The organism is Providencia stuartii (assembly GCF_029277985.1).
In the GTDB taxonomy this organism is placed as follows: domain Bacteria; phylum Pseudomonadota; class Gammaproteobacteria; order Enterobacterales; family Enterobacteriaceae; genus Providencia; species Providencia zhejiangensis.
Genome location: NZ_CP119546.1, coordinates 57,672 through 115,342 on the forward strand (window position 1 = coordinate 57,672; position 57,671 = coordinate 115,342).

Sequence of the window (57,671 nt, forward strand, 5' to 3'; positions counted from 1 at the left end):
GCGGGGCGTGATGATGTGTTGGTTGTTGGCTTTGATGGTACTAATGATGGTATTAAAGCCGTTGAAGGTGGAAAATTAGGCGCAACAATCGCACAGCGTCCAGATCAAATTGGGATCGTTGGTGTACAAATCGCCGATAAAGTATTAAAAGGTGAAAAAGTTGAACCAACCGTACCTGTAGAGTTAGAACTGGTTGTTAAAAAATAATCGAAACTAAACCGCCGTTAATCATAACGGCGGTTTACTTTATTTGCGAATATAAAGAAAAAAATGCAAAAGGAAATACATGTTATGGGCACAGCTAAACTGGTCGTTTTAGGTAGCATCAATGCTGATCATATTTTAAATATTGAGCAATTTCCGCAGCCTGGAGAAACAGTGAGAGGGAATCACTATCAAGTTGCATTTGGTGGAAAAGGTGCAAACCAAGCGGTTGCTGCCGGACGAAGTGGTGCTGATATAACATTTATTGCTTGTGTAGGTAACGATAGCATTGGGCAAAACATTAAGACACAACTAAAAAATGATAATATTAATGTTGAATGCATTGATGCGATTGATAACGAAACAACGGGTGTTGCGTTGATTTTTGTTAATCAACAAGGTGAAAATGTGATTGGCATCCATGCTGGAGCAAACGCACATTTAACAGAAGAAAGAGTTACACATTACCAACAAAAAATCATCGATGCTGACGCAGTATTGATGCAATTAGAATCCCCAATCGAAGCAGTCCAACTCGCGGCTGAAATTGCGCAAAAAAATAATACCAAAGTGATTTTAAACCCAGCCCCTGCTCAAGCACTTCCTGATTCATTACTTGCTTTGATTGATGTGATTACGCCAAATGAAACTGAGGCAGAACATTTAACTGGCATTGCAGTGAAAGATGAGCAAGGTGCTCAAGCGGCAGCTCAAATTTTACATGATAAAGGTATCAGTAAAGTGATGATTACCTTAGGTGCTAGAGGTGTCTGGTATAGTGAAAAAGGTTCAACAGGGACAATTATTGCTGGATTTAAAGTTAAAGCCGTCGATACAATTGCTGCCGGAGATACTTTTAATGGTGCCTATGTTACGGCTTTGCTCGAAGGTAAAAGTGATGCAGAAGCGATCATTTTTGCGCATGCCGCAGCAGCGATTGCTGTGACTAGACCGGGTGCTCAGCCCTCTGTACCGTGGCGAAATGAAATTGATGCATTTTTAACTCAACAGGAATAACTTGTGGCAACTATGAAAGATGTTGCGCGCCTAGCCGGTGTTTCAACATCCACCGTTTCTCATGTCATCAATCAAAATCGCTATGTCAGCGAAAGTGTGACATTACGAGTCAAAAATGCGATTGAACAACTCAACTATGCTCCATCAGCATTAGCACGTAGTTTGAAAATGAATCGCACCAATACAATTGGTATGTTATTGACGACCAGTAATAACCCTTTTTATGCGGAAGTCGTTCGTGGTGTTGAACGAAGCTGCTATGAACGTGGTTTTAGTTTAATCCTTTGTAATACAGAGGGTGATCTTCAGCGAATGAACCACAGTTTAGAAACGTTATTACAAAAGCGTGTTGATGGTTTATTAATCATGTGTACGGAAGTGCAAGGGCCATCAAAAGAGGTACTTTCTCGTTATCCAGCCGTTCCAACTGTGATGATGGATTGGTCTCCATTCGAATCAGGAGGCGACATTATTCAAGATAACTCTTTCCTTGGCGGTGAAATTGCCACACGTTATTTAATTGATGCTGGATTCACACAAATAGCCTGTATTGCTGGCCCTCAGGATAAATCTCCAGCTCGAGCGCGTTTCCAAGGGTTCATGCAAGCAATGAAACAAGCATCATTAAAGATTCCGGATGAATATATTATTTTCAGTGATTTTGAATTTGCTGGTGGTTTTAATTCAATGAATAAACTGTTGGCACTTGATAATCCCCCGAAAGCTATTTTTGCAGGGAATGACGCGATGGCCGTTGGGGCTTATCAAGCCATTTTTAGCAAAGGTCTTAAAGTCCCTGACGATATTTCAATTATTGGTTACGATGATATCGATCTATCACCTTATATGATCCCGCCATTGACGACGATTCACCAACCAAAGGATGAGTTAGGTAAATTAGCAGTCGATCAGCTTATTTTTCGGATGGATAACCCTGAAGCGGATGCTAATGTTTTAGTATTGACGCCCAAACTTGTTGAGCGCCAATCAGTGAGAAGTAACTAGTTCTTATCGGATGGTTGTGACTTATTCTTTATTAAGTTTTGACCATCGCTTTTTTTCAATAATAAGAACACAAATGCGGAAACCAAGGTAATGACACCAATAGTGATAAAGGTGTAATGAAAATTATCAACGATATTTCCATTTGGTAACCCTTCATAAAAACTCAATATGGCTGCACTCACGGCAATACCAAAACTAATAGAGAGCTGCTGAGTCACCGCAAGCATACTATTTCCCGCACTAGCATTATTATCGGTTAAATCAGCTAAGCAAATGGTATTCATTGCCGTAAATTGCGTTGACATAACCATGCCGAGTACAAATAAAGGTAACACCAATAAATAGATAGACATATTTGGCGTCTGAAGCGAAAACTGAGCGATCATGAAACTAATAATGACGGTGACGGTAAATAATGTTTTGCGATAGCCAAAGCCAGTTAATATTCGTGTTACTGCCGACTTAGCAATAATGGATCCTATTGCCATTGGTGCCATCATCATACCTGCGACGACAGCTTCATAGCCAAATCCAACTTGTAACATTAGTGGCATCAAAAAGGGAATGCTGCCGGTTCCTAACCGAGTGGCAATATTACCGCTAATACCAATACTAAAGGTGCGAGTCTTAAATAAGTTTAAAGGAATAATGGCATGTTTGATTCTTCTAGCGTGGAAGATATATAGGAATAAACAGAAGAACCCCCCTAAAACAATCGCTGCTGGGATATAGCTCGGTAAGGATTTATCACCAAATAAATCGAGACTGACAGATAACATTACAAGGCCAAAACCAAAGAGTATAAAACCAAGAACATCAAACTTACGTTTTGGCATTTTAAAGTCAGGCATCGATTTTAACGCGTATAAAATCCCTAAAACGCCAATAGGAATATTAATAATAAAAATCCAATGCCATGTCGCGTAAGTCACAAGTACCCCACCTAATAGTGGACCTAAAATTGGACCCACTAATCCAGGTATAGTGACAAAGTTTAAGATCGGAAGTAATTCACTACGTGGGTATGCGCGAATTAATGCTAAGCGAGCAACAGGCATCATCATTGCGCCACCAATACCTTGTATAACTCGCGAGATAACTAAAAAAGTTAATGAAGGTGATAAAGCACAGAGAAGGGAGCCAAAGGAAAACAGCGAAACGGCTATAATAAAAATGCGGCGAGTGCCAAATCTATCTGCAAACCAACCACTCACAGGAATAAGCAGTGCGACAGTTAATGTATAACTAACAATCGCTGATTGCATCGCTAGAGGTGAATGATGAAGACTTTTGGCGATATCCGGTAACGCCGTATTAAGAATAGTTGCATCAAGGGCTTGCATGAAAAATGCCATTGCGGCTATCCATGGAAGACCTGACATGCTTTTGGCTGTTTTTAACATCGGTAACCTATTAAAAAATAAAAGTTAAAGCAAACATAGAAAGTTATCGTGTTAGATATTTTTCCCTGTGATAGTTAATAACTTATAGCAGAGATCAAACGCTTTGGCGCTATTACCTTTTATTATGGCATTTGCCAGTTGTTGATGAGTTTCGACTTCAATAACGTCATTTTCAGTAATAGCATCAAAATAAAACTGATAAACAGAACGGAATAAATTGGCAAAAGAAATCAGAAATGGATTTGCACAAGCTTCATATATAGATAAGTGAAAGCGATGATCAACATCTATCCAACGTTGCCTATCAAATTGTTTCGCTAATAATTGCATTTCATTAGCCAATAATTTGAGTAATTTCGTTTGTTCACCTGTGGCATGTTGTGCAGCAAAGTAACAAGCCTGTGGTTCAATTGCGAGTCGCACTACATGGAAATGTTTTATCACAACGTCTTGTTCATCGCTGTTTATCCACCATTTTAGTAGATCTTGATCCAAAAAATTCCAATGAGAGGAAGGCATTACTCTTGTTCCTATCCTAGGGCGAGCAAGTAGCATGCCTTTTGCAGCGAGAATCTTAACGGCTTCTCTTATTGCAGTGCGACTGGCTTGGAATTTGTCAGATAACTCCGCTTCACTCGGTAGTATAGCGCTAGGTAAATACGTTCCTTTCAATATCTCTTGTCCTAGTTGTTCAGCAATGAGATAAGAAAGGTTCTTTTGCGAAGCTGTTTGCTGCTCACTAAATTCCATAATTGATTCCAATACATAACCTTAAGCGATTATATTACGTGAGTTAACGAATAATTGCTGCTGAAATAATCAATTCTACCGCTGTTTTAGTTGAATTTTCACCGTTTTGGTGAAAAAAAGCGCGAACGAAAAGAAAATGCAAAATAAGGGTTGCCAGAATTTTCTGACTCCCTATAATGCGCATCCGTTGTCACGACAAACCGCTTCGGTGGTCAGGTTGAAAAAAGAAACCCTCGTGATGACTGAGGTGAAAAAGAGAGAAAAAGTTGAAAATAATCACTTGACTTTCTGACAGAAAAACGTAGTATACGACACCTCGCGACAACAACCTAAACGGTTAATATCGAAAGATAAAGTCGCAACGCTCTTTAACAATTTATCAGACAATCTGTGTGGGCACTCACAGGACACTATCAAAAAAATATTTGATTTTAAGTCTTGAAGAGTGACTAACACGTTAATTCATATATGAAAGAATGTAGTCAGTTTAATTCTTTGAGCATCAAACACTTTTAATTGAAGAGTTTGATCATGGCTCAGATTGAACGCTGGCGGCAGGCCTAACACATGCAAGTCGAGCGGTAACAGGGGAAGCTTGCTTCTCGCTGACGAGCGGCGGACGGGTGAGTAATGTATGGGGATCTGCCCGATAGAGGGGGATAACTACTGGAAACGGTGGCTAATACCGCATAATCTCTAAGGAGCAAAGCAGGGGACCTTCGGGCCTTGCGCTATCGGATGAACCCATATGGGATTAGCTAGTAGGTGGGGTAATGGCTCACCTAGGCGACGATCCCTAGCTGGTCTGAGAGGATGATCAGCCACACTGGGACTGAGACACGGCCCAGACTCCTACGGGAGGCAGCAGTGGGGAATATTGCACAATGGGCGCAAGCCTGATGCAGCCATGCCGCGTGTATGAAGAAGGCCCTAGGGTTGTAAAGTACTTTCAGTCGGGAGGAAGGCGTTGATGCTAATATCATCAACGATTGACGTTACCGACAGAAGAAGCACCGGCTAACTCCGTGCCAGCAGCCGCGGTAATACGGAGGGTGCAAGCGTTAATCGGAATTACTGGGCGTAAAGCGCACGCAGGCGGTTGATTAAGTTAGATGTGAAATCCCCGGGCTTAACCTGGGAATGGCATCTAAGACTGGTCAGCTAGAGTCTTGTAGAGGGGGGTAGAATTCCATGTGTAGCGGTGAAATGCGTAGAGATGTGGAGGAATACCGGTGGCGAAGGCGGCCCCCTGGACAAAGACTGACGCTCAGGTGCGAAAGCGTGGGGAGCAAACAGGATTAGATACCCTGGTAGTCCACGCTGTAAACGATGTCGATTTGGAGGTTGTGCCCTTGAGGTGTGGCTTCCGGAGCTAACGCGTTAAATCGACCGCCTGGGGAGTACGGCCGCAAGGTTAAAACTCAAATGAATTGACGGGGGCCCGCACAAGCGGTGGAGCATGTGGTTTAATTCGATGCAACGCGAAGAACCTTACCTACTCTTGACATCCAGAGAACTTAGCAGAGATGCTTTGGTGCCTTCGGGAACTCTGAGACAGGTGCTGCATGGCTGTCGTCAGCTCGTGTTGTGAAATGTTGGGTTAAGTCCCGCAACGAGCGCAACCCTTATCCTTTGTTGCCAGCGATTCGGTCGGGAACTCAAAGGAGACTGCCGGTGATAAACCGGAGGAAGGTGGGGATGACGTCAAGTCATCATGGCCCTTACGAGTAGGGCTACACACGTGCTACAATGGCGTATACAAAGAGAAGCGACCTCGCGAGAGCAAGCGGAACTCATAAAGTACGTCGTAGTCCGGATTGGAGTCTGCAACTCGACTCCATGAAGTCGGAATCGCTAGTAATCGTAGATCAGAATGCTACGGTGAATACGTTCCCGGGCCTTGTACACACCGCCCGTCACACCATGGGAGTGGGTTGCAAAAGAAGTAGGTAGCTTAACCTTCGGGAGGGCGCTTACCACTTTGTGATCCATGACTGGGGTGAAGTCGTAACAAGGTAACCGTAGGGGAACCTGCGGTTGGATCACCTCCTTACCATTGAAGTGTTCTTGTGAAGTGTTCACACAGATTGTCTGATGAAATAGAGTCAACGGTATCAATAGGCTTGTAGCTCAGGTGGTTAGAGCGCACCCCTGATAAGGGTGAGGTCGGTGGTTCAAGTCCACTCAGGCCTACCAAAATCGAATTAATACTGCGTTATAACTTAGCTCGTTTACCCGCGTAAACGTCGCCAAGTTATGCCTTGTCTAAATTCGATTTGGCTTTTAATTTCTTGATTAAAGAAAAGACGATACTGTTAAACCTGTTATGGGGCTATAGCTCAGCTGGGAGAGCGCCTGCCTTGCACGCAGGAGGTCAGCGGTTCGATCCCGCTTAGCTCCACCATAATACTTTTGAATTATTCAGAATAGATTAGTTATAGTCTATTGCGAATAATTATGCTCTTTAACAATCTGGAACAAGCTGAAAATTGAAACAACGCACATTGTTTATCGCTTAAACAATGTGAGAGTCTCTCAAAATTTCAAACCTGAAATTTTCGGTCATTCAAACGAGTGGCATGAGCGAGCAGTGTGAAATTCGCGGCGTAGGAGCGCAGTCAGCGCAGCGTACATCGGTACGTGAGCATGACGAGCACCGCGCAACAAAGAATTTCACCACGCACAGCCATGACAGTTAGGTGATCGTTGAAACAATTTCGGGTTGTGAGGTTAAGCGACTAAGCGTACACGGTGGATGCCTAGGCAATCAGAGGCGATGAAGGACGTGCTAATCTGCGAAAAGCGTCGGTAAGGTGATATGAACCGCTATAGCCGACGATGTCCGAATGGGGAAACCCAGTGCAATTCGTTGCACTATCGTTTGATGAATCCATAGTCAAACGAGGCGAACCGAGGGAACTGAAACATCTCAGTACCTCGAGGAAAAGAAATCAACCGAGATTCCCCTAGTAGCGGCGAGCGAACGGGGAGCAGCCCAGAGTCTTAATCAGCATCAGCATCAGGAGAACGGTCTGGAAAGTCCGGCAGTAAAGGGTGATAGCCCCGTATCCGAAGGTGTTGGTGTTGTGAACTCGACGAGTAGGGCGGGACACGTGTTATCCTGTCTGAATATGGGGGGACCATCCTCCAAGGCTAAATACTCCTGATTGACCGATAGTGAACCAGTACCGTGAGGGAAAGGCGAAAAGAACCCCGGCGAGGGGAGTGAAATAGAACCTGAAACCGTGTACGTACAAGCAGTGGGAGCACCTTTTAGGTGTGACTGCGTACCTTTTGTATAATGGGTCAGCGACTTATATTCTGTAGCAAGGTTAACCGTATAGGGGAGCCGTAGGGAAACCGAGTCTTAACTGGGCGATTAAGTTGCAGGGTATAGACCCGAAACCCGGTGATCTAGCCATGGGCAGGTTGAAGGTTGGGTAACACTAACTGGAGGACCGAACCGACTAATGTTGAAAAATTAGCGGATGACTTGTGGCTGGGGGTGAAAGGCCAATCAAACCGGGAGATAGCTGGTTCTCCCCGAAAGCTATTTAGGTAGCGCCTCGTGAACTCATCTTCGGGGGTAGAGCACTGTTTCGGCTAGGGGGTCATCCCGACTTACCAACCCGATGCAAACTACGAATACCGAAGAATGTTATCACGGGAGACACACGGCGGGTGCTAACGTTCGTCGTGAAGAGGGAAACAACCCAGACCGCCAGCTAAGGTCCCAAAGTCATGGTTAAGTGGGAAACGAAGTGGGAAGGCTCAGACAGCCAGGATGTTGGCTTAGAAGCAGCCATCATTTAAAGAAAGCGTAATAGCTCACTGGTCGAGTCGGCCTGCGCGGAAGATGTAACGGGGCTAAACCATGCACCGAAGCTGCGGCAGCGACATGTAAATGTTGTTGGGTAGGGGAGCGTTCTGTAAGCCTGTGAAGGTGTGCTGTGAGGCATGCTGGAGGTATCAGAAGTGCGAATGCTGACATAAGTAACGATAATGCGGGTGAAAAACCCGCACGCCGGAAGACCAAGGGTTCCTGTCCAACGTTAATCGGGGCAGGGTGAGTCGACCCCTAAGGCGAGGCAGAAATGCGTAGTCGATGGGAAACAGGTTAATATTCCTGTACTGGTGATAATTGCGATGGGGGGACGGAGAAGGCTAGGCTGGCCGGGCGACGGTTGTCCCGGTTTAAGGATGTAGGCAGGTGAATTAGGCAAATCCGGTTCACTACATGCTGAGGTCTGATGACGAGTCACTACGGTGGCGAAGTAGCTCATGCCCCGCTTCCAGGAAAAGCCTCTAAGCTCTAGATTATCATTAATCGTACCCCAAACCGACACAGGTGGTCAGGTAGAGAATACTCAGGCGCTTGAGAGAACTCGGGTGAAGGAACTAGGCAAAATGGTGCCGTAACTTCGGGAGAAGGCACGCTGGCGCTAGGTGAAGTCCCTCGCGGATGGAGCTGAAGCCAGTCGCAGATACCAGCTGGCTGCAACTGTTTATTAAAAACACAGCACTGTGCAAACACGAAAGTGGACGTATACGGTGTGACGCCTGCCCGGTGCTGGAAGGTTAATTGATGGGGTTATCCGTAAGGAGAAGCTCTTGATCGAAGCCCCAGTAAACGGCGGCCGTAACTATAACGGTCCTAAGGTAGCGAAATTCCTTGTCGGGTAAGTTCCGACCTGCACGAATGGCGTAATGATGGCCAGGCTGTCTCCACCCGAGACTCAGTGAAATTGAACTCGCTGTGAAGATGCAGTGTACCCGCGGCAAGACGGAAAGACCCCGTGAACCTTTACTATAGCTTGACACTGAACATTGAGCCTTGATGTGTAGGATAGGTGGGAGGCTTTGAAGTGTGGACGCCAGTCTGCATGGAGCCAACCTTGAAATACCACCCTTTAATGTTTGATGTTCTAACGTGGCCCCATAATCTGGGGTGCGGACAGTGTCTGGTGGGTAGTTTGACTGGGGCGGTCTCCTCCCAAAGAGTAACGGAGGAGCACGAAGGTTGGCTAAGCATGGTCGGACATCATGCGGTTAGTGCAAAGGCATAAGCCAGCTTGACTGCGAGAGTGACGGCTCGAGCAGGTACGAAAGTAGGTCTTAGTGATCCGGTGGTTCTGAATGGAAGGGCCATCGCTCAACGGATAAAAGGTACTCCGGGGATAACAGGCTGATACCGCCCAAGAGTTCATATCGACGGCGGTGTTTGGCACCTCGATGTCGGCTCATCACATCCTGGGGCTGAAGTAGGTCCCAAGGGTATGGCTGTTCGCCATTTAAAGTGGTACGCGAGCTGGGTTTAGAACGTCGTGAGACAGTTCGGTCCCTATCTGCCGTGGGCGTTGGAAGATTGAAAGGGGCTGCTCCTAGTACGAGAGGACCGGAGTGGACGCACCACTGGTGTTCGGGTTGTCATGCCAATGGCACTGCCCGGTAGCTAAGTGCGGAAGAGATAACCGCTGAAAGCATCTAAGCGGGAAACTTGCCTTGAGATGAGTCTTCCCTGACTCTTTAAGGGTCCTAAAGGAACGTTTAAGACTAAGACGTTGATAGGCTGGGTGTGTAAGCGTAGCGATACGTTGAGCTAACCAGTACTAATGAACCGTGAGGCTTAACCTGACAACACCGAAGGTGTTTTAGAGAGAACGTTGTGAAGCGCACGCAGAGTGCGAGAAATTAGCTTGTTCAAGATTGCTGTTCTGGTTGGTGGAAGCCAACGGGAACAAAAACCGAATTTGTCTGGCGGCAATAGCGCGGTGGTCCCACCTGACCCCATGCCGAACTCAGCAGTGAAACGCCGTAGCGCCGATGGTAGTGTGGGGTCTCCCCATGTGAGAGTAGGGAACTGCCAGACATTAAATTAGTGAGAAAGCCACCCATCGGGTGGCTTTTTTGCGTTTGGGGGATGTGATACCGTTTTATCATCCTTCTGCCTTACTGTCACCACCAACCCCATCCCCGGCGCTTCCTTGCCAATCCTGCACCAGCGAACCGCATATTGATAGCCAACACATTGAGTAGAGATAAAGGAATGGCTCACTATTCGACTTATTTTCATGGTTGAGACCATTTTATAGGATGACTGGTGTTTATTTTTATGAATCGCAATCGGTATCTAAATAACATAATGGTTTAGATCGCTTTATCATACTGAGTACTCGATATCCATCTCATCAACTTATAGGTAAATAACTCGCTAGCTTATAAGCTCTGGCCTCAGAGGCTGTTAGGGAAGAGTCAAATAGCGGTAGAGATCATTGACGATCTTTAGCTCATTCTTGTTAAGGATGGTTTTTTATTATTCTGACCATAGAAGGAGACGAATATTTATTGAGTATCGATAATAAGTTAGCGATCTATAAGTAAGTTTTAACACTTTAACAATTAAATTTTTGAAAATTAATTAATTTAAAGAATGAATCAGTCGTTCAAAGCGTTTTTTTCTTCATCTTTTATTAAAATACGACAACTAATAATATCAATAAAATCAACTCATAAAGTAAAAATCATTCAGTTTATTGATCTTATGCCATTTCTGCTTACTGCTCTTATTCTTTCTTTAATTTAAAGATAATACCCTATAAAAATAGATAACTAATGTTAAATTGATGTTGCAAAAAGTTAAATATATACTACTAATAAGTAACTTAACTCGGTGTTACGAAAGATTTTTACTACGCACAATATGTTCTCATTTGTTAAGGTGGGAAAAATGAAAAATATAAGATCAGCCAATAGCCAGATATTCAGCCATATTGTGGCTGTTAGTAAGCAAAAAGAGCATGAGTTTAATAATGGGCAGGATGGTGCAGTTATTCTATCTTTACTTGTTATGTTTTTTACGCCCTTTTTGTTGCTCAATGAACTACGTAAATTGCTACACATTGATTATAGTTTAGTCTCTATAGTTGGAATTTTGGCTATCAGCGCTGCTTTGGCAGCTATGTTGTATAAGACGTTTAAGATTGGCCGTAAATTTGCTAATAAAAAAACCGTATTAGGTAATCTATTATCAATGTATATTCCGAATAATAAAAATGAGTTTGAAAATTTAAAAATAGAATCAAAAAATAACCCTGCTAATTTTCTTGAACAAGTGAGTGAATGGGTTCAAATAGAAAAAGCCACTTATTCTAAGTAACTAATTATTTTTAACGACAATACGCCACGTTATAAAATTTAGCTAGCTGATAAAAAAGCGGCTCATTATGAGCCGCTTTGCTTATTGTCTATCTTTCTAGGGTATTGGGTTTCTATATCGTTAGTGTGATTTACCTTGTTCGATACCTAAACCAATTTGTGAACGAACAAATTGCTCTCTGAAACGTTCTTTTTCCATTTTTCCTTGTTCTGAGTTATCAGTTACAGAGAATAGCCATGAAGCGACAAATGCAACGATCATAGAGAAAAATGCAGGGTATTCATAAGGATAAACTGGTTTTTCATGATGTAGGATGCTGACCCAAATTGTCGGCCCTAAAATCATCAATATAACCGCTGTCAGTAGGCCAAGCCATCCACCCGCTAAGGCTCCACGTGTCGTTAAGTTTTTCCAATACATGGAAAGTAGAATAATAGGGAAATTACAGCTTGCCGCGATAGAGAATGCGAGTCCTACCATGAAGGCGATATTTTGATTCTCGAATAAAATACCTAAGCCGATAGCGACAAACCCTAAAATGACGACAGTGATTTTAGAGACACGTAGCTCATCTTTTTCATTCGCTTTACCATTTTTTATTGCCATTGCGTAAAGGTCATGTGAAACGGCAGAGGCGCCAGCAAGAGTTAATCCTGCTACAACGGCTAATATGGTGGCAAATGCGACGGCGGAAATAAAGCCGAGAAAGAAGTTTCCTCCAACAGCGTTTGCAAGGTGTACTGCCGCCATATTGGTGCCGCCGATCAGTTTACCTGCTGCATCTTTAAATTCAGGGTTTGCACTGACAAGTACAATCGCACCGAAGCCGATAATAAAGGTTAAAATATAGAAGTAACCAATAAAACCAGTAGCATAGAAAACACTCTTACGTGCTTCTTTTGCATCGCTGACCGTAAAGAAACGCATGATGATATGAGGAAGGCCCGCTGTACCGAACATCAATGCTAAGCCAAGTGATAACGCAGATATAGGATCAGAGACTAATCCCCCTGGGCTCATAATAGAAAGGCCATTGCCATGTATTTCTACCGCTTCTTTAAATAGCGTGTTGAAATTAAAGCCAACATGTTTCATAACCATGATAGCCATGAATGTTGCGCCTGATAATAATAGGATTGCCTTGATAATTTGCACCCATGTTGTGGCGAGCATCCCGCCAAACAGAACGTATAGCACCATCAAGATCCCGACAATAACGACGGCAATGTGGTAATTCAAACCAAACAATAGTTCAATCAGTTTTCCTGCACCAACCATCTGAGCAATAAGGTAAAGTGCAACAACGACCAGTGAACCGACAGCAGATAAAATCCGTATTGGTCTTTGTTTTAGTCGATATGAGGCTACGTCAGCAAAAGTATAACGACCGAGGTTACGTAAGCGCTCAGCAATGAGAAACAGAATAATTGGCCAACCGATTAAGAAACCGATGGAATAGATTAATCCATCATAGCCTGAGGTATACACAAGCGCAGAAATGCCTAAGAAGGATGCGGCGGACATAAAGTCACCCGCGATAGCCATACCATTTTGGAAACCGGTAATTTTACCGCCAGCAGTATAGTAATCCGAACGAGAGCGAGTTCTTTTTGATGCCCAATAAGTGATATAGAGGGTGAATCCAACGAATAACAAGAACATGATAATGGCTTGGATATTCACAGGCTGTCGCTCAACATCGCCTGTCAGCGCATCTGAGAATGCGGCTGAAGAGGCAAAAAGTAGGATAAGGGGAATAATTTTTATCATTTTTGCACCTCTTTTAGGATTTCAGCCGTTAAGCGGTCATATTCACCATTTGCCCGAATAACATATAGGCCAGTTAACAGGAAAGAGATGACGATGAGCCCTACACCAACAGGTATACCTCGCGTGATATAAGAGCCTTCAGTGATAGGTGTTCCAAGCCAACTTGGGTTAAAAGCAATAAGAAAGATAAAACCGACATACAATATTAGTGTGATAGCTGACAACAACCATGAAAATCGACCACGTTTCCTTACCAATTCTTTAAAACGAGGGTTATTCTCTACCTCTTGATAAGCAGTAGCATTCATCAGAGTTCTCCTCTGTTATCGTCTTATTGGAATGTATGTAAGGTCGCCATAAAGGCGACCCTCAGGCTTATGACATACTCATTGATTGTTTTTCTTCGAGTAGTTTTTCGACAACACCTGGATCTGCCAGTGTGGAGGTATCACCTAAGTTACTGGTATCACCGGATGCGATTTTACGTAGGATACGGCGCATGATCTTACCGGAGCGGGTTTTCGGAAGCGAATCCGTCCAGTGTAGAACATCTGGCGTCGCGATTGGGCCGATTTCTTTACGTACCCAGTTACGGACTTCGGTATACAGCTCTGGTGAAGGTTCTTCCCCTGAAATTAAGGTGACATAAGCGTAGATCGCTTGCCCCTTAATGTTATGTGGGATGCCGACAACGGCAGCTTCTGCAATTTTCGGGTGTGCGACTAATGCCGATTCAATTTCAGCGGTACCTAAGCGGTGACCAGAAATATTCAATACATCATCTACACGACCGGTGATCCAGAAATAGCCGTCTTCATCTCGACGAGCCCCATCACCACTAAAATACATACCTTTAAACGTTGAAAAATAGGTTTGTTCAAAGCGCTCATGGTCACCATATAAGGTACGAGCTTGGCCAGGCCATGAGTCAACAATAACTAGGTTACCTTCTGTCGCACCTTCTAGCGGTTCTCCTAGGTTATCGACAAGAGCAGGACGAACACCAAAGAATGGTAATGTTGCTGAGCCAGGTTTTAGCATTGTTGCACCCGGAAGCGGAGTGATCATAAAGCCACCCGTTTCGGTCTGCCACCATGTATCAACGATTGGACAGCGGCTATCACCAATTTTCTTATAGAACCATTCCCAAGCTTCTGGGTTGATAGGTTCGCCTACAGACCCAAGGATACGCAATGAACGACGATGAGTGCCTTCAATAGCTTTATCGCCTTCAGCCATGAGAGCACGGATAGCGGTTGGAGCAGTATAAAGAATATTAACGCTGTGTTTATCAACTACTTGGCTCATACGGTTTACAGCAGGGTAGTTAGGTACACCTTCAAACATCAAGGTTTTTGCACCATTAGATAATGGACCATATAGCAGGTAGCTATGGCCTGTTACCCAACCTACATCGGCAGTACACCAATAAACCTCACCAGGGTGATAGTCGAAAGTATATTTAAACGTCAGTGTTGCATAGACTAAATAGCCGCCTGTTGTATGCAGAACCCCTTTAGGTTTACCTGTTGAACCCGAGGTATACAGAATAAATAGCGGGTCTTCGGCATTCATTTCTTCAGGTGGACAGTCTGCACTGACACCTTTCGTTACGTCATGCCACCATAGATCACGCCCTTCTACCCAACTCGGTACATTTCCGGTACGACGGTAGACAATCACGTTTTCAACGGTTGTGACGTTTGGATTGGTTAATGCATCGTCAACATTTTTCTTCAGCGGTATAGCGCGACCAGCACGTAAGCCTTCATCCGCTGTAATGATGAGTTTTGCCTTACAGTCGATAACACGGCCTGATACCGCTTCTGGGGAGAAGCCTGCAAAAATAACCGTATGAATTGCACCAATGCGAGCACAAGCGAGCATGGCAACTGCGGCTTCAACGACCATCGGCATGTAAATCGCGACCACATCGCCTTTACGAATACCTTGCTGTTTCAACACATTAGCGAACTGACTTACATCATGATGCAGTTCTCGATAAGTGATATTTTTTGATTGGGAGGGGTCATCACCCTCCCAAATGATGGCGGTCTGATCGCCTTTATCTGCCAGATGGCGATCTAAACAGTTAGCGCTTAAGTTAAGGGTGCCATCTTCAAACCAGCGAATGCTGATATGGCCAGGATCGAAGGAGGTGTTTTTTACTCGGGTATACGGCTTAATCCAATCAACAACCTTCCCTTTCTCTCCCCAAAACTTTTCTGGGTCTTGAATAGAGAGTTGATACTCATTGTTGTACTGTTGCTCGTTTATCAGGGCATTTTCTGCAATTTCAGCAGGAACGGGATGCTTAGTTATTTGAGTCATATTTTTATCTCCTTGCAGATGTTAATACTATGTCAAAAAATGGTTAACTAAAGCAGGAAATATAAATTTGTTTTTCTTTTGAGTGGGAGATCACGTATTAATTGTAATGAATTTAACAGGATTATCATTTGATGCGAAATCGCCAATTGGATTAATCATCTAATTATATGTGAAAAGGTAAAATTAAAGAAAAACAAAGTAGGGTGATATTGGTATTAGTTGCTAAATAAATCACCAATGATAGTTGATGAGAAAGACCATATAAATATCATGGGTTTGATAATGATTTTCATTAACAGTAAAATAACTATAATTAAGATTGATTCACAAGGTGTGAAGTTTATGAAGTGTATACCCTATGTGTCTTGGTACTGAGTGAGAGATATAGAGGTATATGTCAACAAGTCACTGGAGACAAATACAATGAGCTATACATTACCTGCTTTACCTTATGCTTATGATGCGTTGGAACCACATTTTGATAAGCAAACCATGGAAATCCATCATACTAAGCATCATCAAACGTATGTGAACAACACAAATGCTGCGTTAGAAAAATTACCGGAACTCGCTAACTTAGACATCGACGATCTGATCCAACAATTGGATAAAGTTCCTGCTGATCAACGTACTTTTGTTCGCAACAATGCTGGTGGGCACTCAAACCATACTTTGTTCTGGAAAGGCCTGAAATTAGGTACTGAGCTTGGTGGCGAGCTGAAAGCGGCTATTGAGCGTGATTTTGGTAGTGTTGATGCATTCAAAGAGCAGTTTGAAAAAGCAGCTGCTTCTCGTTTCGGTTCCGGTTGGGCATGGCTAGTACTGAAAGATGACGGCAAACTGGCTATCGTTTCTACCGCTAACCAAGATAGCCCTCTGATGGGTGAAGCCATTTCTGGTACTTCAGGCTACCCAATCATTGGTCTGGATGTATGGGAACACGCTTATTACCTGAAATTCCAAAACCGTCGCCCTGACTACATCAAAGCATTTTGGTCTGTAGTGAACTGGGATGAAGCGGCTAAACGCTTCGCTGAGAAAACCAAATAATTTACTTATTTGATTCACAACTTATCTGGCGTAGCTCTTTATTTTAAGGGCTGCGCCTTTTTGTTTTTTAGCCTCTTCTTTTCCCTACCAATCTCAGTATTGTCTCGTTTTAATTTTTTTTGTTTTATTCATAATCAGTCTCATCAATACGGCTAATATATTGATATTCTATTTCATCTGGTGTCTATAAAGTGAATGGCGGATAATGATAAATAAAGAACATAAAGGAAATGAAATGGCGAATGATATGGTAATGGGAATAGACCTCGGTACGAGTAATAGTGCTGTCAGTTTGTGGATTGAGGGAAGAGCCGTTTTAATACCGAATAAGCAAGGCGATGTTTTGACTCCGTCAGTTATCGGCCTTGATGATAATGAACAGATATTGGTCGGTAAATCAGCTCAGAAACGTTTGCAAAGCCATCCCCATCTCACTCAAGCCAGTTTTAAACGCTTTATGGGCACTAACGCGGAATTATCACTAGGCACTCAAACTTTTCGAGCCGAAGAGCTCTCTGCATTATTGCTACGTCAATTAAAAGAAGATGTTGAAGCTTGGCTTGGCTATGCCGTTAAGGATGCGGTGATTACGGTTCCTGCCTATTTTAATGATGTGCAACGACGTGCAGTGAAAACAGCAGGACAATTGGCTGGGCTCAATGTTTTAAGGTTATTGAATGAGCCTACTGCGGCATCCCTTGCTTTTGGTCTTCTTGAAAATAAAGAACATAAATATCTCACATTTGACCTCGGTGGTGGCACGTTTGATGTTTCAATCATTGATATGTTTGAAGGTGTGATTGAAGTCTGTGCGAGTAGTGGTGATGTTCGACTAGGCGGAGATGATTTCAGTGAAGAAATTTATCAATGGATGTTAAAACAGCATCCCGCCCTTAAAGAAGTCCAAGCTGAGATACGCGCTCCCTTACTTGAACAAGCCGAAGCATTAAAAATAGCGCTGAGCAAAGGCGGAGAAGCCTCCGTCTCTTTACGTTGGAATGAACAAGATTGGCATTGGACGATGACGGAGCAAATGCTAACGACATGTTGTCAGTCATTATTAACTCGTTTACAGCAACCTATCTTACAAGCCTTGCATGATTCACGTTTCACCCTTAATGACCTCGATGATATTTTGCTCGTGGGAGGTGCAACCCGCATGCCTCTGATCCGACAAACTGTCGCTCGTCTATTTGGTCGTTTTCCTCGTCATGACCTCAATCCTGATGAAGCAGTTGCGTTGGGGGCGGGAGTTCAAGCTGGTATGGTGATGGCTGATACCGCTCTTGATGATGTTATTTTAACCGATGTGATGCCATTTTCTTTGGGTATTGAAACGTCAAAAAGAAATGGAGCCTATTATGAGTCAGGTTATTTTTTACCTTTAATTGAGCGAAATACCTTCTTACCTGTGAGCAAGATGCAAACCGTTAGCACGGTTGAAGATAACCAAAAAATTATTCTATTAAAGATTTATCAAGGGGAAGCGCGTCGTGTCCAAGATAACGTCTTTTTGGGTGAAATGACGATTGATATCCCTCAGAAGCCTGCCGGAGAAGTGGATATTGATGTCCGATTTACCTATACCGTTGATGGATTACTCGAAGTTGAGTGTCGTTATCAAGGTAACCCCGAGGTATTTCGGTTATTGATAGAGAAAGTGCCGGGGCAAATGAGTGAACAACAAATCGAACAAAGCTTATTAAAAATCGCAGATTTAAAACAGCACCCACGAGATAGAAAAGAGAATCGCATACTATTGTCACGCTGTGCTCGGTTGTATGAATTTTTGCTGGGTGAAGATCGTTATTGGATGGATCAAGTAACGACGGAGTTTGAAAGGGCTCTTGATAGCCAAGATTTACGCCGTATCGCCGCTATTCGTCAGCAAGTGGAACAATTTTTGAGTCGTTATGAGGGAGACTCGCATTAATGAGTATTTGGCAAACATTGGGGATTGAGCAAACAAACGATGAAAAGGAAATTCGTCGTGCTTATGCACGGCAGGTAAAGAAATATCGACCCGATAGCCACCCTGAAGAGTATCAACAATTACGTGAAGCTTTTGAGGAGGCAAAAAGATATGCCGCTTACGCTATTGATGATGAATCTATCGATGATGAATATGCGAAAGAGCAGGCGAATATAGACATTGATGTGCCTCATTTAGAAAGCCTCTTATATCAAGAGTCTGTTAATGAAGACGCCGTTAATGATGATGAACAACAACTGCTAGAACAGCCTGAAATTCGGATGACTTATCCATTTTCAGATAGATTGTTAGATGACGATCAACCATCGGTCAATGAATTACCTGTTGTTGAAATACCTTATACCCAAGAGTTAATTGATTGGCTTGCGAAGCTGTTTATTATTGATGAAAAAGCCGCAAAACGTGAATTAGTCGAATTGTGGGAAAACGTCTCTCAAAAAGGCAGTTTGCAAACACAGCAGCGATTTCATCAAGATTTTGCATGGGCATTATCAGCGCAAGAAGGTTTAACCGAAGCCATTGTGGAACATGTTTCGTCTCTATTAGGCTGGCGGCTGGATGAATATAACTCAGAGCAAATTATTCCGTTTTATATTCAAAACGCATTAACTGAACAGCTACGCCAAACCGAGGTGGCTCGGGCATGGAAACAGTGTCAGGTTGATGCTGTTCATGGCGATTATGTGGTTGCCGAATCCATGCGTATATTGACGAGTCAAAGTGAGAAGTCTCTTTTAAAGTCCGTTTGATACCCGAGCTCATTCCGCAGATAGAGCAGCAGGTGTCTCAGCTGACGAATGAGTATCCTGAGTTAAAAGAAAAGTTTAATCCCGCGGTATTATCATTTATTAAACAACGGCGAATAGCGCTCAATTGGCGTGGTATCTTTTTATGTGTATTTTGGGGGCTACTATTAAATGTGATAGGCGCTAAACCCGACGTGAGTGTAGGCATCACGCTCGCAGTCACTGTGGTCATGATATATTACTTATTTTTTAGTGATTATATTATGTTTTGGTTTCATGCGAGATCAAAAAAGGGATTTACTCTCTTCCTCATGAGTGACTTTTTGATTAGCTTGGGGGTGCTAGCCATCTTTGTTATCACCTTCTTTGGCATTGCTCGCGAATTGATAGTCGGTTTAAATATAGGGCCTGCACAAGGTGCGCAAGCCATGGTCATTTTTATCCTTATGGGGCTTTTATGGTATGCATGGCCGAGAGATCAGCCCGCTTTACGCAGACCAAGTATGATGATGTATCGTCTATTGGTTAGCCCATGGTCACTGCTACAGTGGTTTAAGTTTTCATGGTTTTCATTGGTTTGGTTAGTGGTTCTCTATATTATTTGTTATAAAACAATGTTTGAGATATTGGCGTTCTATACTGAGTTTTTCAAGGTAGGGTAACAGCCTATATCTCGCCTAATAATTGTTGTTCTACTGAATTTAAAGCCATTATTAAGGTGTGATATCGATGCAAATTCATCCTCAAGTCTATATTGGCGAAGTCAAAGCGACACGAGAGTGTGGTCAGAGTGCTATCCATAAGCGTCAAGTGGATGGTTTGTTATCCTTGGGGCAATTAGGGCTTGAGGGGGATGAGCAAGCTGAAAAACGCTTTCATGGTGGCCCTGATCGCGCACTATGTCATTATCCGGCAGAGCACTACCCATTTTGGACTAATGCTTACCCTGAGCTAGAGTCTCTTTTCACTCCGCCAGCGTTTGGTGAAAATATTTCAACCCAAGGAATGACGGAAGAGAATGTCTTTATTGGCGATATTTATGCTTGGGGTGATGCTCGTATTCAAGTGACGCAACCTCGATCGCCATGTTACAAGCTTAACGGTCTTACCGGCGTTGAAAATTTTGCTCAAAGAATGCAAGAAAATGGTCGTTGTGGTTGGTTGTACCGAGTGATAAAAACGGGAACAATCAGTACCGCAACACCAATAACGCTCTTAAGTCGTAACAGCGATGTTTCTGTTCAAGAAGCGATTATGATCGCTTTTCATGCCCCCTTTGATGAAGAGCTATATCAGCGTTTGCTTGGCGCCGCAGGGTTGTCTGCAAGTTGGAGTCTGACGATGCAAAATAGGCTTGAGCATCGTCGAATTGAGGCATTTAGCCATCGCTTATTTGGCAAGCGTGGCTAATATGCTTAGAGGTGGCCGCCGATAAATTGTTGATACCAAGGCTCACGGGCGAATAATTCCGCGTGTGTTCCTTGGTCAATGATTTCACCAGAAGCCATCACAACAATATGATCCGCTTGGCTGGCTAGCATCGGTTGGTGAGTGACCACAATACGTGTCTGTTGTTTGGCTCTGAGTAGCTGCTCAATCACAGAAGCCGTATTGATGTAATCAAGGCTGGCGGTTGGCTCATCCATCAAAATAATATCAGGACGACTTAATAGTAGCCTCGCAATGCATAAACGCTGTCGTTGCCCACCAGAGAATCGTTGTCCTCCTGCACCGACATCCGCATCGAGTAAAGCGTGGTCTGCATCGATATTGAGTTGTTGAAGCATCGCAATCATTGATGTGTCATCAATCTCGTCTGAATGAACCGCTAAATTTTGTCGTAAGCTGCCTTTAAATAATCGGTTATCTTGAAATAATATTCCTCGCTTACGACAAAGTGCTTCTTGTGATAGTAGCGCTATATTTTGATTACCATACCGGACTTCGCCTTGTGAAGGGTCTTGCAAGCGCGCCAAAAGATGCAACAAAGTACTTTTTCCTGCACCAGATGCCCCTACAATAGCCGTAAATGTATTGGCTTTTAACGTTAAATCTAGCGGCTTTAATCGCGTTTTACCCTCCGCTGTGCGCTGAGACAAGGCATGACAACTCACGCTATTGTCAGTTGGTATTGGTGATGAACGCACAAAATGAAGCTCAGGTGTTTCCAATGCTTGAGCAATCTGATTGAGGGATTTTTTAGCTTGGCGTAAGGCTTGGTCTAAATGGGAAAGCAACCAGAGTGGCTCAATAAAACGCGCTAATAACAACATGGCAGCTAACCACATAGAGAGTGTGAGTGTTCCATGATTGACAGCCAATAAGCCTAATGCGAATAAACCGATAAAGGATACTTGAATAGCGAATGAAAACAGTAAATGAAAAGGCAAGCTACGACGCTGAAGTTCTTTTTGTGTCTGATATTGCTGAGCCAAACTCAGTTCTAGACTCTGTTGTTGCTGTTGGCTGATACCTGCTCTACGAAACAACGGTTGGTGTGTGGCAAAGTGATCTAATTTATCAATGACATTCTGCTGTGAGACAGATACTTGCTTTTCAGAGAATGACACCTGTTTGGCAGAAAAACGTAAAACAATGAATAGCATAAAGCCGATCATTAACAGGATGCCCCCTAGCCAAAAATTCAGAATCCATGCCCCCAAGATCACGGTCAAAGGGGTAACAATTCCGCTAATGATAGGATGTAATAAGTGGGCTGGGATGGACATTGCATGGGAGACTGGCCCTGAAACTAAACTTGTTGCACTCGGAATTGGTTTTAATGAGACAGGTAGATGGCGTATTAAAGCAGAGGTAAGCGAGCGCATAACGATGCCACCCGCAAGGTAGCCTTTCTGAGTGGCGATAAAAACAACGGTTAATGAAGCTAAGCTACTGACCAAAAGCCAAACCAGCGCACGGATATCACCGGATCCCCAATTGATGATCACAGGAACGAGTAGCAGTCCGCTAATACCGTCTAAGATAGCAGCGAATACCATCCATAATAGCGCACTGCGGACGGTATTTAAGAACATACGGATCATGCTGTTTCCTCCAATGCATGTAGTAGCTGTTGATATTGGGGAGTATGTTCAGAGAGTTGTTGATGTGTGCCTTGAGCAATAATTTGCCCTTCTTCCAATAAGATCACCGTATCTGCATGACATAAGGAGGCCAGATCATGAGTGATCAAGATGCGAGTACGCGGGTCTTGGCTTAATAGCTGGAAAAAGAGTTCGGCATTTTGCGGATCTAATGCCGATGTTGGCTCATCAAACAACAGAATAGGGGCTTTAGAGAGCAGCACACGAGCAATGGCTAAACGTTGAGCTTCACCGCCTGATAAGGTGATATCATGACCAACTAAACTGTCTAGCCCCTTTGGTAATTGCTGAAACCGTGTTAGCAGATTTAATTTTTCAAGGTAGTCAGTGATTTCTACGTCTGTTGCATCGGGCGCAAATAACTGTAGATTTTCTTTGAGCGAATACGGCATCGGTTGAGTATTTTGCATCACGATAGATACTTGCTGGTTTAACCCCGCTAATGAGAATTGAGGGAGAGGCGTTGTATCAAAGTATAATTCGCCACGAGTTGGGTCGAGGAATCGCGCCATCAATTGTAAAAGTGTACTTTTCCCTGCTCCCGATGCACCTACAATAGCGATAAGCTGACCCGGCTGAATGGTCAAGTTAAGGTTAGAGAGTAACGTTTTATTCTGTACACAATAATCAACATCGTGAATATAGATGGAACAAGGCACTCCTTGCAGTGATTTATCACCATACTGCATGTCTGGTTGCTCAAGAAAATGGCGAATACGCTCTGAAGCTGCTACCGCATGGTTGAGGGCATCGGCACCATGACCCATGGCTGCAATTGGCGCAGTAATACTATGCATCAAAAGAATAAATAACACCATTTGCGGCAGTGATACCGATGTCGGCACGACAAACGCGCCAATAATCACCCATAACGTCAGTAATGTGGTGCTCATGCCTATTTGGGTTAGCGAACTGAATGCACCGATTTTGTTGACCCAGTGGTTAAAAGCCATTAGAAAGGCGGAAAGCGTTTGTGTCACAGCCCGTTGAATGGCGCGGTTTGGATACTGCCTGGCAAGTAATGGGTTGTCGGCAAACTCCGCATATTGAGCATATAAATCCCCCATCGTTTGGTTACGAGCTGTGAATAGCGATTGATAACGTGGTGAGCGTAGCTGGCGGAACAGGTAAATGGTGATGATTAAAGGAAGTAGGCAAAAAATCATTAATGCCCAATTGGTCCATAATAAGATCAGTGTTGCTGTTATGGGAACCACCAACAATTGAGCCGAATCGGCCGGCGCGTGGGCGGTGAGTTGATGAAGCAAGCGCACATCGCGATCCACCATTTTTTGGATCCCTTCTTTGCCTGAATACACGAATTCACTTAAAGGAAGTCGATGAAGTTTATCCAGTATTTTTAGCCTCAATTGATAGCATAATTGGTTATCCGTTTGATGGGTTAGGTATAAGGCAACTGTTTGACAAACGAGCCATAAAATCCCACTAATCAATGCGATAATGACCCAAGTATTTCTTTGTTCAACAGGGGATAAGGCAACTTGGCTAATTGCAAGCCAAGGGATCAGGGAGCTAATACCTGCGATGGCCTGTAAAATGAGAGCAAATGTTAGAGTGAAACGATAAGGGCGTAGCAATGCCCAAAGTGCGCGGTACATAGAAACCTCCATTGCTAATTCGCTACTTTAATGGATTTCTTTGTTTAACAGGTGGTGAGTTGTTTCGATGCCGAGACTATTTGTTTGGATAACGGGCTTTATCGAGAAGAAAACGTGATTAAATTCAGCAGACTTATTTGCGTTTTTCAGTAAGATAAATAGGACTGGAATAAAAAGGGAATGGCAATGCGGTATGATTTAAATGACCTCTATTATTATGTCAAAGTGATAGAACACGGTGGATTCTCTCAAGCAGGCCTCGCATTGGGTATCCCAAAATCCAAGCTTAGCCGCCGTATTGCTGACCTTGAGAAAAAACTCAATGTTTCCTTAATTTACCGTTCCACTCGTCAGTTCCATGTGACTGAAATCGGCCAAACCTTTTATCAGCAATGTAAAAATGTGGTCGATGAAGCGAAAATCGCTGAGGAGCTGATTTGCTCTGTCCAAACCGACCCAAAAGGGATCATTAAGTTGTCTTGTCCTGTTGCCTTACTACAAGTGTATCTGCAAGATCTATTAGTTGATTTTATGGTGAAGTATCCGGATATCGATGTACAGATCTTAGCGGTTAATCGACCTGTTGATGTGATCAGTGAAGGACTAGATGTCGCGCTGCGTGTGCGTTCGTTGCCATTAGATGATTCAGGTTTAATGATGAAAGTACTCGGTTATTCACGACGTATTTTGGTTGCTAGCCCGTTGTTATTTAAGGGAGAAGAGCCTCTGCAACAACCCGAAGAGTTAGTGAATTATCCAATATTGGCAAATTCCGAGCATTCGCAAAATTATACGATGACTCTGAAAAACAGTGATGATTTAAGCTTCACGCAGCATTTTATTCCCAAATTAGCGACAACAGATATTTTGACCTTGTATAAAGCCGCATTAAAGGGAATTGGTATTGCTCGATTGCCTTATGGCGTGGTGGAAAAAGACCTAAGTTCAGGAGCATTGATTGAGATCTTACCTGAATGGCGTTTTCCTGAAGATATTATTCATGCAGTTTATCCATCAAGAAAAGGTTTATTGCCATCTGTTCAACTGTTATTAAATTATTTGGCTGAGAATATTTCACCAACGGTGAAATCGTCATAATTCATTATGGTAAAAAAGAACTCCCCAATAGTGATGCCATTGGGGAGTGATAAACGTTATTGATGTATACGCCCAAATTTACCATTATTAAAGTCATTAACTGCTTCAATGATCTCTTTATCGCTATTCATCACAAATGGACCATAGCCAACAACCGGCTCATCAATAGGTTCACCGCTTAAGAAGAGCACCACCGCTTCTTCAGTGGCTTCCATGATAATATTGCTATCACTATCATCGAGGATAATTAGCTCCCCTTCGTTTAAACTTGTGTGGCCATCAATAATGAGTGAACCATGCAACATGACTAGGCCAACATGACGGCCTGTTTTGGTTTGTAGTCCGAAGGTTTTGCCTTTTTTCAGCGTCAAATCCCAAACATCCAGAGGAGTAAACGTGCGAGCAGAACCTTGATTCCCTAAATAATCACCGGCAATAACACGTAAGATACCGGCATCATTAGGTAAAACAATATTGGGAATATGGCTACTTTTTAACAGCTGGTATCCTGGGGTCGCCAATTTATCTTTAGCCGGTAAATTGACCCACAGCTGCACCATATCTAGGGTGCCCCCATTTTTCATAAAGTCATCGGATTGGTACTCTTGGTGCAAAATACCAGATGCCGCTGTCATCCACTGTACGTCTCCAGGACCAATCACTCCCCCTTCACCTGTCGAGTCATGATGTGCAACCTCACCATCATAGACGATAGTCACCGTTTCGAAACCCTTGTGTGGATGTTCTCCAACACCACGGTTTTCAGCATCTGAACTTGGAAATGTAAAAGGTCCTGCTCTATCAAGTAAAAGAAATGGGTTGAGATATTTCCCGTGATTGTTATAGCTAAACAATGAACGAACGGGGAAGCCATCTCCAACCCAATGGCTGCGCGGTGCGTTATAAATACCAATGATCTTTTTCATGGTCATACTCCTAAAATAGATTCTGATGTATTTATCATAGGGGCACGATTTCGTGATCAGTAGTGGTAAAAATAGGTTTCATTGTTTCATTATTAGAACAATAAATCAGACTTTTATTATCCTATTTTTAGAACAGTGTTTACTAAAAACCGGACTACTCAACAAAAAACCGATGAATTAATGTAAATAACAAGAGAGCGGGGCAGCGATTGTTCTATTTCTCGTTTAAAAGCATTTCATTATTTTATTGATTAAGAGGTTTCATTATGAGTAATCCAGCAAACTTCAATGGGCAGCGTCCTGTTATTAATCCAGATGATGCAGTAATGTTATTGATAGATCACCAAAGCGGTTTATTCCAAACCGTTGGTGATATGCCAATGACAGAGCTGCGTGCACGCGCTGCTGTTCTTGCAAAAATAGCCTCATTAGCAAAAATGCCTGTCATCACAACAGCTTCTGTCCCACAAGGTCCTAATGGCCCTCTGATCCCTGAAATTCACCAAAATGCGCCGCACGCACAATATATTGCTCGTCGCGGTGAAATTAACGCATGGGATAACCCTGAATTTGTTGAAGCAGTGAAAGCAACGGGTAAAAAACAGCTGATTATCGCGGGCACGATAACCAGTGTTTGCATGGCTTTCCCAGCGATTAGTGCAGTGGCAGATGGTTACCAAGTGTTTGTCGTCATTGATGCATCTGGTACTTATAGCAAAATGGCACAAGAAATTACTTTAGCACGCATGGTTCAAGCTGGTGTTGTCCCTATGGATACAGCCGCAGTTGCATCTGAAATTCAGAAAACGTGGAATCGCGAAGATGCGGCAGAATGGGCACAAGCTTACACGCAAATTTTTCCTGCATATCAATTGCTCATTGAAAGCTATATGAAAGCTCAAGACGTTTTGAAAAACAATGAACAATTAGATTCAGAACGCTAAGCCGAGTTTCTCACTCGAATGCTCAGTAGCCTTTACGAAAGTAGAGGCTACCTATCTTTATTAATTCAAATAAAACGAATAATTAGGATGTACTCAATGAAAAAATGTGTATTGCCATTACTGGCTTCACTATTTGTCGTAGGCACTGCTCAGGCAGCAAATTATCAGTTAGATCCAACCCATACTAAAGCCGTTTTTTATATTGATCACTTTAATACATCCACGAATAGTGGTGGTTTCTACAACATTAGTGGTGATATGAGCTATTCCCCAGAAAAAAACATGGGAAGCATTAATGTCAAAATTCCAACGGAGACATTAAATACCGGTCTAACAGCGTTTGATAACCATATTAAGAGCGCTGATATGTTAGAAGTAGAGAAATACCCAACCATCGAGTTTAAATCAACTAGATGGAACTTTGCGGATAATAAACCGGTTTCGATTGATGGCATTTTAACCATGAAAGGACAGTCTCATCCCGTTCAATTGAAAACCACCAAATTCGGTTGTTATTTCAGTCCTATTTTTAAAGCAGATGTTTGTGGTGGTGACTTTGAAACGACCATTGACCGTACAAAATGGGGAGTCGATTTCCTTGCAAAAGAGGGAATGGCAAAAGAGGTGGTGATAAAAATACAAGCGGAAGCCATCAAACAATAAATTGAAAGGTGGAGTATGTTACAGAGAGTAAAAAAACACCCCATCGCGATGATGTCATCGGCGATAGTGGCTTTGGCTTTATCCGTTGGCGCTGCACAAGCTGTGGATTATCAAGCGAGTATTAAAGAAGGCCCGATTAAAATTATCAACTTAGATGAGTTAGAAGACCAAGTTGCAAAAAACATGGAAAAAGGGGCTTTTGGCTATATTCGAGGTGGTGCGGAAGATGAGCTGAATCTGGATAAAAATACCCGTAGCTTTGATAGAAAGTATATCATGCCAAGAGTAATGCAAGGTATTGAAATCAAAGATATTGACTTATCAACCCAATTTTTAGGAATTGATTTAAAAACGCCGATTATCCAAGCCCCGATGGCCGCTCAAGGTTTAGCTCATCAAGATGGTGAAATTGCGACTGCCAGAGGGATGGCGCAAGCAGGGTCAATTTTTTCACTAAGTACTTATGGTAATAAAACTATTGAAGAAGTTGCCGAAGTTTCAGGAGAAAGCCCCTTTTTCTTCCAACTTTATATGAGCAAGAATAATGCGTTTAATGAATTTACCTTGAAACGTGCGAAAGAGAGTGGTGCCAAAGCGATTATTTTAACGGTGGATTCGCCTGTTGGTGGGTATCGCGAAGATGATATTCGCAATAACTTCCAATTTCCACTTGGCTTTGCCAACTTAGAGCTGTTTGCTAAACAAAATGATGATGGTTCGAAAACAGGTAAAGGGGCAGGGATCAGCGAAATTTATGCTCAAGCGAAACAAGCCTTTACGCCAGCAGATATTGCTTATGTGAAAAAACTATCTGGCTTACCTGTTATAGTGAAAGGGATCCAGTCACCTGAAGATGCAGATAGAGTGATTAAGGCGGGGGCAGATGCGATTTGGGTATCCAATCATGGTGGACGACAACTAGATAGTGGCCCTGCTTCTTTTGATGTTCTACCTTCCATTGCAAAAGTGGTAAACAAACGTGTTCCTATCGTTTTTGATAGTGGTGTTCGCCGTGGTTCTCATGTGTTTAAAGCGTTAGCAAGTGGTGCTGATGTTGTCGCGATTGGTCGCCCAATTTTATATGGGTTAAATTTAGGCGGTGCAGAAGGGGTGAATTCCGTTATTCAGCAACTGAATAAAGAGTTATCCATTAATATGATGTTGGGTGGTACGAAAAATATTGAAAGTGTAAAAGCAACGACGCTTTATACCGATAAAGATTTTCAATAAAATTCATTAAGTAAAAAGACGGGAGATAACCCCCGTCTTTTTATACAGTGAAGACCATTAGATGCTAAATCCACCATCAATATTTAAATTTGCCCCCGTGATATAAGCCGCAGCTGGGCTAGCTAAATAGGTGACAAAACTTGCGATTTCGTCGGCGCTGGCATAACGTTTTAACGCCATGATCTGTTTTAGACTCTCTGCAAACTCCCCTTGTTCGGGATTCATGTCTGTGTTGACAGGACCTGGCTGGATATTATTCACAGTAATACCTCGACTAGCGACATCACGCGCCATCCCTTTAGTCAGTCCTACGATAGCTGCTTTACTCATTGCATAAGCACTACCGCCTTCAAAGGGCATCCTTTGTGCGTTAATGCTACCAATATGAATGATACGCCCATTATTATTCATCACTTCTAATGCTGCTTGGCTAGCAATAAACAGGCTACGAACATTGAGATAATAGGAACGATCGAACGCTTCTAATGACAAACTATCCAACGTGCCGAGTTCTAAAATACCAACGTTGTTAACTAAGATATCAAGGCTACCAAAAGTGCTGGCAGCTTGTGTGATGGCGGCTTTTATTTCTTTTTCATGAGCACTATTTGCTTTGATTGCCAACACATTACCTGAAAAGTGTTCAATCTCGGCCACTAAAGCTTCAGCTTTATCAGCAGAAGAGGCGTAGGTAAAAGCGACACTGGCACCCGCTTGAGCAAATTGTTTGACGATAGCAGCACCGATACCTCTCGACCCACCTTGAACAAAAGCAGATTTATTTTTGAATAACATAGACTCACCTTAACGTAATCACATATTCATGAATGAGGTATTTGACTGAGAAAAGCAGCAAGACACCAGAGTGATAAATCGATGAAGTTATTGAAAATAATTGAAGGTGAAGGGGAGAATGAATGCTTAAATGAAAAGCCCTTACCTTAGAAAAGGCAAGGGCATATTTTTATTACAGTTGAGGGCGTTTTACAAAACCAATCGCTTGATACACTTTATCCAATGTTTCTTGGGCACGTGCTGCTGCTTTGGTTGCACCTTCATCCATAATTTTGTTGAGCAAAGCTTCATCATTACGGAAGTGGTGGTAACGCTCTTGCAGGGTTGTCAACATACCTGCTACCGCTTCAGCAACCGCTCCTTTTAGATGACCGTACATCTGGCCTGCAAATTCAGCTTCAAGTTCAGGAATACTTTTACCTGTAATGCCTGACAGAATATCTAGCAGGTTTGAGACCCCAGGTTTATTTTCGATATCATAAATAACACGAGGTGGCTCTTCTGAATCGGTCATTGCACGCTTAATTTTCTTCGCAGCACCTTTTGGATCTTCGAGTAGAGCGATCAGGTTATTGCGGTTTTCATCCGACTTAGACATTTTCTTCGTTGGATCTTGCAATGCCATTACTCGAGCGCCGCCACCTGTTGGAATAAACGGATCTGGAACAGTGAAGATATCACCATAAATCGCGTTAAAACGCTGAGCGACATCGCGGCTCAATTCAAGATGCTGTTTTTGGTCAATCCCAACAGGAACCTTGTTGGTTTGATATAGCAGGATATCGGCCACCATTAATACTGGGTAATCAAACAGACCCGCGTTGATGTTCTCTGAATGGCGCGCTGATTTGTCTTTAAACTGAGTCATACGGCTTAATTCGCCGAAATAGGTGTAGCAGTTCAGTGCCCAGCTGAGTTGTGCATGTTGTGGAACATGAGATTGGACAAAAATAGTGCTTTTTTGATGGTCGATGCCGCAAGCAAGATAGAGTGCTAATGTATCGAGTGTTCTTTTACGGAGCTCGTCTGGATCTTGGCGTACTGTAATGGCATGTTGGTCAACGATACAATAGATGCAGTCGTAATCATCTTGCATTTGTACCCACTGACGTAGCGCACCCATGTAGTTACCGATGGTCAATTCACCGGAAGGCTGCGCGCCGCTGAATACGATAGGTTTTTGGGTTTGCTTTTGTTTTTCAGTGGGTTCACTCATTGCTTGTTATATCCTTTAATTATTTTGTGTCAGATAAACCGATAGTAGGCAGGATATCTGAAAAGTGTGTTAATACACAGTCAGGTTCGCTCAGTGCGATGGATTCACCGTAGTTATAACCATAAGTTAAGCCAACGCTAGGGCATTGTGCGCTTTTTGCGGCAATAATATCATTACGGGAATCACCGACAAAAAGCAATTCCTCTTTACGTAAACCCAGCTTGCCCATGGTCAGGTACAGTGGAGCTGGGTGTGGTTTTTTTTCTTTCACATCATCACCGCCAAGAACCAGAGAAAAATAGCTATCAATGGCTAACTTCTTCAGTAAAGGGGCGATAAATGGGGTTGGTTTATTGGTCACAATAGCCATCGGTAAGCCGTGCTGAGCGAGTTTTTCCAGTGTTGCTTTGACTTCAGGAAATAACTCGCTGCCTGTTGTGACAGAAGTTGCATAGAATTTATCGAAGCTTTCGCGAGTGGCGCTGTGGAGCTTGGGAGTTATCGTTGCTCCCGCCCAGGTTAAGGCGCGGTCAATCATGATGTCAGCGCCGTTACCTACCCAAATTGAAACACGCTCTTTTCCAGCGGGTGGAAAGCCTTGTTCTTCTAGGGCGCGGTCTAACGCTTCTGACAGCCCAGCAGCGCTGTCAACGAGAGTACCATCTAAATCAAACGCGATGGCTTTGATATTTTCTAAACGCGGTTGTGTCATTGAGATACCTTTTGTAATTCCTTACGCATTTGATCAATGACGGCTTTGTAATCGGGTTGACCAAAAATTGCAGAGCCTGCAACAAAGGTGTCGGCACCCGCAGCAGCAATTTCGGCAATATTATCAATTTTCACGCCACCATCGATTTCCAAGCGAATATCATAACCGCTTTCATCAATCATTTTACGGACTTGGCGCAATTTAGTTAGTGTATGAGGGATAAAAGATTGGCCACCAAATCCTGGGTTTACCGACATGAGTAGGATCATGTCTACTTTATCCATCACATACTCTAGGTGGCTCAATGGTGTTGCTGGGTTGAAAACCAAACCCGCGGTACAACCGTGCTCTTTAATCAGTTGCAGTGTTCTATCGACGTGCTCACTGGCTTCCACATGAAAACTGATGTGGTTTGCGCCAGCTTTGGCAAAATCAGGAATAATTCTGTCGACAGGTTTAACCATCAAGTGAACATCAATCGGAGCGGTGATACCGTAATCACGCAGAGCTTTACAAATCGGTGCGCCGAAAGTGAGGTTAGGAACATAGTGGTTATCCATAACATCAAAGTGCACAATATCTGCACCAGCTGCCAGTACTTTTGCGGTATCTTCGCCTAAACGGGCAAAATCTGCAGATAAAATAGATGGGGCAATGAGAAAATCTTTCATTATTGTCTCCGATTATTTAAATGTTACCCGAGAGTCATTCCACGCCGGACGAAAGGCGTTTGGTGCTTGTCTTATCCGTTTTTTTTGGCAATTTTAGTGCGGGTTCTTCATTATATAATGCCAATAGTTCATTGACTTTATTACGATTAAGTATGTTTCGACTGATTGTTCGACGCACTTTGACTATATGTAATTTAGCCTGATGATACCACTCTCTGGTTGCTGGCGTGTCATGATTTGAAATCAGAACCGGAATTTTGCGATCTGAAGACAAATAATGCGCTAGGCGAGCAAGATTTTGTTGTTCTTGCGCACTGAATGCATTGGTGTGGTATGCCGTAAAGTTTGCCGTTTCAGACAATGGGGCATACGGTGGGTCACAGTAAACCACGGAACCTGATGGTGCCGACAAGAGTGTACTTTCGTAGTGTTGAGTGACAAAGGTGGCTTTTTGAGCCTTTTCGGCAAACCACAGTAGCTCTTCTTCTGGAAAGTAAGGCTTTTTATAACGGCCAAATGGAACGTTAAATTCACCACGTGAATTGTAACGGCATAGACCATTGTAGCAATGACGATTCAGATATAAAAATAATACACTACGTTTGATAGGGTCTGTAGATTGGTTAAATTCTTCACGCTTCAGATAGTACTGCTCAGCAGTATTAAATTCAGGCGTAAAGATCTGACGAACTTCCCCGATAAAAGAGTCAGTCCGGTATTTTACCGTATTGTAGAGATTAATTAGGTCACTGTTGATATCCGCTAGGACATAAGCGTCATAGCTGGTGTTTAGAAAAACAGAGCCTGCCCCTACAAAGGGCTCGATCAAGCAATCACCCTGTGGAAGATGTTTTTTAATATCTTCCACTAGAGGGTATTTACCGCCAGCCCATTTCAAAAAAGCGCGTGTTTTTTTCATGCCGTCTTATTATTACAAACGTTTAGAGTCGTATTAGGAACTCTGTCAGGACAGCATAATGCGCCCGCGATAAAACGTTGTTATTTTTGATCCTGTTGAACTTGCTTCATATTTCTAACCCATGGTTTTTTCGCTTGAACTTCTGCTGGTAAAGTCGCAATAGCGCTTTTAGCTTCATTAACAGAACGATAGTTTCCGTGGATCAGAACATACCAAGTTTGCCCATTACGGATTGTTTTATAAACTTTATAGTTATTGAGTTTATGTTGTTTAGCGAAAGCTTCTAATGTATCTGAGCGGCTTGCACTGCTTAACTGTAATGTATAGTTACCTGCTGGAGCAGACATTAAATTACCACTTTGAGCGTTATTTGCTGTTGTGGTTTTTGCTGGCTGCTTAGTCTGAACAGGTTGTTTGGTTTCTACAGGTTTTGTCTGTGGTTTCTCAGGTTTCACCGGCGTAGTTTGTGGTTTTGATGCAGGTGGCGTCTGAACCACTGGTGGTGGTGCGATATTCTGTGCAGGTGTATTTTGGGCGCCTTGATTAAGTGTTTGTCCTTGATTCAAAGCATCGGCAACATCACCTGGGATCTCAATTCGTTCACCATAACCATTTTGTGGTTGCTGCTGAGTACCCTGTGTTGGGGTTGGGTTCACAGAGGGGACATTAATTTCTTGTGTTTGTCCTTGTTGACCCTGATTAGCACTGAGCGACGAGGAACCTGATAAATCGATGTTACGCTCATTCGATGAGGACGTCGTCGCTTGCTGTCTTTCATGCTCCGTTGGCGCCTTTAAGGCTGAGCTAATGGCGATAATCAGTAATAACAAAACTAAAACACCAACACCGATCATGATATGCTGACGTGATAGTGTTAATTTGGGTTTTGCTGCTGGTGATGGGCGGCTACGACCAGTTGGACGGTCGGATGCATCAGGCCGCAGATCATTCTGTGCTTGAGGCTGATTATCTGGTTTAAATTCGTCCATTTTGCCCTCCCGAATAAAAATTGCCTTGTGATCGAGATAAAATTTCTCTTTTCATTACGGCCTCTTAACGAGTAAATAGTGTATACCCGCAATGTTGCAAAGGATAGTTTTATACTTGCCATATCGTTTGCATACGATAAATACGACATGGACATGACATGTCTAAAAGTCTAAGTGTTTAAGTGAATGTTGTAACCTGAAACTTTAGACATAGCGTATAATTTAACGACTTTAAGACATATCTGCCAGAAACATTTTAAAACCTCAGGTTATCTGGCTGGTTTTAAAATGCTTCTGGTTGATAATTGCTCAAAGGCGATTCAGGTTTTAGGGTAAACAGGAAGATATTGCATCTTGAACGACTTGTGTTTCAACATCTGAACGCATTTCTGCATGTCCGATGGTGGTTGGTAAGATCAAATGCAATTTTCCGCCCATGACTTTTTTATCTCTTAGCATGTGAGGTAAATAGTCATCGGGTTGCATTTGCTCTGGGCCGGTAACGGGTAATTGTGCACGTTCTAACAGCGTAATGATGCGCTGTGTTTGTTGCGCTGTGAATGTTCCTATGCGTTCTGCTGTTTTCGCTGCCATGACCATACCCGCAGCAACGGCTTCACCATGCAGCCAGACACCATAGCCCATATGTGCTTCAATGGCGTGGCCAAAAGTATGACCGAGGTTAAGTAATGCTCTTAACCCGCTGGTTTCTTTTTCATCAGCAGCGACCACTTGCGCTTTTAATTCACAACAACGACGAATGCAGTAAGCCATTGTTTGGTTATCTAATGCCATCAAGGCATCGATATTTTCTTCTAACCAGCTAAAAAACTCACCATCAAGAATGATGCCATATTTGATGACCTCGGCGAGACCAGAGGCAAGCTCTCTCTTTGGTAGCGTTTTTAAACAATCAAGGTCAATGATGACAGAGGCGGGTTGATAAAATGCCCCGATCATATTTTTACCTAATGGATGGTTAACCGCAGTCTTACCACCAACGGAAGAGTCAACTTGTGACAGTAACGTCGTGGGGACTTGAATAAAGCGTACACCACGCTGATAGCTTGCCGCAGCGAAACCTGTTAGGTCACCGATAACTCCCCCACCAAGAGCAATGAGGGTGGTATCGCGATTATGGTGTTTTTCAAGTAATGCAGTGAATACATCGTTCATAATGAACAACGATTTGTATTGTTCACCATCAGGTAGAACGATGGAATCGACTGTTACTCCTATTGCTTTAAGGGCTTGCGTGACTTTATCGAGATAGATGGGCGCAAGTGTTTCGTTGGTCACGACCATGGCTCGTTGACCTGCTTTAAGAGGCCAAAAAGCATCTGGTTGGTTGTAAAGACCAGGGGCAATAGTGATTGGATAACTACGTTCATCCAACGTAACAGTGATTTTTTCCATCTTGCTTTACCTTGTAGCCATTACGGGTGTTAAGTTAGTTTTTTTCTAACAGCTCGATGATTTGGCTCGCCACAACTTTGGCACTTTGCTCATCAGTATGAATAGTGATATCAGCGATCTCTTCATACATTGGGTTGCGTTCAGATGCCAGTTTTTCGAGAACCTCACGTGCAGGTTCGTCTACCTGTAATAGTGGACGTTTTTTATCACGTTGAGTTCGAGACAACTGCTTCTCGATAGTGGTTTCGAGATACACAACAACACCACGAGCGGATAGGCGATTGCGAGTTTCTTTCGATTTTACTGAACCGCCACCTGTTGCGAGCACGATGCCTTGTTTTTCGGTAAGCTCATTGATGATTTTTTCTTCGCGATCGCGGAAGCCTTCCTCGCCTTCTAGGTCAAAGACCCAGCTTACATCTGCGCCTGTACGTTTTTCAATCTCGTGATCAGAGTCAAAAAACTCCATATTAAGCTGTTGAGCCAATTGACGACCAATAGTACTTTTGCCGGCACCCATCGGTCCAACCAGAAAGATATTGCGTTTCTCTGCCATGTTTTTTGGTATTACTACGATTATTCGTTAATGATAACCCGCCCCGCCAATCGAATTAGCGACGGGACCTAAACTGAAACCTCATGAATGATAAGTGAGATCAGATAAGAAAATTATCTCAATACATCAACCTGAATTGCAACTATATAAATGTGGCACTGAGCGAACAAAGTGCCACACTTGTGTTACTGGTTTCTTTTGCTACGCCGTTTATTTTGCCTAACGTATTGTTCAAAATGAGTTTTAACAGCATTACCGCCGCATAAAAGAAACAGCGGACCTGTTAATTTATAGAGCAAATTGATTGCGGCTATTTTATCAGCGGCTGATAGCTTGTTCTTTAATCTACGGATAGTTAGAACACTCAATGGATAACCTTGTATGCTAAAACGGCGTCAGCGTCAAATTTATCCGGCAGGTTTATGGCATAAAAAATAATTTTCTCGACTGACATTTCCTTTATATTTGTTCAACTACTTGAAGTATCAATGTTATTTTTTTATCTAGATACTGATAAGCTTTGGCGTGATAAAAACCACAAGAATTCTACGGTCAATATGTTTACCCGTACTAGTAAATAATTTTCCTAGAAGAGGGATGTCTGATAAAAAAGGGAAACCTGTTTCTGTTTTCTCTTGCTTCTGTTGGAAAATCCCACCAAGTATGAGTGTTTCATTATTGCGGATCGTGACGGATGTAGCGATTTCTTGTTTGTTGATCGCTAAATAGTTGCTTTCACTTGTTGTAAGGGCGGTATCCGGCGAGTTATGGCTAATTTTCAGTAATAATTCAACCTGATCACCGCGTGAAAGGGTGGGGGTGACCTCCATTCCCAAAACGGCATCTTTGAATTGTACGTTAGTTGTCTTTTCAGTACTGGTCACATAGGGGATCTCTGTGCCTTGCTGAATACTCGCTGGATGCTTATGTGATGCCATCAAACGAGGACTCGCAATAATAGAAAGTAAATTTTCTTTTTCCAATGCGTTCAGCTTTAGCTCTAACAAACCTTCACCCAGTCGCAGTAGGTTAAATTTGAATTGTCCCTGAGTTGAATCATATCGGTTATAACGTTGATAGCGTTTATTATTAGGGCTTCCTGACAGCATTCCCCACTCTAAACCGAGTTCTTGCAGAGCTGTTCGGCTACTGCTGATGATATGTGCCGTGATTTGAACTTGTTGCTTAGGGACATCTAATTGCTTTAGCCAGTCTTCAATCAATTTTAGGCGTATTGCCGTGTCTTTGATCACTAAGCTATTGGTAATAGAATGGCTGGTTGCGAAGCCTTCATTTGATAATAAAGCGGTGTGCGTCTGCTGTAACTGTTGCAGGGCTGTATCTGCACTGACCGAGTTTAATGTAAAAAGTTTTTCGACAAGTGGCGCCGCAATTTTTTGCGGTGTACTTTTTGCTGAGATTAATACCGTTTCATTGCCATTCGCTTCTTTTAAGAGAGGGATAAAGGGGTCGCGCATCTCTTGTGCTGTAACCTTCAATGAAATCAAAAGAATGGTGACCACAAAAAGCAATTTATTATTCATTAATAATATCATCCTTGATAAATGTAATAGTTAATATTGCGGTTAATTGCCCGTTTTTAGACTGAAAGTTTACCTCAGAAACTCCCCCTGTTTGGTGGGATAACGTTGATATAAGATTATCAATAAAATGATAGATTTCAGGGTAATTACCTTGAACTTCAATGAAATAGCGTTGTTCATTATTCTCCCTATTTGTTGATGGGTGTAAGCGTTTAAGTGCGACATTGGTGTGAGTGACAATTTGCTGCAAATAGGTGATAAATTGCGCTGAATCTTGCTTCGCTAATGCAAATTTCTGTTCTAGTTCGATAAGTTGTTGGTCAAGTTGTTGTAGCGATGGAAGCTGTCGCCGTATTTTTTCCTTTTGTTGTGACTGAACGGCAAGGTGCTGAGTTTCATTTTTCAGTTCGGTCAGTTGATATTCGATTTCTTGCCAATAAAACTGAAAATAGGCCAGCAAGATTAGGCTCATTACCGCCCAAAAAGGGATGGATTGTTGCCAAAACGGGCGATACCAAAACGCTGAAGTGCTCTCATTCATCTGTACCTTCCAAATAGTTCGCGCTCAAATGTAGGTAATTAATTTTTTCTGACCTCTCCATTTTTATGAGCTGTATTTTTTGTAGTAATGGGCTGTTTTCTAATCGCGTGATTAACTGGTGAATATCATGAGGATCATAACTCCTTGCCGCTATCTCGAAATGTTTGTCTGTGAGTGAAAAATGCGCTAACCAGCTTTTGGGTGGCGTGAGTTCTGGCAGTTTATGCAAGATACTTAGCCTTAATGAGTTACGTTGTGCTTGTCGAGCTAAGCTCTCTTGATAGCGTTGCCACTTGGTGAGCTGTATGTGTTTTTCTGTAACCAGTTGAATATGTTGCTGATTGTGTGTGACCTGCTGGGTAAGTTGTGTCTTAGTGATTTGTCGTTGTCGCAGTTCCAACTGCTGTTGCGCTGAAAAATAAATCATGCACACGATGACGAAAAAACTTTGAAAGAGGCATAACACTACACAATAGCGTTTTTTAGCTGCCATTTTTTGTTGTCGCCAAGGTAAAAAATTAACTTGATACATGTTCATTATCCTTATGGCGTAGTGCTAACCCTGCTGCGATAACAAACTCCCCCAGCTGGTGAGGGATTTTAGCGGTATGATGATGGAAAGCCTGTAATAAGTTCCATGATTGTATTGTCTGAGCTTGGTGGTGATCACCGATATAATAGAAAGGAAGCTTCAGCGCGGTATTTTCTTCTTGGAGTTGAGAAATCATTTGTGAGAGTGTTGAACGCTCATTCTCTTGAATTTGGTTATAACTCGCGGGTTGACTGACAGGGCCTGACCATAGCCACTCCCCTTGCCGATAATGTAATAGCCAGCTTTCATCCGGTATCCCAGCATGTCGCGCAATATAACGTAAAACACAAGGCGCAACATCGATAGCGGCCAGTAAGAAACCACTTTCATGCAACAAGTTTTGCCAAAAAATGATTTCAGACTTACGAACACCATTTAAATAAGCACAGTTGTTAATCACTCGATAGTCGATAACTAACTCTTCTGAATTAAGCGGAAAAAGTTTTTCAGCACGGGTTTGTAGATACCAACCTAACTCAGGTTGCTTTAATGTGACTTGCTCAGGTAGGGGAACTTGCTGTTTGAGTGTCCGTAAGGAGGAAAAAGCGATTGAGACATGACAATTTTTAGGTAATTTCCGACGCCATTGTATTAAAATTTCTTGTAGGATATCACGTTTGTCATTTTCAGATTGGCCGCTGATTTCGTTCGGGATATTTTGTTGCCAACATTCACATAAGTACCAGCGTTTGCGGGTTTGCTTTGCGGCAACAAGCCGGATCGTTGTTTGAAAAAGGTCGATGCCGATGTTCCATTTTTGTGAATACATAGATAATTTCCTTATCATCAACAAATAAATTACGATTTCTATTGAGCTGTATAAGCTTTATACTACGCGCCAGCTATATCTAAACCCTCCTGTCTGTTGAGTATGGGAATTATCCGGTGAAGTTCGTAAAATATTTTTTTATTATTGTTATTTGTTGCATTTTTTTGGGAACCGCTTCGATTTTTGGCATGTACAAATATGTCGAAGATGAGTTACCTGACGTCGCAACAATGAAAGACATCCGCTTACAAACGCCGATGCAAGTCTTCAGTGCTGATGGTGAATTAATTGCACAATATGGTGAGAAGCGCCGTATTCCGTTGCCATTAGCTGATATTCCTCCCCTCATGGTCAATGCCTTTATTGCAACGGAAGATAGCCGTTTTTATGAACACCATGGTATCGACCCTGTTGGTATTTTCCGAGCGGTTACGGTGATGGCATCATCGGGTCATGCTTCTCAAGGGGCGAGTACCATCACTCAGCAATTAGCTAGAAATTTTTACTTAAGCCCAGAAAAAACGTTGATGCGTAAGGTAAAAGAAGCGTTTCTGGCCGTAAGAATCGAGCAGTTATTTACCAAGGATGAGATCATGGAGCTGTATCTCAATAAAATTTACCTTGGTAACCGTGCTTATGGCGTGGGCGCAGCAGCCTATGTGTATTTTGGTAAAACAGTCAATGAGTTGACGCTGAGTGAAATCGCGATGATTGCGGGTTTACCAAAGGCGCCTTCAACTTCAAATCCTTTATTCTCTTATGAAAAAGCGATCAGCCGTCGTAACGTCGTTCTGGGGCGTATGTTAGAAGAGAAATACATCACCCAAGCAGAATATGAACAGGCAAAAAGTGAGCCAATTGAGGCATCTTATCACGCACCCAAAATCGATTTCTCAGCGCCTTACCTCGCTGAAATGGCGCGTCAGACATTGTATGAGCAACATGGTGAAGATGCGTATACTGACGGTTACAAGGTCTACACAACGGTTATACGTAAAGACCAACTCGCAGCCACTGATGCGGTACGAAATAATTTAATTGATTATGATGTTCGTCATGGTTATCGCGGGCCCGCTGAAGTGTTGTGGACAGCAGGAGAGCCAGCTTGGTCGACAGAACAAATCATCGAAAAACTTAAAAAATCCCCTGTTTATGGCCCACTATTACCGGCTGTTGTGCTTTCCTCTACGGCCAGTGAAGCCACGGTACAATTGGCGGACGGGTCAACAGAAACCATCACGCTGGCAGGAGTGCGTTGGGCTCGTAAGTTTATTTCAGATACTCAGCAAGGCGGAACACCCAGCAAAGTTAACTCTGTGATCAACGCGGGTGAGCAAATTTGGATCCGTAAGGTGAAGGATATTTGGTGGTTGGGGCAAGTTCCTGAGGTAAATGGGGCTTTTGTTGCGCTAAATCCAAATAACGGTGCCATCATTGCATTGGTGGGAGGCTTTGACTTTAACATGAGTGAATTTAACCGTGTTACTCAGTCATTGCGCCAAGTTGGTTCAAATATAAAGCCTTTCTTATATACAGCTGCAATGGATAAAGGTTTAACGCTGGCCTCACTGTTAAATGATGTGCCTATCAGCCGTTGGGATGCAGGGGCAGGGTCAGACTGGCGACCTAAAAATTCACCGCCGCGTTATGCAGGCCCTATTCGCTTAAGACAAGGGTTAGGTGAGTCGAAGAACGTAGTGATGGTGCGCGCCATGAGAGCCATGGGCGTTGACTATGCGGCCGATTATCTGACACGCTTTGGCTTCCCTGCCGAGAATATCAATCGAACTGAAGCCTTAGCGCTAGGTGCACCTTCATTTACGCCAATGCAGATGGTGCGAGGCTATGCGGTGATGGTGAATGGTGGCTATCTGATTGATCCTTACTATATTCAAAAAATTGAGAATGCAGAGGGTGAGGTACTTTTTGAAGCGAAACCAAGAATAGCCTGCCCTGATTGTACGGATATTCCAGTTGTGTATGGCAATACTGAGCGGACGATAGCACTTAAAGGTATTGATGATGAGTCTACTGAAGAAGTCACTCAATCGGATGATAAACTTGCGGCACAAGAGCCAACAATGGATGTACCAGCAGCGAGCCCTGAAGAGGCCACGACTGAAAATCAGTATGCACCTCATGTGATTAGTACGCCGTTAGCTTTCTTAATTAGGGATGCGATGATGACCAACATTTACGGGGAACCCGGTTGGTTAGGTACGGGTTGGCGCGCAGCAAGAGATTTAGGTGGGCGTCGTGATATTGGTGGCAAAACAGGAACGACAAACAGCTCGAAAGATGCGTGGTTCTCTGGTTATGGCCCCGATGTTGTTGCGTCAGCTTGGATTGGTTTTGACGATAACAAACGTACTTTAGGCCGTACTGCTATCAGTGGCGGTGAGGCTGGTGCGAAGAGCGCTCAGCCAATATGGGATGATTTCATGAAATCTATCTTAGAAGGCGTTCCTGTTACGATGATGAAACCACCGAAAGGGATTATTGCGGTGTCTATCGATAGCCGCACAGGTAAGCTAGGTAGTTCACGTAAAGAGTACTTTATTGAGGGAACTGAGCCGAAAGAGCATGCCATTCAGGAAGTCGGTACCACCATTATTGAAGAGAGTGGTGAAAGCCAAGAGTTGTTCTAATGTGCTGCTTCACCTTGTAATCGGTGAAGAGGTGGTTATAAAATGATCGTTAAATAGGAAAATCGTTATATTGATTTTCCTATTTATTTTTAAGCGATTATTTAAAGTTCGATGTGACGCTAGCTACGATTTTTTAAGAAGCGTTCAAGGTAAAATAGTGCGCTGATATTACGGGCTTCATTGAAGTCCGGATGCTCAAGCAGCTCCATCATGCGGGCAATTGGCCATCTAACTTGTTGTAAAGGTTCTGGTTCATCACCTTCCAGCTTTTCGTTATACAGGTCACTCGCGATAAGTATATTCATCTTACTCGAAAAGTAAGATGGCGACATGGTGAGCTTGGCAACTTGTGTGATCTGGTTTGCACCGAAACCAATTTCTTCTTTTAGCTCGCGTTGTGCAGCTTCAATTGGTGTTTCGCCCGGATCGATAGCGCCTTTAGGGAACCCTAGCTCGTAATCTTCAATACCGACGGCATACTCTCGGATTAAGATTAAGCTGTCATTTATGAGAGGAACGATGAGAACAGCTTCACGTTTTCCTGGGCGCATTCTTTCATAGATACGTTTTTCACCGTTGCTAAACTCGAGGTCAACAGATTGGATGCTGAATAATTTGGAATGAGCAACATCCTGAATATTCAAAATTTTTGGCTTTTTAAGCTCTGTCATAATGGTTCTCGAATAGGGTGAATGAATAAAAAAATAGGCGATTGATGAAACATCGCTTTTACACGGTTATTAACTATGGCTTATATCAAAAAAAATTAATAGAGATTATCGGGTTGATAAAATGCTGTTAGTATAGCCAACACGCTTCAAGTTATAGGACTGGTGTGGTAAATAGAGTACAGTGCTCAAAGGTTCAAGTCACCTAAGTTCCTATATCAAATAGTGTGAGTTGGGCGTGTGCCAACATACAGATTGAATTATTTTATGTATATATCAGCGTATAAAAATAGCACAGATTAATAAATAAAAATTTTTAATTACAACATATTGTAAATTAACATAAAAATTAAAAAGAGAATAGGAATTGGCTTATATAGCGGCAGCGTAGTGATTGCTATGCTTTTCTTGATATTATTTCATTGGGGAAAAAATGCTTAATTACGTCATTATAACGGCTATTGTAATAATTAGCCTAACTATAATGGCTTCCTTTCTGTATTTCAGGCGGGGGCGGAATTCTGGCGTCTATCAGATCCCTTCTCAGGCTGAACCCTCTTTTCGCAAGATGATCGACTCTGATTATCAGATTATCTCACAGTACTTACGCACCAATCTTTTTTCTCCCCAAGGCTCTGAGCAAAATCCGTGGCAATTGAAGAAAAATGCCGTGATTGCCACCGTCTGTAATTCGGTAACTCGCTTTAATTTACGGCAAGAACAGACGAATGGCTGGCGTTATTTTATTGATACCATTGAGGTTAAACTTCCCGAGCAGCTTGAGCCTTATTTACAGCAAAAAAATGTCATGGAGTTAGTGGAAACTAACCATTTGCCATTAATTATTTCGCTAAATGGCTTTTCGCTAAAAGATTTTAATTATGAATGGTCTTCAGAAGAAGCGACTGAAGTCACGACGCCAGAGGCGGCTATTCATGAAAGAGGGGAGCCTAATGTCCAGCTATTGCGTGTACGCAAGGAGACACTAGAAGAACATCAGCTAAATCATTCTTCAGGTTGGTTTGGCGCTATTTTGATCTGCCTCAGTTTCTTACTTGGGTATTTAGCGTTAGTGGCAATTCCTGTTGTGCAGTCGTGGGGATTTGTAGGCGCTTTTCTCTGCTTTGTTATTGGGTTGCTGGCGCTATTTCGGTTTCGTGTTTTTCCTAAAAAATTTCAAGATGTTCAATGTGTTTTTGGGCAACCGAAGCGATGGGAACTGTATGGTGAATTAGATAAAAGACAATCATCAACGGTATCTATTGGTGGTACAGATCTTTATTATCCACCCCATTGGGAGCCGTATATCCATCATGAATTGGATAAAGCGACAAATATCGATATGTATGCCTCAGGGCAAGTTCTACGGCATGGACAATACCTGTCATTGCATGAAGAGGAACGCTATTACCCCTATCGTCGATATAAAAAAAATCTACTGGTACTCGCAACGGGGCTATTGGTTCTAATTTTGATGTTTTCCTATCAATCCATGTGTTTACCCGTAAAACTTGGCGTCGCATGGCTTGAAGGCTCGGAGAAAGTGAAAGTCACCAATGTGGCTGAATTGGAAACCCGCAAGTTGAAGATTGGTGATAGTCTTGTCGCGAAAGGGGTTGGAATGTGCTATCGCCCCCCCAATTTATCTGACTCGAATCATGCCCAGTTTGCGCCTTTTGATTGTTCAGGTGTTTATTGGAACAATATGAATTTAGCGCCGGATCCAGAATCAGAAATTGTAGAGCGAGCCATTCGATTGTTAAATACGGTGCAAAGCCAATTGCATCCTGATAAAAACAGTGTTGGCGTTAACCCCCGATTACAACGTGACATTATGAAATCAGGGATGAATATTATTTTTGATTTTTCTGAAATAATATTGAGAACGAATGAATTATGTTACGAAGAGAATGCGTGCTCCAAACTGAAAAACGCCCTCATAAACCTAGGCAGCACAGATGATTGGGGAACGTTAGTGGTCAAAGCGTCCACCGGTAAATTAAGCGGTGCGCATGTTTTATTACGCGCAGGAAGCGCCGAGGCCTTGGAAAACCTTGTTGAAGTCACCACATATGAGTTTATCAAAGGCGAAGTGGAAAAAGAGGCCGCAAAACTTAATAGCCCCCCACCTGGTGGTGTGCTGTTAATTAGCGATGAAAATAAGGCATTAGTCGATTTTATCGTGGGAAGCACGTTTAATGATATGACTCCTCTGCAACGTTGGATGGAACTGAAACGAATAGCAGGCTTGCTTATTAATACGCCATTCGATATTGAAGGTATCATCACCAATTTATCGACCGATGCGAATGGGACATTGCATATCACGCTTCATAGTAAACCTGATGAACAAGTATTGTCTCGGTATGTCAGTAGCTCCTTATTTGCGCTTTTTCTCGCTGCTTGTGTGATACTAAACGGCACTTTAGTGATAATCCGTATCATGAATAACAAAAAGCGCTTACGTAATATTCAACAGTATTATGATAAGTGCTTTGAGGCAGACAATCTCTCCCATCAAAGATAACGTCTAAATGATGGAGGCCTCATTTTAAAGATTGGCATTGAGGATAACATCATGAAACAACCACCAACAGAACAGGTTCGCCTTGATAAATGGTTATGGGCAGCGCGTTTTTATAAAACACGTTCTATCGCTCGCGATATGATTGATGGTGGAAAAGTTCACTATAATGGGCAAAGAACGAAGCCGGGCAAAATAGTCGAACTAAACGCCTTGATCAGGCTAAGGCAAGGGAATGATGAACGAACGATTGAGGTTTTAGAGATAAGTAGCCAGCGCCGAGGAGCACCGGAGGCGCAATTGCTTTATCGTGAAACGCAAGAAAGTCTCGAACAGCGCGAAAAAGTCCAGCAAGCACGAAAGATGAATGCGTTAACGATGCCTCATCCTGAACGACGCCCAGATAAAAAAGAACGTCGTACCTTACTAAAATTTAAACAATCGAACTCCCACGGTTCATCCTAAGGGCGGTTGACGCGGAAGGGTCAATTTTATTCGATTTAAACGTGTTTTAATCAAGAGAGGTTGTCGCTTAGTCCTCTAGGCAAAAACCCCTTATCAGTAATAGAGAGAAATTATGGCTAAACAAGACCTACTCCACCGTTTCCTGTTTGAACAACATGCTGTACGTGGGGAAATGATCAATGTTGACGAGACATTTCAGCAAATCCTGAATAATCATGATTACCCTGATGCCGTTAAAGGATTATTAGGTGAATTGCTTGTTGCAACGAGTCTGCTGACTGCAACCTTAAAGTTTGATGGTGATATTACTGTTCAAATTCAAGGCGATGGCCCTGTGAACTTGGCAGTGATTAATGGCAATAACTTACAACAAATGCGTGGCGTTGCTCGTATCAATGGTCCTGTTGTGGCAGGAAGCACCTTAAAGCAGATGGTTGGTAATGGTTATATGGTCATTACGATCACGCCAAATCAAGGTGAACGTTATCAGGGGATTGTTGCGATTGAAGGTGAAACGCTGGAAGAGTGTATTGATGCTTATTTCATGCAGTCAGAGCAGTTACCTACTCGTTTATTTATCCGCGTAGGTGAGTCAGAGGGTAAGGCCATTGCTGGTGGTATGTTACTGCAAGTTTTACCGGCTGCCGATGAAGATAGCCATGATATTTTCGATCACTTAGTGCAACTCACGGCAACGATTAAAGGTGAAGAGCTGAGCGCACTGGATGTCAAAGAAGTGCTACACCGCCTTTATCATGAAGAAGATGTGACTTTGTATGACCCGCAATCGGTCGAGTTTCGCTGTACTTGCTCACGCGAGCGTTGTGAAAGTACCTTAATGACGTTACCTGAAGAAGATGTTATCGATATATTGCAAAAAGATGGAAAAATTGATATGGAGTGTGAATATTGTGGCTCACACTACGTATTTATTGAATCCGATATTCAAGGGTTAAAAAATGTGCAAAATCAGCAACTTCACTGATACGATTTAGCAACCTAATTATGTGACGAGGGTGCAATTTTGCACCCTTTTTTTATAATTTTAAAGGCTTATTACGTGCTCTAAGTCTCATAATGAATTAAAAAAAATTATACATTTTCAATTCTTTGATAGCTATCGCTGTTAATTAGTCGTAAAGAATTATGATCATCTGTAGATTAGTTATGATTACCAGGAGCAATAATAATGAGCGCTAAAAGTATTACCCCTAAGGAACTCGAACAGTACGGCATTCACGATGTAGCTGACGTTGTTTACAACCCGAGTTATGAGCTGTTGTTCAAGGAAGAAACTAAACCTGGATTAGAAGGCTATGAGCGTGGAACGGTGACCACACTAGGTGCTGTCGCTGTTGATACCGGTATTTTTACAGGTCGTTCTCCAAAGGATAAGTATATTGTACGTGATGATGTGACCCGTGATACCGTTTGGTGGGCAGACCAAGGTAAAGGTAAAAACGATAACAAACCAATGACCCAAGAAGTTTGGAGTCATTTAAAGCATTTGGTCACTGAACAACTGTCAGGTAAGCGCCTGTTTGTTGTTGATGCATTCTGTGGTGCGAACGCAGACACTCGCTTAAAAGTACGTTTTATCACGGAAGTGGCTTGGCAAGCGCATTTCGTAAAAAATATGTTCATTCGTCCAACTGACGCTGAACTGGTTGGTTTTGAACCAGACTTTATTGTGATGAATGGTGCAAAATGCACTAACCCAAATTGGAAAGAACAAGGTCTGAATTCAGAAAACTTTGTTGCTTTCAACTTAACTGAACGTATGCAGCTAATTGGTGGCTCTTGGTACGGCGGTGAAATGAAGAAAGGTATGTTCTCAATGATGAACTACCTGCTTCCACTGAAAGGCATTGCGTCCATGCACTGCTCTGCTAACGTTGGTGAAGAGGGCGATGTGGCGATCTTCTTCGGTCTGTCTGGTACAGGTAAAACGACGCTGTCTACAGATCCAAAACGTAAGTTGATTGGTGATGATGAGCATGGTTGGGATGATGATGGCGTGTTCAACTTTGAAGGGGGTTGCTATGCGAAAACTATCCACCTATCTAAAGAAGCTGAGCCGGACATCTACGGTGCTATCAAGCGTGATGCATTATTAGAAAACGTCACAGTGCTGGCCGATGGCAGTGTTGACTTTGATGATGGTTCAAAAACAGAAAACACCCGTGTTTCTTACCCTATTTACCACATCGAAAATATTGTTAAACCTATCTCTAAAGCGGGTCACGCCACTAAAGTTATCTTCTTAACGGCGGATGCATTTGGGGTATTACCTCCTGTTTCACGTTTGACGCCAGAACAAACTCAGTACCACTTCCTATCTGGCTTCACTGCGAAATTAGCCGGTACTGAACGTGGCGTAACAGAGCCTACACCAACGTTCTCTGCCTGTTTTGGTGCAGCATTCCTGTCCTTGCACCCAACACAATATGCAGAAGTATTAGTTAAACGTATGGAAGCTGCGGGTGCGAAAGCCTACTTAGTGAATACAGGCTGGAATGGTACGGGCAAGCGTATCTCTATTAAAGATACTCGTGCCATCATTGACGCTATCTTAAGCGGTGATATCGAGAAAGCAGATACCATTAAACTGCCTATCTTTGATCTGGAAGTGCCAACAGCATTACCGGGCGTAGATACCAACATTCTTGACCCACGTAATACTTACGCTGACAAAGCACAATGGGATGAGAAAGCGAAAGATTTAGCTGACCGTTTCGTGAAAAACTTCGATAAGTATACAGATACCCCAGCGGGTGAGGCTCTGGTTAAAGCAGGTCCTAAACTGTAATAACGTGTTGAGTTTTAAAAGATAAGGCCCTCAATTGAGGGCCTTTTTGACATTGAAACATTATTCAGCGGCAGGTAAATCGAACAGTAAGATTTCGCTATCTTCACTTGCCTTAATCGTCAGTTGGTTTTCTTGCCAAATGGCTAAACCATCGCTGGTTGTTGCGGTTTGGCCATTCACCTCAACAGTGCCTTTGACCACTTGGATCCAAACAACTCGCTTATCTGCAAGCGTATAGGTGTGTGTCTCGTCTTGGGGTAATGCCCAACGCCATAATGTCATGTCTTGATAGACTTTTAACGAACCTTCTCTTGCATCTGGCGAGAGGACTAATTGCTTGCCATCCGCAGAATCAAAGCGTTTTTGCTCATAACGAGGCTCGATACCCGCCTTTTCAGGTAAAATCCAAATTTGGTACAAGTGAAGACGATTTTTATCATCTGGATTGTACTCTGAATGACGTATGCCTGTACCGGCGCTCATGATTTGAAATTCACCCGCTGGGATCTGCTCCATGTTACCCATGCTGTCTTTATGTTCCACCGTACCTTCAAGAACATAAGTTAAGATCTCCATGTCTTTATGGGGATGAGTGCCAAAACCTTGACCAGCATCGATAAAATCTTCGTTGATGACACGGAGCGCGGAGAAACCCATAAACTGTTCATCATAATAGTTAGCAAACGAAAAGGTATGCCAGCTGTCTAGCCAACCATGATTAGCATGGCCGCGTTCATTCGCTTTACGTACATAGATCATTGTGTCATCTCCTTAAAAGCGCCCCTATTTGTGCTGAGGTGCGCTAAATGTATTGCTGACAGTTTAGCTAACTTGGCAAAAGAGAGAAGTAGACAGGTTTGACCTTAGGATCCAAAAAATTTGAATGAGATGAATAGATAAAAAAATAGCCAGCACTAAGCTGGCTAAACTAAACACTGGAAGCAATGTGAGCAATGTCGTACTGCCAAGACAGTTGCTGTATAAGCTATGTCGAGGAAGTGATTTGATGATAATAGTTATCACTATCGTTTGTAAAGCGTTTTTTTTAATCAAAATCAGATAAATTATAATAAAATCTGCAATTATATGATTTCTATAAAAATTAAAAATATCCATTATTTTTCAATGGATTAAATTTTTTTTGTTAAAACGAGATTTTTGAACGAGACACACTAAGAGTAAGGGTATTATGCGTCTGCAAAGCGTAAATTGCCTTTGTCGAATTATGGGGAAACGCCCTACAATTTATCGTAGGGCGTCTACTATTTCGTTTATTTTGCGTTAAAGGGGAGGCTTTCAGCGCAGGCAGAAGCGGAGCTCCATGCCCATTGGAAATTGTAGCCACCGAGCCAACCTGTAACATCGACCACTTCGCCAATAAAATACAATCCTTTTATTTTGAGGGATTCCATGGTTTTCGATGAGAGTTCCCGTGTATCCACCCCACCTAAAGTCACCTCTGCGGTTCGGTAACCTTCGGTACCATTGGGTTGGACTTGCCATTGATGCAAATTATGATGCAATGCTTCGATTTGTGGATGATTAAGTTGTTTCAGTGCGCAATCAGGGATTTGCCCCTGAGCCTGTAAGACTTCAATTAATCGCTTAGGTAATAGCTTACTGAGCGTTGTTTTGAGTGATTGGTTTGGGTGATTCTGTTTCTCTTCACTCAAATAGTCGATGAGATCGTGCTCAGGAAGTAAGTTAATACTTACATATTCACCTGGGTTCCAATAGCTTGAAATCTGTAAAATAGCAGGACCAGATAGTCCACGATGGGTGAATAGAATATTTTCTTTAAACAGAGTACCGTTAGCGGCGGTCACGGTGGCGGCGACTGACACCCCAGAGAGAACTTGTAAGGCTTCTAATAGCGGCTTATGTAGCGTAAAAGGAACGAGGGCAGCACGAGTCGGTAAAATAGGGTGACCGAATTGCTCTGCGAGTCGATAGCCAAATGGTGTTGCTCCAAGGCCTGGCATCGACAGCCCCCCTGTAGCCACAACAAGTGAGTGTGTACTTACTTCATTTCCGTTTGCAGTAACAATAAAACCATCATCGGTTTTCTCAACATGGGTTACTTCGCTGCGTAATTTTACGGTGATATTGGGTGAACGGCACTCAGCTTCTAACATGTCGACAATATCTTGTGCGCTATTGTCACAAAATAACTGACCGAGTGTTTTTTCGTGATAGGGAATATTGTATTTATTAACTAACGCAATAAAATCCCACTGTGTATAGCGAGCAAGTGCTGACTTACAAAAGTGAGGATTTGCGGATAGGTAATTGCTGTGATCGGCATAAATATTGGTAAAGTTACAACGCCCGCCACCTGACATGAGAATTTTTCTACCGAGTTTCTTTCCGTTATCCAATACAAGTGTATTTAGCCCTCGTTTTCCTGCTAATGATGCACAAAACAGTCCCGCAGCACCTGCACCAAGGATAATGACGTCATAATTTTTCACAATACAAAATTCTCTATCTAGTTGATGTTAAACACGTTTACGCAGTAAGTGATCGTATCAAATTATATTTCAATGGTTATCATGTGGCTCGTTATACAACAACTAATGAAAAGTCTTGAATACATATTATAATTAGGTTCTGCTGAACTTTTGGGCTTACTTTGTTGCTTATGACTAAGCCTTTAGCTTGCGCTAAAAATCGATTTATGGCGCATCTAAAAAATCAGTAGGTTGTTAGATATTCGCCAAAAAAGATGAATTCACTCTAATTTGGGTGAAATTCTAACGAAAAAGTTTAAAAAAATCAGAATAAAAACAAATTGTGTAATATACTGATAAATATAGGGTAATGACCATGTTGTACTTTTTTTCACAGTAGCGAAATCAAAAAAAGGTTAGATTTTGCTTCCACCGCTAGCGTTTGTCACTGATAATGCGCCGCGTTCATGACCAACATAAAATGGCTTAACGTCTATGCTACATCTTTTTACAGGTTTGGAATTTTACACAGGCCTATTGTTAGTACTGGCACTGTTATTTGTGCTGTTCTATGAGGCAATAAATGGCTTCCATGATACCGCGAATGCGGTAGCAACGGTTATCTATACCCGTGCAATGCGAGCGCAATTTGCGGTTGTTATGGCGGGTGTGTTTAACTTTTTTGGTGTTCTGCTCGGAGGTTTGAGCGTTGCGTATGCGATTGTTCACTTGCTGCCGACAGACCTTTTGCTTAATGTGAGCTCAGCTCACGGCCTCGCAATGGTCTTTTCATTGCTACTGGCTGCAATTATCTGGAACCTTGGAACCTGGTATTTTGGTATCCCCGCATCAAGTTCTCATACATTGATTGGGGCGATCATTGGTGTTGGTTTAACCAACGCAATCGTGACTGATTCATCCATCGTTGATGCGTTGAATATACCTAAAATGATCAGTATTTTCATGTCCCTTATCCTTTCTCCTGCTATTGGTTTTGTGATCGCTGGATTGATGATTTTTGTTTTGCGCCGTTATTGGAGTGGAACCAAAAAGCGTCGCCGTATTCACTTAACACCAGCAGAACGTGAGAAAAAAGATGGTAAGCGCAAGCCACCATTTTGGACGCGTACTGCATTGATCCTATCAGCAGTTGGCGTGAGTTTCTCTCATGGTGCAAACGATGGGCAAAAAGGCATCGGTCTTATCATGCTGGTATTGATTGGTGTTGCACCCGCGGGCTTTGTCGTCAATATGAACTCAAGTGGTTATGAGATCGCAAGAACTCATGATGCCGTTGTACATTTACAACAATACTATGAGACACATAAACCAGCCTTAAACCATGCGATTGAAAATACGCCGACGGTTACGGGTACTGATGAGATTGGTGAAGAGTTCCATTGCGATAGCTCACGTACACCTATCGTTCTAAATCAAGCACAACAATTGCTGAATGGTATTCAAAGCTACGATGAGTTAACACCAGAGCAGCGCAACCATATGCGCCGTTTACTCATGTGTATCTCAGATACAGCGAATGCCGTTGCTAAGTTGCCAGAAACCAGCTCACAAGATGCTAGTTTACTGAAAAAGCTAAGCAATGACCTATTGTATACCGTTGAATATGCACCATTGTGGATCATCATTTCCGTTGCGTTAGCGCTGTCTATCGGAACAATGTTTGGCTGGAAACGTGTTGCTGTGACGATTGGTGAAAAAATCGGTAAGAAAGGCATGACCTATGCACAAGGTGTGTCCGCACAGGTTACCGCCGCGGTTTCAATCGGTGTTGCAAGTTATACGGGAATGCCTGTTTCTACCACCCAAGTTCTATCTTCGGCAGTGGCTGGAACCATGGTCGTTGATGGCGGTGGTGTACAGAGCAAAACAATTAAGAGCATTGCTTTGGCATGGTTATTGACACTACCTGTTTCTATCGGCTTGTCCGGTGGATTATACTGGATTGCATTGATGATCATTTAGTACAGAGTAAGCGTTTTCTACTGTATAGCTGACAAAATGAATAACGATAATAGTGATGAGCTAATAAGTTCATCACTATTTTTTTGCTTTAAAAAATGTTGGGTAATTAGTGAGTTTTGCTTGGCTGTTAAGCGGCAAAGAAAAGCAGATAAATTAAACTGACAGCGACTAAGATGCTAAGTTGACTGATCTGTAAAAATTGCTTACGAATCCTATCGCATCGCAATATAACTTCAGGGTCAAAATGGTCGAGATAGTGTTTATTGTTGATATAACGAACGAGCTTTAATTGCTTGTTTAATTGACCATGAGTGGTGAAAAACCCATTACCATCAACGGACTGATAAAGTAAGGGATCAGTATCGCGTAGGATATAAAGCAAAACGCGAATAGAAGAAAAATAGCGTATCATATTGATGATACATAAGATGCATAAGGCCCAAAACAAGGCAACCATACTGAACATACTCACCTCCTTAGGTATATCAGCTTGCGCTGTTGTTACAAAGGAAATAAAGCAAACACAGTGTAAACCAATTTATTATCCATTGTAGGATAATGCGCGGCCTAAAAAAAGTACAAATAGAAGTATTTTTGAGCGATCTTTATTGCTATTTGAGTGAAAAAGAAAGTGAAATTGGGTGGAAAAGCGTAATGTTAGGATGAATGGCTAAGAATTTAGTTATTACTTGTTTATATTGAAAAATATCACACATCATTCTTGTTTATATATTAATATTGGATAGATGATGTTATTGTTTTCTAAAATATTATGTTATGAAAGATTAACGCGTCTAATCTGCACAGATGTGATCAAAACGACACTCATGTGCCATAGTATGCGGGTATAGTATTTATAAGCGATTGGTGAGTTAAGAGGCTAAACTCGCATAGGCTCTTAACTTATCACAAAATCAGCATTCGGAAGGAGTTGACTTTATGGCGTACAAACATATTCTCGTAGCGGTAGATTTATCACCTGAAAGTAAAGTATTACTGGATAAAGCCGTATCAATGGCAAAACCTTACGGGGCTAAAGTATCCATGATCCATGTTGATGTGAATTACTCAGATCTTTACACCGGTTTAATCGATGTGAATTTGGGCGACATGCAGCAACGTATTACGGACGAGACTCGTAACGCTTTAAAAGATCTTTCTGCTGGTGCAGGTTATGAGATCCAAGAAACATTGAGCGGTAGCGGTGATTTAGGCCAAGTTTTGGTTGATGCAATCAAAAAATACGATATGGACTTAGTCGTGTGTGGTCATCACCAAGATTTCTGGAGTAAGTTGATGTCTTCGGCTCGCCAGTTGATCAATACAGTTCATGTTGATATGTTGATTGTGCCACTGAATGACGATGAAGAATAATCGATTCAGTTAAAAATGAAAAATTATTCGCTAAAAACGCTTGCTTATGCAGGCGTTTTTTTTGCTAAAAAAAATTTAAATTAAGTTAACTATTGTAGGGTCAAGAAATTTTTTTGCGTTAGAGTAAAAAAAAAGCTTGAAACTTGAATACAAACTAATGATATATTCAATAGGCAAATGCACATCAACCTCACATTTCCTAAAAAATTATCACAAGAAAGAGTGAGGAATATCACAACAAAAAATTTAAAAAGGAAGGCGCCGATGAGTTCATTATCATCATTTCTGGAGTCTGTACAAAAAAGAGATCCTCAGCAACCTGAATTCCTACAAGCTGTCCGTGAAGTGTTTACCTCGCTTTGGCCATTCTTAGAAAATAACCCTAAATATCGTGAGCAAGCACTACTTGAACGTTTTGTAGAACCGGAAAGAGTGATCCAATTCCGTGTCTGTTGGGTGGATGATCAAGGCAAAGTACAGGTAAATAGAGCTTGGCGTGTGCAATATAGCTCTGCAATCGGCCCATTCAAAGGCGGTATGCGTTTTCACCCTTCAGTTAACCTCTCCATTCTAAAATTTCTTGGCTTTGAACAAACATTGAAAAATGCATTGACGACATTGCCAATGGGGGGAGGTAAGGGTGGTTCTGACTTTGATCCAAAAGGAAAAAGTTATGGTGAAGTCATGCGTTTCTGCCAATCATTAATGACCGAATTATATCGCCATTTAGGGGCGGATACTGACGTACCTGCTGGTGATATCGGTGTTGGTGGCCGTGAAGTTGGCTTTATGGCAGGCATGATGAAAAAGCTTTCTAATGACACCTCATGTGTCTTTACTGGCAAGGGACTTTCTTTCGGTGGAAGCTTAATTCGCCCAGAAGCAACCGGTTACGGCCTTGTCTATTTCACAAATGCGATGCTAAAACGTCATGGGTTAGGTTTTGAAGGAATGCGTGTTGCGGTATCGGGGTCTGGTAACGTCGCTCAATATACCATTGAAAAGTGCATGGAACTGGGAGCAAAAGTTGTTACTGCTTCTGACTCAAACGGTACGGTGGTCGATGAAGCTGGCTTTACACCAGAAAAGCTTGCTCGTTTAGAAGAAATCAAAAATAGCTATGGTCGTGTTGAGGCCTATGCAAAAGAGTTTGGTTTAACTTATTTGGCTGGTAAGCAACCATGGTGTGTACCTGTTGATATTGCTCTACCGTGTGCGACTCAAAATGAGTTAGATCTTGAAGCGGCGGAGCTACTAATCAAAAATGGTGTTAAAGCCGTTGCTGAAGGGGCAAATATGCCAACAACCATCCCAGCTACAGAGCTTTTCCTTGAAGCGGGTGTATTGTTTGCGCCAGGTAAAGCGGCGAATGCCGGTGGTGTTGCAACGTCAGGTTTAGAAATGGCGCAAAATGCGGCTCGCATGGGATGGAAAGCCGAAAAAGTGGACGCGCGTTTACACCATATTATGCTGGATATCCACAATCACTGTGTCGAGTTTGGTGGTGAGGCAAAACAAACTAACTATGTACAAGGTGCAAACATTGCGGGCTTTGTTAAAGTCGCAGATGCAATGCTCGCACAGGGTATTTTGTAATTATTTCGTTTAAACATACGCGAAAGGGCGGAGATAACAGTAATATACGCCCTTCGTCGTTATGTTTTAATACAGGGATAAATATCGAATCGATGATTTTTGGTTATGACCGCGGAAGGGGCTTTTTGACCAGCAAGAGGCTCAGCGTAATCAGGTCGCTTCACCACGACACGACGTTTAGCTAAGGCTAAAGCGGGAGCAAGTAAAGCGTCAGCATCCTCATCAGCACCGACTAATGATTGAAAAACCCGCATTTCCTTTTTGACTAATGCACTCTTTTGCCGATGAGGGTACATCGGATCGAGATAAACCACATCGGGGGATGTTGTGATATCTGCTAATGCAGTAATACTCGAGGCATGGATCAGTGACATGCGTTGTTGTAGCCATTCTCCAATCTCACTGTCTTGGTAGCCACGTTGCAGTCCATCGTCCAAAAGTGCAGCAACCACAGGATGGCGCTCAAACATTTTTACATGGCAGCCTAGTGCAGCGAGCACAAAAGCATCTCGGCCAAGCCCAGCCGTTGCATCAATGACATTGGGCAAATAGTCTTTTTTGATGCCAACCGCTTTTGCTACCGCTTCACCACGCCCTCCACCAAACTTACGTCGATGGGCCATGGCACCAGAAACAAAATCGACAAAAATTCCACCCAGTTTGGGTTCATCTAATTTGCGTAGTTGCAAGTTTTCAGGCGTGAGAACGAGCGCCATAACGGCATCAGCGCAATGAGCAAGTTGCCATTTATCCGCAAGTTGAGAAAGGGTGCCTTGGTCGGCACCCTCTTCACAGATCAACTGGATCTTGATGTGATCAGCCATCGATACCATAGCTCTTCAACATCGCATCTAATTCAGGTTTACGACCGCGGAAACGCTCAAACAGTACCATTGGCTCCTCTGAGCCACCACGGCTCAGAATATTATCGAGGAATGATTGCCCTGTTTCTCGGTTAAAAATGCCTTCTTCTGCGAAGCGTGAATAAGCATCGGCTGCTAATACATCGGCCCATAGGTAGCTGTAATAACCCGCCGCATAACCTCCAGCAAAAATATGGCTAAAGGCATGTGGGAAACGGCTCCACTCAGGTGATGGTACAACCGCAACTTTTTCTTTGACCGCGTAAAGGGTTGGCATGACTTGCGCGCCTTTCGCAGGGTCATATTCAGCGTGTAAACGGAAATCAAACAAGCCAAATTCTAACTGGCGTAGTACAAACATTGCCGATTGATAGTTTTTGGCAGCTAACATACTGTCGAGCATTTCACGTGGTAATGGTTCACCTGTTTCATAATGCCCAGAAATAAACTCTAGCGCTTCAGGTTCCCAGCACCAGTTTTCCATAAACTGACTAGGCAGTTCCACTGCATCCCATGGCACACCGTTAATACCCGCAACGTCAGCCACATCGATTTTTGT

Annotated in this window: 48 protein-coding genes, 2 tRNA genes and 3 rRNA genes (2 of these 53 cut by a window edge); 26 read left to right on the top strand and 27 right to left on the bottom strand. The window is 42.7% G+C overall.

Annotated elements, in window-relative coordinates:
• The 3 genes from rbsB to rbsR form a co-directional block, all read left to right on the top strand.
• Positions 1-207, top strand: the 3' end of a protein-coding gene (rbsB, locus tag P2E05_RS00225) for a ribose ABC transporter substrate-binding protein RbsB (protein WP_154625043.1). 684 nt of this gene lie to the left of the window's left edge; the window shows 207 of its 891 coding nt (coding positions 685-891); its start codon lies beyond the left edge, outside the window; the stop codon is at positions 205-207.
• Between the two features lie 84 nt (positions 208-291).
• Positions 292-1,221 carry a ribokinase gene (gene rbsK / locus P2E05_RS00230; RefSeq protein ID WP_272657982.1) on the top strand — a complete coding sequence of 310 codons (930 nt, stop codon included), beginning with the start codon at positions 292-294 and terminating at the stop codon, positions 1,219-1,221.
• A gap of 3 nt (positions 1,222-1,224) precedes the next feature.
• Positions 1,225-2,226, top strand: a complete 1,002-nt coding sequence (gene rbsR / locus P2E05_RS00235; RefSeq protein WP_167520906.1) for a ribose operon transcriptional repressor RbsR — start codon at positions 1,225-1,227, stop codon at positions 2,224-2,226.
• Here rbsR and mdtD read toward each other — a convergent pair.
• A complete protein-coding gene (mdtD, locus tag P2E05_RS00240; RefSeq protein WP_154625041.1) occupies positions 2,223-3,629 on the bottom strand; it encodes a multidrug transporter subunit MdtD in 1,407 nt (468 codons plus the stop codon). The genes rbsR and mdtD overlap by 4 nt on opposite strands.
• 51 nt (positions 3,630-3,680) lie before the next feature.
• A complete protein-coding gene (locus P2E05_RS00245) occupies positions 3,681-4,379 on the bottom strand; it encodes a FadR/GntR family transcriptional regulator (RefSeq protein WP_154625042.1) in 699 nt (232 codons plus the stop codon).
• Between the two features lie 513 nt (positions 4,380-4,892).
• On the opposite strand from P2E05_RS00245, the gene P2E05_RS00250 reads away from it, so the two are divergent.
• From P2E05_RS00250 to rrf, 5 genes are all read left to right on the top strand, one after another.
• Positions 4,893-6,432: ribosomal RNA gene (locus P2E05_RS00250) — 16S ribosomal RNA — on the top strand.
• A 66-nt stretch (positions 6,433-6,498) separates the two neighbouring features.
• Positions 6,499-6,575 (top strand) — tRNA-Ile (locus tag P2E05_RS00255).
• 132 nt (positions 6,576-6,707) lie between these two features.
• Positions 6,708-6,783 (top strand) — tRNA-Ala (locus tag P2E05_RS00260).
• Positions 6,784-7,107: 324 nt separating this feature from the next.
• A 23S ribosomal RNA gene (locus P2E05_RS00265) occupies positions 7,108-10,013 on the top strand.
• 119 nt (positions 10,014-10,132) lie between these two features.
• A 5S ribosomal RNA gene (gene rrf / locus P2E05_RS00270) occupies positions 10,133-10,248 on the top strand.
• The 16S, 23S and 5S rRNA genes sit together here with 2 tRNA genes alongside, the layout of an rRNA operon.
• Positions 10,249-10,254: 6 nt before the next feature.
• On the opposite strand, the gene P2E05_RS00275 is transcribed toward rrf, so the two are convergent.
• Positions 10,255-10,452 (bottom strand): hypothetical protein, encoded by a 198-nt coding sequence (locus tag P2E05_RS00275; protein ID WP_276122966.1) that lies wholly within the window; start codon positions 10,450-10,452, stop codon positions 10,255-10,257.
• 654 nt (positions 10,453-11,106) lie between these two features.
• On the opposite strand from P2E05_RS00275, the gene P2E05_RS00280 reads away from it, so the two are divergent.
• Entirely contained in the window at positions 11,107-11,535 is a 429-nt protein-coding gene (locus tag P2E05_RS00280; RefSeq protein ID WP_154635690.1) for a hypothetical protein, read from the top strand.
• Between the two features lie 120 nt (positions 11,536-11,655).
• Here the strand turns inward: P2E05_RS00280 and actP are convergent, their stop codons facing one another.
• From actP to acs, 3 genes are all read right to left on the bottom strand, one after another.
• Complete coding sequence (actP, locus tag P2E05_RS00285; RefSeq protein WP_154621866.1) at positions 11,656-13,305, bottom strand: cation/acetate symporter ActP; 1,650 nt, start codon at positions 13,303-13,305, stop codon at positions 11,656-11,658.
• Entirely contained in the window at positions 13,302-13,613 is a 312-nt protein-coding gene (locus tag P2E05_RS00290) for a DUF485 domain-containing protein (RefSeq protein ID WP_154621865.1), read from the bottom strand. The genes actP and P2E05_RS00290 overlap by 4 nt, the downstream gene beginning before the upstream one ends.
• Positions 13,614-13,680: 67 nt before the next feature.
• The gene (gene acs, locus P2E05_RS00295; RefSeq protein ID WP_154621864.1) at positions 13,681-15,636 is read right to left on the bottom strand and encodes an acetate--CoA ligase; all 1,956 of its coding nucleotides are present in this window, start codon (positions 15,634-15,636) and stop codon (positions 13,681-13,683) included.
• A gap of 423 nt (positions 15,637-16,059) precedes the next feature.
• On the opposite strand from acs, the gene sodA reads away from it, so the two are divergent.
• The 5 genes from sodA to yiiM all read left to right on the top strand — a co-directional run bounded on the left by sodA (position 16,060) and on the right by yiiM (position 20,835).
• Positions 16,060-16,686: a superoxide dismutase [Mn] gene (sodA, locus tag P2E05_RS00300; RefSeq protein WP_154621863.1), complete on the top strand. Its 627-nt coding sequence runs from the start codon at positions 16,060-16,062 to the stop codon at positions 16,684-16,686.
• A gap of 235 nt (positions 16,687-16,921) precedes the next feature.
• Positions 16,922-18,619, top strand: coding sequence for an Hsp70 family protein (locus P2E05_RS00305; RefSeq protein ID WP_154621867.1), 1,698 nt, complete (start codon positions 16,922-16,924; stop codon positions 18,617-18,619).
• Positions 18,619-19,428 (top strand): DnaJ domain-containing protein, encoded by an 810-nt coding sequence (locus tag P2E05_RS00310; protein WP_276122967.1) that lies wholly within the window; start codon positions 18,619-18,621, stop codon positions 19,426-19,428. Before P2E05_RS00305 ends, P2E05_RS00310 begins: the two co-directional genes overlap by 1 nt.
• Before the next feature lie 32 nt (positions 19,429-19,460).
• Positions 19,461-20,087: a hypothetical protein gene (locus P2E05_RS00315; RefSeq protein WP_276122968.1), complete on the top strand. Its 627-nt coding sequence runs from the start codon at positions 19,461-19,463 to the stop codon at positions 20,085-20,087.
• Positions 20,088-20,154: 67 nt separating this feature from the next.
• The gene (gene yiiM, locus P2E05_RS00320) at positions 20,155-20,835 is read left to right on the top strand and encodes a 6-hydroxyaminopurine reductase (RefSeq protein WP_269723480.1); all 681 of its coding nucleotides are present in this window, start codon (positions 20,155-20,157) and stop codon (positions 20,833-20,835) included.
• A gap of 5 nt (positions 20,836-20,840) precedes the next feature.
• On the opposite strand, the gene P2E05_RS00325 is transcribed toward yiiM, so the two are convergent.
• Positions 20,841-22,472 (bottom strand): ATP-binding cassette domain-containing protein, encoded by a 1,632-nt coding sequence (locus P2E05_RS00325; RefSeq protein WP_251464828.1) that lies wholly within the window; start codon positions 22,470-22,472, stop codon positions 20,841-20,843.
• Positions 22,469-24,151: an ABC transporter ATP-binding protein gene (locus P2E05_RS00330; protein ID WP_276122969.1), complete on the bottom strand. Its 1,683-nt coding sequence runs from the start codon at positions 24,149-24,151 to the stop codon at positions 22,469-22,471. The genes P2E05_RS00325 and P2E05_RS00330 overlap by 4 nt, the downstream gene beginning before the upstream one ends.
• Before the next feature lie 186 nt (positions 24,152-24,337).
• Here P2E05_RS00330 and P2E05_RS00335 point away from each other — a divergent pair, with 186 nt between their 5' ends.
• Positions 24,338-25,249, top strand: coding sequence for a LysR substrate-binding domain-containing protein (locus P2E05_RS00335; protein ID WP_154621858.1), 912 nt, complete (start codon positions 24,338-24,340; stop codon positions 25,247-25,249).
• A gap of 56 nt (positions 25,250-25,305) precedes the next feature.
• Here P2E05_RS00335 and P2E05_RS00340 read toward each other — a convergent pair whose 3' ends face one another.
• A complete protein-coding gene (locus P2E05_RS00340; protein WP_154621857.1) occupies positions 25,306-26,175 on the bottom strand; it encodes a pirin family protein in 870 nt (289 codons plus the stop codon).
• 266 nt (positions 26,176-26,441) lie between these two features.
• Here P2E05_RS00340 and P2E05_RS00345 point away from each other — a divergent pair, with 266 nt between their 5' ends.
• The 3 genes from P2E05_RS00345 (at position 26,442) to P2E05_RS00355 (ending at position 29,012) form a co-directional block, all read left to right on the top strand.
• Complete coding sequence (locus P2E05_RS00345; RefSeq protein ID WP_004916074.1) at positions 26,442-27,119, top strand: hydrolase; 678 nt, start codon at positions 26,442-26,444, stop codon at positions 27,117-27,119.
• A gap of 96 nt (positions 27,120-27,215) precedes the next feature.
• A complete protein-coding gene (locus P2E05_RS00350) occupies positions 27,216-27,782 on the top strand; it encodes a YceI family protein (protein ID WP_154621856.1) in 567 nt (188 codons plus the stop codon).
• A 48-nt stretch (positions 27,783-27,830) separates the two neighbouring features.
• A complete protein-coding gene (locus P2E05_RS00355) occupies positions 27,831-29,012 on the top strand; it encodes a lactate oxidase (protein ID WP_375097489.1) in 1,182 nt (393 codons plus the stop codon).
• Positions 29,013-29,069: 57 nt separating this feature from the next.
• On the opposite strand, the gene P2E05_RS00360 is transcribed toward P2E05_RS00355, so the two are convergent.
• The 12 genes from P2E05_RS00360 to pilM form a co-directional block, all read right to left on the bottom strand.
• Positions 29,070-29,807, bottom strand: coding sequence for a 3-oxoacyl-ACP reductase family protein (locus tag P2E05_RS00360; RefSeq protein ID WP_163860467.1), 738 nt, complete (start codon positions 29,805-29,807; stop codon positions 29,070-29,072).
• Between the two features lie 172 nt (positions 29,808-29,979).
• On the bottom strand, positions 29,980-31,023 hold the full coding sequence (gene trpS / locus P2E05_RS00365) for a tryptophan--tRNA ligase (RefSeq protein ID WP_154621853.1): 1,044 nt from the start codon (positions 31,021-31,023) through the stop codon (positions 29,980-29,982).
• Positions 31,024-31,042: 19 nt separating this feature from the next.
• Positions 31,043-31,735: a phosphoglycolate phosphatase gene (locus P2E05_RS00370; RefSeq protein WP_163860468.1), complete on the bottom strand. Its 693-nt coding sequence runs from the start codon at positions 31,733-31,735 to the stop codon at positions 31,043-31,045.
• A complete protein-coding gene (rpe, locus tag P2E05_RS00375) occupies positions 31,732-32,406 on the bottom strand; it encodes a ribulose-phosphate 3-epimerase (RefSeq protein WP_154621851.1) in 675 nt (224 codons plus the stop codon). Before rpe ends, P2E05_RS00370 begins: the two co-directional genes overlap by 4 nt.
• 34 nt (positions 32,407-32,440) lie before the next feature.
• Positions 32,441-33,325: an adenine-specific DNA-methyltransferase gene (gene dam, locus P2E05_RS00380; protein WP_154621850.1), complete on the bottom strand. Its 885-nt coding sequence runs from the start codon at positions 33,323-33,325 to the stop codon at positions 32,441-32,443.
• 80 nt (positions 33,326-33,405) lie between these two features.
• Positions 33,406-34,314: an SPOR domain-containing protein gene (locus P2E05_RS00385; protein WP_196713941.1), complete on the bottom strand. Its 909-nt coding sequence runs from the start codon at positions 34,312-34,314 to the stop codon at positions 33,406-33,408.
• A gap of 327 nt (positions 34,315-34,641) precedes the next feature.
• Complete coding sequence (aroB, locus tag P2E05_RS00390) at positions 34,642-35,730, bottom strand: 3-dehydroquinate synthase (RefSeq protein WP_272657782.1); 1,089 nt, start codon at positions 35,728-35,730, stop codon at positions 34,642-34,644.
• A 34-nt stretch (positions 35,731-35,764) separates the two neighbouring features.
• Positions 35,765-36,286 (bottom strand): shikimate kinase AroK, encoded by a 522-nt coding sequence (gene aroK / locus P2E05_RS00395; RefSeq protein WP_154621847.1) that lies wholly within the window; start codon positions 36,284-36,286, stop codon positions 35,765-35,767.
• 503 nt (positions 36,287-36,789) lie between these two features.
• Positions 36,790-37,830, bottom strand: coding sequence for a secretin N-terminal domain-containing protein (locus P2E05_RS00400; protein ID WP_272657784.1), 1,041 nt, complete (start codon positions 37,828-37,830; stop codon positions 36,790-36,792).
• On the bottom strand, positions 37,823-38,371 hold the full coding sequence (locus P2E05_RS00405) for a hypothetical protein (protein WP_154621845.1): 549 nt from the start codon (positions 38,369-38,371) through the stop codon (positions 37,823-37,825). The genes P2E05_RS00400 and P2E05_RS00405 overlap by 8 nt, the downstream gene beginning before the upstream one ends.
• Positions 38,364-38,903 (bottom strand): PilN domain-containing protein, encoded by a 540-nt coding sequence (locus P2E05_RS00410; protein ID WP_251464834.1) that lies wholly within the window; start codon positions 38,901-38,903, stop codon positions 38,364-38,366. The genes P2E05_RS00405 and P2E05_RS00410 overlap by 8 nt, the downstream gene beginning before the upstream one ends.
• On the bottom strand, positions 38,890-39,732 hold the full coding sequence (gene pilM, locus P2E05_RS00415) for a pilus assembly protein PilM (RefSeq protein WP_196713939.1): 843 nt from the start codon (positions 39,730-39,732) through the stop codon (positions 38,890-38,892). Before pilM ends, P2E05_RS00410 begins: the two co-directional genes overlap by 14 nt.
• A 116-nt stretch (positions 39,733-39,848) precedes the next feature.
• Here pilM and mrcA point away from each other — a divergent pair, with 116 nt between their 5' ends.
• Positions 39,849-42,380 (top strand): peptidoglycan glycosyltransferase/peptidoglycan DD-transpeptidase MrcA, encoded by a 2,532-nt coding sequence (gene mrcA / locus P2E05_RS00420; RefSeq protein WP_163860473.1) that lies wholly within the window; start codon positions 39,849-39,851, stop codon positions 42,378-42,380.
• Positions 42,381-42,499: 119 nt separating this feature from the next.
• On the opposite strand, the gene nudE is transcribed toward mrcA, so the two are convergent.
• The gene (gene nudE / locus P2E05_RS00425; RefSeq protein WP_154621841.1) at positions 42,500-43,051 is read right to left on the bottom strand and encodes an ADP compounds hydrolase NudE; all 552 of its coding nucleotides are present in this window, start codon (positions 43,049-43,051) and stop codon (positions 42,500-42,502) included.
• 430 nt (positions 43,052-43,481) lie between these two features.
• On the opposite strand from nudE, the gene P2E05_RS00430 reads away from it, so the two are divergent.
• The 4 genes from P2E05_RS00430 (at position 43,482) to pckA (ending at position 48,846) form a co-directional block, all read left to right on the top strand.
• A complete protein-coding gene (locus P2E05_RS00430; RefSeq protein ID WP_196713938.1) occupies positions 43,482-45,575 on the top strand; it encodes an IgaA/UmoB family intracellular growth attenuator in 2,094 nt (697 codons plus the stop codon).
• A gap of 51 nt (positions 45,576-45,626) precedes the next feature.
• Complete coding sequence (gene hslR / locus P2E05_RS00435; protein ID WP_163860475.1) at positions 45,627-46,037, top strand: ribosome-associated heat shock protein Hsp15; 411 nt, start codon at positions 45,627-45,629, stop codon at positions 46,035-46,037.
• Between the two features lie 112 nt (positions 46,038-46,149).
• Positions 46,150-47,022: an Hsp33 family molecular chaperone HslO gene (gene hslO, locus P2E05_RS00440; RefSeq protein ID WP_154622046.1), complete on the top strand. Its 873-nt coding sequence runs from the start codon at positions 46,150-46,152 to the stop codon at positions 47,020-47,022.
• 204 nt (positions 47,023-47,226) lie between these two features.
• Complete coding sequence (gene pckA / locus P2E05_RS00445; RefSeq protein ID WP_154622045.1) at positions 47,227-48,846, top strand: phosphoenolpyruvate carboxykinase (ATP); 1,620 nt, start codon at positions 47,227-47,229, stop codon at positions 48,844-48,846.
• Between the two features lie 60 nt (positions 48,847-48,906).
• On the opposite strand, the gene P2E05_RS00450 is transcribed toward pckA, so the two are convergent.
• On the bottom strand, positions 48,907-49,605 hold the full coding sequence (locus P2E05_RS00450; RefSeq protein WP_154622044.1) for a pirin family protein: 699 nt from the start codon (positions 49,603-49,605) through the stop codon (positions 48,907-48,909).
• A 512-nt stretch (positions 49,606-50,117) separates the two neighbouring features.
• Positions 50,118-51,317 carry an NAD(P)/FAD-dependent oxidoreductase gene (locus tag P2E05_RS00455; protein ID WP_163860477.1) on the bottom strand — a complete coding sequence of 400 codons (1,200 nt, stop codon included), beginning with the start codon at positions 51,315-51,317 and terminating at the stop codon, positions 50,118-50,120.
• A 474-nt stretch (positions 51,318-51,791) separates the two neighbouring features.
• On the opposite strand from P2E05_RS00455, the gene pitA reads away from it, so the two are divergent.
• Entirely contained in the window at positions 51,792-53,279 is a 1,488-nt protein-coding gene (gene pitA / locus P2E05_RS00460) for an inorganic phosphate transporter PitA (RefSeq protein ID WP_154623235.1), read from the top strand.
• Between the two features lie 127 nt (positions 53,280-53,406).
• Here the strand turns inward: pitA and uspB are convergent, their stop codons facing one another.
• Positions 53,407-53,745 (bottom strand): universal stress protein UspB, encoded by a 339-nt coding sequence (gene uspB / locus P2E05_RS00465; RefSeq protein ID WP_154623236.1) that lies wholly within the window; start codon positions 53,743-53,745, stop codon positions 53,407-53,409.
• A 473-nt stretch (positions 53,746-54,218) separates the two neighbouring features.
• Between uspB and uspA the strand changes: the two genes are divergently transcribed.
• On the top strand, positions 54,219-54,653 hold the full coding sequence (uspA, locus tag P2E05_RS00470; RefSeq protein WP_047756456.1) for a universal stress protein UspA: 435 nt from the start codon (positions 54,219-54,221) through the stop codon (positions 54,651-54,653).
• A 264-nt stretch (positions 54,654-54,917) separates the two neighbouring features.
• Complete coding sequence (gdhA, locus tag P2E05_RS00475) at positions 54,918-56,249, top strand: NADP-specific glutamate dehydrogenase (protein ID WP_154624239.1); 1,332 nt, start codon at positions 54,918-54,920, stop codon at positions 56,247-56,249.
• A gap of 59 nt (positions 56,250-56,308) precedes the next feature.
• On the opposite strand, the gene rsmJ is transcribed toward gdhA, so the two are convergent.
• Positions 56,309-57,073, bottom strand: coding sequence for a 16S rRNA (guanine(1516)-N(2))-methyltransferase RsmJ (rsmJ, locus tag P2E05_RS00480; protein WP_196713933.1), 765 nt, complete (start codon positions 57,071-57,073; stop codon positions 56,309-56,311).
• Positions 57,066-57,671, bottom strand: partial view of an oligopeptidase A gene (gene prlC / locus P2E05_RS00485; RefSeq protein WP_154624688.1) — the 3' end only. The gene runs 1,437 nt beyond the window's last position; the window shows 606 of its 2,043 coding nt (coding positions 1,438-2,043); its start codon lies beyond the right edge, outside the window — the gene reads right to left on this strand; its stop codon occupies positions 57,066-57,068. The genes rsmJ and prlC overlap by 8 nt, the downstream gene beginning before the upstream one ends.

Excerpts from the sequence above, each read along its gene's own strand:
- rbsK (WP_272657982.1), top strand. The coding sequence starts at position 292 with ATGGGCACAGCTAAACTGGTCGTTTTAGGTAGCATCAATGCTGATCAT.
- mdtD (WP_154625041.1), bottom strand. The coding sequence starts at position 3,629 with ATGTTAAAAACAGCCAAAAGCATGTCAGGTCTTCCATGGATAGCCGCA.
- P2E05_RS00245 (WP_154625042.1), bottom strand. The coding sequence starts at position 4,379 with ATGGAATTTAGTGAGCAGCAAACAGCTTCGCAAAAGAACCTTTCTTAT.
- P2E05_RS00275 (WP_276122966.1), bottom strand. The coding sequence starts at position 10,452 with ATGAAAATAAGTCGAATAGTGAGCCATTCCTTTATCTCTACTCAATGT.
- P2E05_RS00280 (WP_154635690.1), top strand. The coding sequence starts at position 11,107 with ATGAAAAATATAAGATCAGCCAATAGCCAGATATTCAGCCATATTGTG.
- actP (WP_154621866.1), bottom strand. The coding sequence starts at position 13,305 with ATGATAAAAATTATTCCCCTTATCCTACTTTTTGCCTCTTCAGCCGCA.
- P2E05_RS00290 (WP_154621865.1), bottom strand. The coding sequence starts at position 13,613 with ATGAATGCTACTGCTTATCAAGAGGTAGAGAATAACCCTCGTTTTAAA.
- acs (WP_154621864.1), bottom strand. The coding sequence starts at position 15,636 with ATGACTCAAATAACTAAGCATCCCGTTCCTGCTGAAATTGCAGAAAAT.
- sodA (WP_154621863.1), top strand. The coding sequence starts at position 16,060 with ATGAGCTATACATTACCTGCTTTACCTTATGCTTATGATGCGTTGGAA.
- P2E05_RS00305 (WP_154621867.1), top strand. The coding sequence starts at position 16,922 with ATGGCGAATGATATGGTAATGGGAATAGACCTCGGTACGAGTAATAGT.
- P2E05_RS00310 (WP_276122967.1), top strand. The coding sequence starts at position 18,619 with ATGAGTATTTGGCAAACATTGGGGATTGAGCAAACAAACGATGAAAAG.
- yiiM (WP_269723480.1), top strand. The coding sequence starts at position 20,155 with ATGCAAATTCATCCTCAAGTCTATATTGGCGAAGTCAAAGCGACACGA.
- P2E05_RS00325 (WP_251464828.1), bottom strand. The coding sequence starts at position 22,472 with ATGATCCGTATGTTCTTAAATACCGTCCGCAGTGCGCTATTATGGATG.
- P2E05_RS00330 (WP_276122969.1), bottom strand. The coding sequence starts at position 24,151 with ATGTACCGCGCACTTTGGGCATTGCTACGCCCTTATCGTTTCACTCTA.
- P2E05_RS00335 (WP_154621858.1), top strand. The coding sequence starts at position 24,338 with ATGCGGTATGATTTAAATGACCTCTATTATTATGTCAAAGTGATAGAA.
- P2E05_RS00340 (WP_154621857.1), bottom strand. The coding sequence starts at position 26,175 with ATGAAAAAGATCATTGGTATTTATAACGCACCGCGCAGCCATTGGGTT.
- P2E05_RS00345 (WP_004916074.1), top strand. The coding sequence starts at position 26,442 with ATGAGTAATCCAGCAAACTTCAATGGGCAGCGTCCTGTTATTAATCCA.
- P2E05_RS00350 (WP_154621856.1), top strand. The coding sequence starts at position 27,216 with ATGAAAAAATGTGTATTGCCATTACTGGCTTCACTATTTGTCGTAGGC.
- P2E05_RS00355 (WP_375097489.1), top strand. The coding sequence starts at position 27,831 with ATGATGTCATCGGCGATAGTGGCTTTGGCTTTATCCGTTGGCGCTGCA.
- P2E05_RS00360 (WP_163860467.1), bottom strand. The coding sequence starts at position 29,807 with ATGTTATTCAAAAATAAATCTGCTTTTGTTCAAGGTGGGTCGAGAGGT.
- trpS (WP_154621853.1), bottom strand. The coding sequence starts at position 31,023 with ATGAGTGAACCCACTGAAAAACAAAAGCAAACCCAAAAACCTATCGTA.
- P2E05_RS00370 (WP_163860468.1), bottom strand. The coding sequence starts at position 31,735 with ATGACACAACCGCGTTTAGAAAATATCAAAGCCATCGCGTTTGATTTA.
- rpe (WP_154621851.1), bottom strand. The coding sequence starts at position 32,406 with ATGAAAGATTTTCTCATTGCCCCATCTATTTTATCTGCAGATTTTGCC.
- dam (WP_154621850.1), bottom strand. The coding sequence starts at position 33,325 with ATGAAAAAAACACGCGCTTTTTTGAAATGGGCTGGCGGTAAATACCCT.
- P2E05_RS00385 (WP_196713941.1), bottom strand. The coding sequence starts at position 34,314 with ATGGACGAATTTAAACCAGATAATCAGCCTCAAGCACAGAATGATCTG.
- aroB (WP_272657782.1), bottom strand. The coding sequence starts at position 35,730 with ATGGAAAAAATCACTGTTACGTTGGATGAACGTAGTTATCCAATCACT.
- aroK (WP_154621847.1), bottom strand. The coding sequence starts at position 36,286 with ATGGCAGAGAAACGCAATATCTTTCTGGTTGGACCGATGGGTGCCGGC.
- P2E05_RS00400 (WP_272657784.1), bottom strand. The coding sequence starts at position 37,830 with ATGAATAATAAATTGCTTTTTGTGGTCACCATTCTTTTGATTTCATTG.
- P2E05_RS00405 (WP_154621845.1), bottom strand. The coding sequence starts at position 38,371 with ATGAATGAGAGCACTTCAGCGTTTTGGTATCGCCCGTTTTGGCAACAA.
- P2E05_RS00410 (WP_251464834.1), bottom strand. The coding sequence starts at position 38,903 with ATGTATCAAGTTAATTTTTTACCTTGGCGACAACAAAAAATGGCAGCT.
- pilM (WP_196713939.1), bottom strand. The coding sequence starts at position 39,732 with ATGTATTCACAAAAATGGAACATCGGCATCGACCTTTTTCAAACAACG.
- nudE (WP_154621841.1), bottom strand. The coding sequence starts at position 43,051 with ATGACAGAGCTTAAAAAGCCAAAAATTTTGAATATTCAGGATGTTGCT.
- P2E05_RS00430 (WP_196713938.1), top strand. The coding sequence starts at position 43,482 with ATGCTTAATTACGTCATTATAACGGCTATTGTAATAATTAGCCTAACT.
- hslR (WP_163860475.1), top strand. The coding sequence starts at position 45,627 with ATGAAACAACCACCAACAGAACAGGTTCGCCTTGATAAATGGTTATGG.
- hslO (WP_154622046.1), top strand. The coding sequence starts at position 46,150 with ATGGCTAAACAAGACCTACTCCACCGTTTCCTGTTTGAACAACATGCT.
- pckA (WP_154622045.1), top strand. The coding sequence starts at position 47,227 with ATGAGCGCTAAAAGTATTACCCCTAAGGAACTCGAACAGTACGGCATT.
- P2E05_RS00450 (WP_154622044.1), bottom strand. The coding sequence starts at position 49,605 with ATGATCTATGTACGTAAAGCGAATGAACGCGGCCATGCTAATCATGGT.
- pitA (WP_154623235.1), top strand. The coding sequence starts at position 51,792 with ATGCTACATCTTTTTACAGGTTTGGAATTTTACACAGGCCTATTGTTA.
- uspB (WP_154623236.1), bottom strand. The coding sequence starts at position 53,745 with ATGTTCAGTATGGTTGCCTTGTTTTGGGCCTTATGCATCTTATGTATC.
- uspA (WP_047756456.1), top strand. The coding sequence starts at position 54,219 with ATGGCGTACAAACATATTCTCGTAGCGGTAGATTTATCACCTGAAAGT.
- gdhA (WP_154624239.1), top strand. The coding sequence starts at position 54,918 with ATGAGTTCATTATCATCATTTCTGGAGTCTGTACAAAAAAGAGATCCT.
- rsmJ (WP_196713933.1), bottom strand. The coding sequence starts at position 57,073 with ATGGCTGATCACATCAAGATCCAGTTGATCTGTGAAGAGGGTGCCGAC.